The organism is Uliginosibacterium sp. TH139 (genome assembly GCF_002855595.1).
GTDB lineage: Bacteria > Pseudomonadota > Gammaproteobacteria > Burkholderiales > Rhodocyclaceae > Uliginosibacterium > Uliginosibacterium aquaticum.
Map to the genome: position 1 here is coordinate 339,946 of NZ_PKRR01000004.1, position 55,894 is coordinate 395,839.

Here is a 55,894-nt window from a genome sequence, read left to right on the forward strand (position 1 = left end):
ATGGCCTGGACGGTTGGATAGTCTTCCGGATGAACATCCGCAGCGCGCAAGCTGCGCACGCCACCGGTGTTTTCCAGCGCCTGCAGCGTCGGGCTGGCGAAGAGGCAGGCCAGGAGCAGGCTGGTGAGCAGGTGTTGGAGGCTGCAGGTGGGCAGGCGCATGGGCAGAGAGTCCTTGGTCAGCGGATGGCAGGACGCAGTTCGGCAGGAAGATCGCGCTGATGGTGGCGGCGATAGATGTGGTTCAGGCTGCCGTCACGCAGACGGTTGCCTAGCCAGCCATTGACCTGTTCGCGGAGTGCTTTCTCCTGCCGTGGCAGCCCGATGGCGAGATCGAACTCTTTTTGCACGAATTTTTCCTCAAACAGCGCCTTGCCGGCTTCGCGGTTGATTTCGTCAAGCACGGCGTACTGACTCGAAAAGATGTCGACCTTGCCTTTGACGGCCGCTGCGATCAGCTGGGCGTCGCTGTCGAACCCCTGGATGACAGACTGTCCGGCGTATTGAGCAAGGAGGGCGGCGTTTGAGCTCTTCAGGGTTACGCCGATACGCTTGCCGGCGAGGTCCGGATAGCTGCTGATGGTTTGTCTCGGATGAGCGGCGATGATGGTGTAGAGGCGTGCGTAAGGGATCGAGAAGCTGATCTGCTGTTCCCGCTCGGGGGTGATCGAGAGACTGGAAATCACCATGTCCACTTTGCGGGCTTCCACCGCGCTGACCCGCTCCGCATTGCTTAGCGCAACAATCTGCAACTCCAGCCCCCAGTCGCGTGCCAGCAGGCGTGCCGTGTCAACATCCGAGCCTTGCAGGCTCTGCTGCGCGTCCAGATAGCTGAAGCGGGGGACGCCAACGGCGATGCCTACCTTGAGCTTGCCAGCCTGGCGAATCTCGCTCAGCAGATCGGCCCGGCCAGGGCTGCTGAGCAGCAAGGTGAGGGCACCGAGCAGGACAAGGCTTTTCTTCATGGCAGGGTTTTTCCTTTCGGCCGCACCGGCACGATCGAGGCGGGCAGCGCATGGCCGTGGTATTTGCGGTAAACGGTGTCAAGACTGCCGTCCTGAAGTCGGCTGACCACCCAAGCATTCACCCAGTCACGCAAGGGCTTCTCGCCCTTGGGCAGGCCGATGGCGATATCGAATTCCATCTGGGTGAAGTGCACTTGCAAGGGCTGGCGGGGTTTTAGGGTGTTTGTCTTTTCGACGATGCTTGCCGGGGCTGACATGATGTCGAAATCTCCGGCCAGGTAGGCCTCGGCGAGGCGGTCATTCTCCGGGTATTCGATGATCCGGGCGCCTGGGGCATTACTGCGCAGGTGTGCGAGGTTGGAGCTGGCCGCCAGGGCGCCCACCGTCTTGCCGTTCAGATCCAGCACCGATGAGAGATGCATTTTTGCCGGCGCGGCGATGACGACGGCGATGGTGGCGTAAGGCACGGAGAAGGCAATCAGGCGCTCGCGTTCTGGGGTGATCGAGAGTGCTGAGAGCACCAGGTCTGCACGCCGCTCCTGCAACACGCTGATACGTTCCGCGTTGCCAATGGATACGAGTTCCAGGCGTGCGCCTAGGTCCTGTGCCAGCAATGCGGCTGTTTCGGGGTCGGAGCCGGTCAGCTTGCCCTGTGCCGTATGGAAATTGAAAGGTGGCACCTCCCCGGCAATGGCAATCCGGACTCGCCCGCTGGAGCGGATATCCGCCAGCAATTCTCCCCTGGCGGGCAAGGTGTTCAGCAGGCTCAGACAGCTCAGGACAATGCTGAAAATTATGTGCGGGCAGTGCATGGCGTGTTCCTGAGGCTACACAGTGCGGCTAGGCTGGGCGTCATGAAGGCATTCTGGCCTTGGGCAAGGTGGCGGGCAGGACCGAGTCAGGCAGCGAATGGCCATGATGGCGGCGAAAAATCTCGTTGAGCTGGCCATTGCGCAGATTCTCGCCGACCCAGGCGTTGATCCAGTTGCGCAGGCTCGCATCTTCCTTGCGAATGCCGATGGCGACCGGATATTCGCGCTGGATGAATTTTTCCTCGATCTGGCGCTGGGCGGGCAAAAGTCGATTGAGCAAGGTAATCGACGCGCGCTGGCAGGAGATGACGCTGAACTGTTGACTGAGAAATGCCTTGAGCAGGGCGGGCTCATCGTCGAACTCAATGATCCGGGCTTGGTTGGCGTATTGTTTGAGCAGCGCTCCGTCCGAAGTGTTACGGCCAACGCCGATGCGCTTGCCGGCAAGATCTCTATAGCCATTGATGGCTTCTGTGGGCGGAGCGCCGATCACCAGGGCGATTGAGGCGTAGGGCAGGGAGAAGGCGATCTGTTGCTCCCGCGTGGGCGTAATCGAAAGCGCGGAGATGATGATGTCGGCGCGCCGCTCTAGCAGAGTGGTGATTCGCTCGGCATTGCTGACGACGACAAATTCAGGTTTCAGGCCAAGATCGCGTGCTAGTTGGCGGCCGGTGTCGGCATCGGAGCCGCTCCAGCCCAGGCTGGGGTCAAGCTGGCTGAAGCTTGGCAGGCCGTTGATGATGGCGATGCGAAGCTTGCCGGACTTGCGGATCTGTTCGAACTGGTCAGCATGGGCAACTGGCGCCGCGAGGAGGCCGAGCAAGCTCGCCGCCAGTATCCAGGCTCGGGAAATACTGAACATGAGGCCTTGTCTCCTCCCTCTGCGGGGTTTTGTTATGGTTTCACGCCTACGGTTTAACGACCTAGTAGGGTCGGGCTTGAGCGGTGCAGTGGGCTTTTCCGGCCGGGCTGTTTGCCGCTGTCAATTATGGCCCGGTTTGAGCAGCCGGGCCGCTCTGCGGTATCATTCCCATTTCCCGCTCTGGTACTCCCATGACCAAGTACGTTTTCGTCACGGGCGGTGTCGTGTCCTCGCTGGGCAAAGGCATCGCAGCGGCCTCACTCGGGGCCATCCTGGAGTCACGCGGCATCCGCGTCACCCACCTCAAACTCGACCCCTATATCAACGTCGACCCGGGCACCATGAGCCCTTTCCAGCACGGCGAAGTCTTCGTGACCGAAGACGGTGCGGAGACCGACCTTGATCTTGGCCATTACGAGCGCTTTACCAGCGCCAAGATGACCAAGCGCAACAACTTCACCACCGGTCAGATCTACGACACCGTGATCCGCAAGGAGCGCCGCGGCGAATATCTGGGCAAAACGGTGCAGGTGATTCCGCACATTACCGACGAGATCAAGGCTTCGATCAAGCGTGGCGCCGAAGGTGCCGATGTGGCGATCATCGAAGTTGGCGGTACGGTGGGAGACATCGAGTCCCTGCCTTTCCTTGAAGCCATCCGCCAGATGGGCATCGAGGAAGGTCGCAGCAATACCTGCTTCATGCACCTGACGCTTCTGCCTTACATCGCGACGGCAGGCGAGCTGAAAACCAAGCCGACTCAGCACTCGGTCAAGGAATTGCGTGAAATCGGTATTCAGCCTGATGTGCTGCTGTGCCGCTGCGATCGCGAAATTCCGATGGAAGAGCGACGCAAGATTGCACTGTTCTGTAACGTGATGCCGGAAGCCGTGATCGAAGTGCAGGATGCGGACTCGATCTATAAGGTGCCGGGCATGCTGCACGAGCAGATGCTGGACGAGATCGTCTGCCACAAACTGGCGATCCTGGCCAAGGCGGCCGATCTGTCGATCTGGGAAAAGCTGGTCTACGCGCTGGAAAATCCGCTGCGCGAAGTCGATATCGCCTTTGTGGGCAAATACGTCGACCTGACCGAATCCTACAAGTCCCTGATCGAAGCGCTGAAGCACGCCGGCCTGCATACTGAGAGCAAGGTCAATCTGCACTATCTCGATTCTGAAGACATCGAGAAGAACGGTTGTGACGTGCTCAATAAGATGGATGCGATTCTGGTGCCGGGCGGTTTTGGCAAGCGCGGCACGGAGGGCAAGATTGCTGCGATCCGTTTTGCTCGCGAGAACAAGATTCCCTATTTGGGCATTTGCCTGGGCATGCAGCTGGCCACCATCGAATTCGCCCGCCATGTCGCCGGGCTGGAAGGCGCCAACAGCACCGAATTCGAGCCGCAAGGTCCGCATCCGGTTGTGGCTCTGATTACAGAGTGGCTGGATCGCGAAGGCCGGGTCGAGACGCGCAGCGAAGGTTCTGATCTGGGCGGCACTATGCGCCTCGGTTCGCAAACCTGTCCGATCAAGGCCGGCACACTGGCGGCCAGCGTTTATGGTGCCAAGGTGACCGAGCGCCACCGCCACCGCTACGAAGTGAATAACGTTTATGTGCCCAAGCTTGAAGCGGCCGGTCTGGTCATTTCAGCGCGCACACCGACCGAAAACCTTCCGGAAATCATGGAGTTGCCGAAAGATCAGCATCCTTGGTTCATAGGCGTGCAGTTCCACCCGGAATTTACCTCCAACCCGCGCAACGGCCACCCGCTCTTCATTGCCTATGTGAAGGCAGCCATTGCTCAACGTGAGGGCAAGTGATGAAACTCTGCGGCTTTGATGTCGGGCTGGACAAGCCTTTCTTCCTGATCGCCGGCCCCTGCGTAATCGAGTCGCGCGAGATGGCGCTCGAAACAGCAGCCGAGTTGAAGGCCATTACCGGCGAGCTGGGGATTCCCTTTATCTACAAGTCGAGCTTCGACAAGGCTAACCGCTCCTCGGGCAAGAGCTTCCGTGGCCCGGGCATGGATGCCGGGCTGGAAATTCTCGCCGAAGTGCGTGCGACCCTGAACGTGCCGGTGCTGACCGATGTACACGATGAAGAAATGATCCCGCGCGTGGCTTCCGTCGTCGATGTGCTGCAGACGCCGGCCTTTCTGTGCCGCCAGACCGACTTCATCCACGCTGTGGCCACCTGCGGCAAGCCGGTGAACATCAAGAAAGGGCAGTTCCTGGCTCCGGGCGACATGAAGCAAGTCGTCCTGAAGGCCAAGGAAGCTAATGGCGGGCTGGACAACATCATGGTCTGCGAGCGTGGCGCTTCCTTCGGCTACAACAATCTCGTCTCTGACATGCGCTCGCTGGCGATCATGCGCGAGACGGGCTGCCCGGTCGTCTTTGATGCGACTCACTCGGTCCAGTTGCCGGGCGGGCAGGGGGACAAGAGTGGTGGTCAGCGTGAGCATGTGCCGGTGCTGGCGCGTGCCGCCGTGGCTGCCGGCATTGCCGGCCTGTTCATGGAAACCCACCCGAACCCGCCTTGCGCGATGTCTGACGGCCCGAATGCTTGGCCCCTGGGCAAGATGCGTGAGCTGCTGAGCACGCTCAAGGCGATAGATGCCGTGGTCAAGCAGCAGGGTTTTGCAGAGTTGAGCCTGTGATTACTCACGTCGTCTTGTTCAAGCTGCTGCCGGGCTTTACGGCCGACAGCGCGCCGGTGCAGGCCTTCCATGCGGCCATGCTTGAACTGCCGGGCAAGATTCCGCTGATCAAATCATGGTCGTGTGGCTTCAATACCGTGCCGGATGCCCAGGCGGCGCACTACGTGCTGGTGGCCGGGTTCGAGAGTCAGGCGGATCTGTTTGCTTACTTTGAGCACCCGGCGCACGTCGCCGCGGTGTGTTGTCTGGATGGCGCGGCCGAGCTTCTTTTTGGCGATATTGGCCTGAAAGTACGGTGAGTCTGTGTGTAGTCAACCGGATGAAACCTTGATTGCGTAGAATTACGCGGTTTTTGGCTGACTGGCGCACCCCCTGCGCCGGTTAGCAAGCCCGGCGCAAGCCGGAACTCATTGAATCGATTAACAAGGGAAAAACACATGAGTGCAATTGTTGACGTGATCGCCCGTGAAATCCTCGACTCCCGTGGCAACCCCACCGTTGAAGTCGATGTGCTGCTTGAATCCGGCGTGATGGGCCGTGCTGCTGTGCCGTCGGGCGCTTCCACCGGCTCGCGTGAAGCCATCGAACTGCGCGACGGCGACAAGAGCCGTTACCTGGGCAAGGGCGTGCTGAAGGCCGTTGAGAACGTCAACACCGAAATCTGTGAAGCCCTGGTTGGCTTGGATGCTGAAGAGCAGACCTACATCGACCGCGTGATGATCGAGCTGGACGGTACCGACAACAAGGCTCGCCTGGGGGCCAATGCGCTGCTGGCTGTGTCGATGGCCGTGGCCCGCGCTGCGGCTGAAGAAGCCGGCCTGCCGCTGTATCGTTACTTTGGCGGTTCGGGTCAGATGACCCTGCCGGTGCCGATGATGAACATCATCAACGGTGGCGCACACGCCAACAACAGCCTGGACTTCCAAGAATGCATGATTCTGCCGGTGGGCGTATCGAGCTTCCGCGAAGCCGTGCGTTGCGGCGCTGAAATCTTCCACAATCTGAAGAAGATTCTGGACAAGAAGGGTTACCCGACGACCGTGGGTGACGAAGGCGGCTTCGCTCCGAACGTCTCCGGTGCTGTTGAAGCGCTGGAACTGATCATGGAGGCCATCGCTGCTGCTGGCTACGAAGCTGGCAAGGACGTAATGCTGGGTCTGGACTGTGCTGCCTCGGAGTACTACAAGGATGGCAAGTACGAAATGCACGGCGAAAAGCTGTCGCTGACCTCCGCTCAGAACGTGGATTTCCTGGCCAATCTGGTCGACAAGTTCCCGATCATCTCCATCGAAGATGGCATGGCCGAACAAGACTGGGACGGCTGGAAGCTGCTGACCGACGCGCTGGGCAAGAAGGTTCAACTGGTGGGCGACGATCTGTTCGTGACCAACACCAAGATCCTGCAAGAAGGCATCGACAAGGGTATCTGCAATTCCATCCTGATCAAGGTGAACCAGATCGGCACCCTGACCGAAACTTTCGCCGCCGTCGAAATGGCCAAGCGCGCTGGTTACACCGCCGTGATCTCGCACCGCTCGGGCGAAACCGAAGACAGCACCATTGCTGATATCTCGGTGGGCCTGAACGCTGGTCAGATCAAGACGGGTTCGCTGTCCCGTTCGGATCGCGTCGCCAAGTACAACCAGATTCTGCGCATCGAAGAAGATCTGGGCGAAATCGCCGTGTATCCGGGTCGTGCGGCCTTCTACAACCTGCGCCTGAAGTAATTCGGCGTCGGAACTAGCGGGTACAATCAGGGCGCACTGCGGTGCGCTCTTTTTGTATCTGCTTCAGCCCCACTCGCCGATCACAGACTTTCTACTCATGCGCTGGCCTGCCCTGATCTTTTTAGCCTTGCTGCTTGCCCTCCAGTACCCGCTCTGGTTCGGCAAAGGCAGCTGGCAGGATGTACGCGAGCTGCAGACGCGTCTGGAGGCGCTGCAGGAGGCTAATCAGCAACTGGAGCAGCGCAATGCTGATCTCGCGGCAGAGGTCAAGGATCTGAAGTCGGGTTACGAAGCGATGGAAGAAAAAGCGCGCTTCGAACTCAATCTGGTCAAACCCGGCGAGGTTTTTGTGCACATCCCGGACGAGCCTGTCACGGCAGTCGGCCGCTGAGCTTGCGTTTTGGTTGATGCCGCCAGAGGGCGTCAGTCAAACAGGGTGCGTGCGCTGGTAAAGCGCTGGGCGTAGTAAGCCATGTCCAGCCGGTCGATGCGGACCTTGCCACGCGTAGAAGGCGCGTGTACGAAGCGCCCGTCACCCAGGTAAATACCCATATGTGAATAAGGTTTGCCGCTGGTGTTGAAGAACACTAGATCCGCAGGCTTGAGTTCCTTGCGTGCCACCTCACGCGTCTGCGCTGCAATCTGCGCGGCATTGTGCGGCAGGCGGCGGCCACTGGCTTTCTCTACCACCAGACTCACCATGCCGCTGCAATCCAGTCCGGCTTCCGGATTGCGTCCGCCAAACTGGTAATTGGTTTCGAGCAAGGCCATGGCCTGCAGCACGATCTCGTTGGCGGTTTGCTGATCTTCGAAGCGGAGGTGGGCGGGGCGCTTGTCCTCCGCTGAGGGGCTGGGAGGGGCGGGCGTGGACGGAGTGCTTGAGCAACCTGCAAGCACTGCCAGCCCACACGCCAAGCCCAAGAGCGTCAGTTTCATGCCGCACCGTTCTTGAGACTTTGGTCTTGATGTTTGGCGATGGCTGCCGAGGGTAGCAAGAGAGCGAAATTCCAGCACCATCATCACACCTCCAGCCAGAAAGTTACCGGGCCGTCATTGACCAGACTGACTTGCATGTCGGCACCAAACTCACCCGTCGCTACATCTGGGTGAGCTGCGCGGGCGAGTTCTACGAAATGATCGAAGAGCTCGCGTGCTTCCTCCGGCGGGGCTGCTGGCGTAAAGCTTGGCCGCGTGCCTTTCTTGGTGTCCGCCGCCAGCGTGAATTGGGAAACCAGCAGGAGTCCGCCACCTGTATCCGCTACAGAGCGATTCATCCGGCCGGCTTCGTTGCCGAAAACACGGTAGGCCAACAGCTTGTCCAGCAGGCGGCGCGTGCTGGCAGCGTCATCTGTGCGCTGAATGCCGATCAGGGCGAGCAATCCTGGGCCGATTTCACCTGTCAGGCGGTTTTCAACATGCACCGAGGCTGAGCGGACTCGCTGAATCAGCGCAATCATTCTTCGATCCGGCGCAGGCCCTTGCGAAAGCGCGCTGCGTTCTCAACGTAATGGACGGCCCCTGCTTCGATGCGGGCCACTTCCTCGTCCGTCAGCTCACGAATGATCCGCCCAGGCGTTCCCACAACTAGCGAGCGATCAGGAATCACCTTGCCCTCAGGAATCAGTGCCTTGGCGCCGATCAGGCAATGCTTGCCGATCACGGCGCGATTGAGGATGACGGCGTTCATGCCGATCAGCGTCCCATCACCCACCGTGCAGCCATGCAGCATCGCCATGTGGCCGACCGACACGTTCTCGCCGATAGTGAGAGGGATTCCTTCGTCGGTATGCAGGATCGCGCCGTCCTGGATGTTGGAGTTCGCCCCCACCGTGATCGGCTCGTTGTCGCCACGCAGGATGGCGTTGAACCACACGCTTACGCCCTCCCCTAATTTGCTTCGGCCGATCACTTGAGCCGAATCTGCGACCCATGCATCCTTGCTGAGTTCTGGTTTCTGGTCATTCAGGGCGAAAACTGCCATTGCCGAGATCCTTGATTTATCTATGCTTGCTGCGCCGCAGCCAGCCGCAATCATATCAGCGCCAACGCCTTGGACAGCATGGTTGGTGGTATTCAACAAGCCCAAGCTGACGCCTAGCGGAGGCTAACTGACGAAATTTGTCATCTGGAAAGATCGGAAGATAGTGCTGATATGCCTTTGGTGTTGTGGGTGAGTTTTTAGTTGTATGATTTTGTTGATGATTTTTTATTTTTGTTCAAGTTGGCATGAAGCTGGCTTATAGAGGCTAGCGGAATCCCTCCGTATTCTTCCTCAAGGAGATCACTATGAAGCGTATTCAACAGGGCTTTACCCTGATCGAACTGATGATCGTTGTTGCGATCATCGGTATTCTGGCCGCCGTCGCACTGCCGGCTTACCAGGATTACACCAAGAAGGCCAAGGTTTCGGAAGTTGTGCTGGCTGCGTCTGGCGCCCGTACCTGCGTGACCGAAATTTTCCAGTCTGGTAACGGCTCATCCATTCCGGCTTCGGTGTCGAGCTGCGCGACGACTACATCGACCAAGTACTCTCAAGCTATTACTGTGACTGGTTCCGGTGTTATTACCGCGAATGGTCTTGCCGATGTGCAAGGGGTTAGCGTGGTTCTGACTCCGGGTATTTCTGGCGGTACTCTGACTTGGGTTTGCTCGGGTGGTCCGACCAGCCTGATGCCGGGTTCTTGTCGCGGCTAATAGCTGGCGAAGGAAATGGAAGGGGCCACGCAGGTGGCCCTTTTTTTTGCTGCGAGTCTTCTTGGTGACGCGTTTAGAAAGTTTTTGCTCTTGTTTCTTGTGGCTGGGCGATTAGGTGGGGATGATGAACTGGATACGGAACGTCTTTGGTGGGCTTAAGAAACGAGCGAACGGGGATGCTTTCCCTGCTGCTTGGCAGGCGCTTATCAAGGGGGGGCGTGCTGGTGCTGTGCTGGGATTGGCGGCCGACGACTTGCATCATGCGGCTGATGGCGTAGTACGTACGCGCCTGATCGGGGCTGCGCACGCTGCAGGGTGGTCGGAAAATGAACTTGACAAGCTTGCCTTGCATCTTAACTTGCGCTTTGGTAATACAGCACAAGCTTGGCTGCTTGCCCGCGATAAAGGCTATCTGTCTATGGACTTCGAACTGGCGATGACTGCTGCGACGTGTTGCTATGAGAAGTCTCGTTGTCCGGAGGCGCTTGATTCTATCCGTAGTCTAGATCGTAGCTGCGTACCTGCTGGTAAGGAGGCTGATTACTTTGCCATTCTTGGTGAAATGTACGCTTGCGGGCAGGCTGATCTGTCCATGGCCGTGGATGTCTTTGATGAGGCGCTGGATGCGGGTCATATCAGTCCGATTCTGGTGCTTAACAGCTACCCGGTATATTTCGAAGCGGGGTGCCTGGAGCGAGTTCAGCAACTGAGAACTTATCTAAGCGAACAGTGCGTGGGCAATGCCAATGCGCTCTACTCCTTGGCTTGGGTAGAGCTTGCACGGGACTACTATCCCGAGGGATTTCGCATGCATGAAGTCCGCTATGACTTGCCGCAGGCGCAGCGGGAGTTTTCCAGATTGAAGGGGCTTCCTCGTTGGACCGGACAGGATATTCAGGGCAAGACCCTGATCGTGCATAGTGAGCAGGGCATTGGCGATATCGTGATGATGGCGCGCTTTCTGCCCATGCTTGCCCAGCGCTGTAGTCGCGTGATTTTGGCAGGACCTGAATTCGTTGCGTTGCTGCTGACAGACAATTTCGATTGCTGCGAGGTGGTAAGTCGTCATGATGATCTCGAGCAACGGTACATTCCTGAGGCAGATTATTGGGTAGGCATGATGAGCCTGCCTTATTGCTTTTCCGTCAGTGCGCACACTATGCCAGGATGTACTGGCTATTTGCGTGCGCCTGCCGAGCAGAATGCCTATTGGATCGAGCGAGTGGGGAGACTGGCCGGCCGCGCGCGTCTGAAGATCGGTTTGGCATGGTCGGGCAATCCTGCACATAAATACGATCAGCGGCGGTCCATTGCTTTTGATCTTGTTGAGCCTTTTTTGCGTGCTTTGCCGGGCGTCGCTTTTTTCCCCTTGCAAACGGCGGTTCCTGCACATTCCCTGCCCAATCTGCATGATCTGTCCGATGAGCTGGTGATCCTTTCCGACACTGCTTCGCTGGCGGAGCAGATGGATCTGGTGGTGAGCGTGGATACCTCTGTAGTGCACTTGGCCGGGGCGCTTGGGAAGCCTTGTTTTCTGATGCTGCCCCGGCGCTATGAGTGGCGTTGGGGTTTGGAAGGGGAGGCAAATAGCTGGTACGACTCCGTACGAGTCATTCGTCAGCAGCGTTCAGGAGACTGGAGTGGAGTTCTGAATGAAATATTCCGTGAGCGCATTCCCGCTTTGTTGGCAGAAATCGAGGCGCCGCGAGTATGTTGAGGAAGATTCCGAAAATTATTCAACACCTTGCGGGAAGATTTTCCGGCGGCATTCCCGTATCCCTGCTGCGTTGTATAGAACAACGCAATTTCTCCACTATGGTGGAAGAAATTCGCGGCTTGCCCAAAATGCAGGAGAAGGATCTTGAGCTTCGCTTGCAGGCGTGTGCGGAGCAGGCTGGCTGGAACTTGACCGAGCAGGAGAAGTTAAAAGCTTACTACTATTACTACTGTGGTGATCTCGCTCGTGCGGTGGCTATAGCTGGGCGTTATGTGCGCGGAGAAAGCTTTGATCTTGGCTTATTCCTGATGTGTGCCATTGCGCTCTATCAGAATGCCCAGTGGGACGATGCTCTACGGATTTTGCGCGGTGTTCCGGAAAATAATGCCGAGTTGCAAAGTAGTCGTGATTACTGGGTGACGCGGGCCCAGATCCTGCAGGCATGTAACCTTATGCATGAGCTTCCCGAGGCTCTGGACAGAATGCTTGAGCTGGCGTCACAGAATTCATGGGTGCTTGAAAATGCTCTCTCGATGAGCATCGAGTTGGGGCAAGCCCGCCGTGCGCAAGATATTGTAGAAAAACTGGATGCACTGGGTGTGCGAGGCTACTCGTTCTCGTTGTGCCTATTGGCGCTGGGTGAGGATCGAGGCTGGGAGATGATGGAGTGCCGCTATGAAATGGAAGAGGCGGCGCAGTATCTCAACCCTGCCTTGCTGTCTTTGCCTCGCTGGAGGGGCGAAGAAAACATATCCTTGCTGGTAAGTACGGAGCAGGGTATTGGAGATGCGATCCAGGTGGCGCGCTATTTTCCGCTACTGGCACAGCGAACGAGTGGTCGGGTAAGTGTAGAGATTCAATCTGAGTTGATTGATCTGTTTGAGGTTAATTTCCCGGAGTTGGACTTCCTGCCGTGTCTGCGTGGCAAGGTTCCACCTGGGCGCCATGAGCGCTGGCTGGGATTGATGAGCCTGCCCTGGGTGTTCGGACGTCCCGGCGAGCGGTATTTGTCCGGCATCCCCTATCTGCGCGTGCCGGAGGCTTCGGCTGACTACTGGCATAAACGGGCGAGCGAGTTGTTTTCAACCGGCGTAACGCGGGTGGGGGTAGCTTGGTCTGGCCAACCGCGTCATCGCGCTGACCGGCGCCGTTCGATTCCCTCCAGCCAATTTTTTCAGTATGTGCAGTCGAGCGGGCGTCGTGTTATATCGTTGCAGAAGTTTCGACCGGCGAGCTGCCCATCCTGTGTTCTGGACTGCTCAGACGAACTACTTACATTTGCAGACACTGCAGCTCTGATTGCACAACTGGATGTTGTAGTAACTGTGGATACCTCAATTGTGCACCTTGCCGGCGCTTTGGGGAAAAAGTGTCTTCTGATGCTTCCCTATTGCTATGAATGGCGTTGGGGGGCTGAGGGTGATCGCACACAATGGTATGACTCCGTCATGGTTATTCGCCAGCGCAGCAGTGGTGAATGGGATAGTGTGCTGGAGTCTGTTTTTACCGAATTAGATGCAATGGAGGTGGTATGAGTATTTTTAGTGACTTTTTTTCACGAGAACCTGTGGCTTTCGCTGAAAAACTTGCAGAAAAGATCCAGCGCCAATTTCCGCCGTCAGTTGAACCGCAGCTCGTAAAAAAGGGCGCGCAGCGCAGACTGGAAGGAGTCTTGGAGCCAATCATGAAGGACATCGAGGCGTTTCAGAGTCTTACAACGCCGGGATGGATCGGCAAGGCTCGCTTTGGTAATGCCTTTCGCTGGAAGTTAAAGGATGCGGGTTATTCCGAGCAGTTTGTCGAGGCATTGACTGAAGGTGTAATCAAGAATATTACCTTCCGCTGAGCAAGCAGTCTTTGGAGCAGCAATGACGCAGCAGAATAGAAAAATTTCTCTGATCGTGCCGTGCCATAATCACGGTTCTTTGCTGGAGAGGGCGCTGAGGTCGGCCCGTTATCAGTCCGGATTGTTGGAAGTGATTCTGGTTGACGATGCATCAACAGACGATACCGCGGCCTTTATCCGTGAACAGGAGCGGGCAGATGAGCGGGTGCGTGGTGTATTTCTGACTGAAAATTGCGGGCCAGGGAAAGCGCGTAATGAAGGAGTCAGGGTCGCTTCCGGAGAGTATGTGTCCTTCCTGGATGCGGACGATGAGTTGCTAGAGGATGCATTTTTAGAGTCCCTGTTTGCGCTTGAGACTGATCCCAGCATGCATGCGGTCAAAGCACATGAGGATTTTTTTGACCCGGTAAAAGGCTGGGTTTTGCCTTCGTCCGACCCACGCTACCAAGCTGCCGTTTTGAGTTCAGTTCCTGGCCTGCTGGTTCGCAGATCAACTTTTGAGCTGCTTGGCGGTTTCCCTGAGAGCCGGGATTTTTGTCTAGCTCCCGGTGGCGAAGATGTGGCATTCATGCAGGCGCTTATAACGCATTTTCCGCCGCTTGGCTCCACTAGTAAGGCTTGTTACCGTGTGTGGAGTTGCCAAGGCTCCCATGTTGACCGGTTTCTTGCTTCTACACGCTTGATCGAGACTGGAGGGTTTGAGTTTGTGACCCAGCCGAATGATGAGCAGGTGGTAGTTAGTGAAGCGCTGACGGCCTTTCTTGATAAGGTTGAGTCGAGACTTTCAGGTTTGTGTGGTTAGTGCGAAGCTATTTTTTTGTGCCCAAAAAAACTCTCTCTAAAATATGTGCTATTGGGTTTTTGAAAGATGTTTGCTGTCCATTGGCAGATTTTACCCGTCTCGTAGTGTATTAAAATCAGGCGGGATGTGTTGCGATGTTTTTAGTTTTTGTGAAATATGATATTTGAGGTGGAGTTGTTGTGTGAGTGTTATAGATGCTAATTTAAAAGCTGCGCATCCGGAGAGGTGTTCCAGTGTTTTGGTGACCGGAGCGGCCTCAAGAATCGGGCGTTCAATTGCAATTGGAATGCATGCAGATGGGGCGAATGTGGCTGTGCATTACAATAAATCTGATGCTGAGGCTCGTGATTTGGTTTTGGATATGAATCGTCGTAGGGCTGGATCTGCTGTGTCTATTCAGGCAGATTTGAGGGGGGGGGAGTGTGAGAGAATTATAGATCAAGTCGTTGATTTTTTTGGAGGGCTTGATGTTCTTGTTAATAATGCTTCTGTGTTTTTGAAGGATGGTGAGTCGTTTTCTGATTCTTTGTCTGAAGAAAATTATCGCGTTAACTTTTTGGCGCCATATTTTTTGTCAAAAAGTGCGGTTTCGAGTCTTGTGCTGAGTAGTGGCTGTATTGTAAATATTGCTGATATAAATGGTGACTACCCGCTTGAGGGTTATTCCTTGTATAGCGCATCAAAGGCGGCTCTTTTGAATTTGACGCGATCTATGGCTGCGGAGTTTTCCCCGTTTGTTCGCGTTAATGCGGTTTCTCCCGGGGCGATATGTTGGCCTGTTAATTCTTCTGCATTAAGCGAAGTGCAGCGTAAAAATATTATTGGGCACTCTTTGTTGAAAAGAGAGGGAAGTCCTTGGGATGTCTATAAGGCGGTCAGATATCTCGCTTTTGATGCGCCATATGTTACCGGGTCTGTTATCAATGTCGATGGCGGTAGAATGGCCCGAATGTAATTATTATTTCAATGAAAGAAATGATCAATGCTTCTGAGAACAATAAAGGGCATATTGTCCAGCAAGGATGGTCGGTCGGTCGGGGAGAGGAGCTTGCCTCAGCTCGAGTATCGACGTGGTGGGCTAGTCATCGGATTTCTGGTTTGCGGGAGTCAGGGAAATGCCTTGCGTGAACAGATGCTTGAGAATCTCAAGCCTCTGGAGCCATATTGTGCGGGGGTTCGTTTGATTGACCTCGGGTCCAGTGACTGGCAGGATGAGTTGTACGATGCATTTCGTGATCCGGTCTGGTTCGCTTTGTCACACTTTGGAGTTGGCGAGTTGGTCAGTGATGGTCGCGGCGGCTGGTGGAGTCCGTGGGTTGCTGCAGGTGTGCCATTTGTGAGGATTTTTGGCGATCTGCCCGCGTATTTTCCAGTGAAGCATGTTCAGCGATTTTCTAATTCTTTGAATATCTATGGTCATCGCGAGCATCATGAATTCTACAAATCAAACTTTCATAATCGCGGGATTTCTGCCTTTGTAACTACTGGTTTGTTTGATGTGGTAGACGAGTCTAGTGTCGATTTTAAGGAAAAAGTTGCGGGGCGTTTGATCATTTTTCCGAAAAACGGGAACTGCCCTGAAGATTTGATGACCTACTGGAGGCGCCAGCTGCCTGAAGGTGTCAGTGCGCTATTGCTTGATTTGGCGGAGCAACTGCGATCGAATCTCAATGTTGAGCATGATTTGCGCCAGTTGGTCTTGAATTCTTTTGGCGATGTTGATGTGTCGGCCTGTGATCGACTTGTGTTCTTTCTGTGCGCACAGCTAGATGATTATCTGCGAAGAGAGAAGAGCTTGATGCTGGCTACAGCGTTGCTTGATTATCCGGTAACGATTCGTGGGGGGAATTGGGAGCATATTGACTTTAGCGGTCGTCGTGCCAGGTATGACCCGGATTGCGATTATGGCCGCACTCGGTCATTAATCGACTCCGCTATTGCTGTTGTAGACATGTCTCCTAATACTTGTTTAACTCCGCATGACCGCGCTTTGCGTGCAGCTGGGCGTTTTACTGCTTTCTTTACAAACGAACAGGATTTTTTTAAGAAAAATTTTTATTTTTACAGGGATTTTGTTTTTAAATTTTCTAAAGACTCAATTTGTGAGCGAATTGAGTTTGGGCTTTCTAGGCCAGAGGCTGTTGTGGAAATGGGGGTTGAGCAGGGGCGGTTGATGCGGAATATTGTTCCAGAAAGTCTGTATGTTCAACAAATGCTTTCGGCGATTGATGCTGTGGCTATGGCTTGTGGTGGGCGTCCAGAAGGTACGCAGGGGTTCGTTGACTACTCCTGATTTCAGCGAAGTCGAGTGATTTTTATTTTAAACAAATTCATTTTAATGAAATTTTCCGTCCAGATGTGGAGGATTCATGAATGGCGTGACTGAGCGCAATTCCTTCAATCGCTGTTCCGGTTGACAGGGTGTACTCGTTCAACACGCCTTTCTGCATGGCACGAGCGATATCCAGGTAGTAATTTGCAAACGCCTCTATGAAGCCGGCCGGATGGCCTGCCTTGAATCGGTTGTAGCGCGCCTCGCTGGTCACACTCGAGGTGCTGGAAATCCGGTCCAGCAACAGACGGTCGCCCACTGCATTGGCCGCGTGGATCAGTTCGGGATCTTCCTGAATCCACTCGAAACTCCCCCGCGTACCGAACACCCGGATCTTCAGCCCATTGCGACAGCCTAGAGCCACCTTGCCATACCAGGCATTCACAACCAGATTGTTTTCATAATCGATCAGGGCATCCACTTCATCGATCAGGCCTGCTGCCACACCACTGACGGCCCGCGAGCGAGCACTCACCTTGAGCGGCTTGCACCCCGTGATGAAATTCACGAGACTATGGATGTGGGCAAAAAGATCCAGCGACAGACAAGGCACGCTGCCGTCATGCAGGCGCCAGGGCTGGATGGCTCCCACCTTGCCGGTATTGGCAAGCCGCAAATAGGAATCCTGCGGCATCTCGGCCATGATCTTGAAAACCTCGCCGATCTCGCCCGCCTCGATGCGCCGCTTCATCTCGCGCATGGCCGGATAACCGGTGTAGTTGAAGATCGAGAACACCTGCGCAGTCTCGGGAGCCACTCGCGCCAGCAAAGCTTCTCCCTCGGCCACCGATGCCAGCAGGGGCTTGTCGCAAATGACGGTCAGCCCAGCGTCGAGCGCCTGATTGATCAGGTCGGCATGAGAATCGATGGGCGTGGCGATGACCAGCGCGTCGATCTGCCCACGCTCGGCGGCAATCAGCGCTGCTGCCGAGGCATGGGTGCGCGCGGCCCCAACCCGGAACGCGACCGCCGTCTCCGCATTGACCACTTGGTTGCGGCTGAAACAGCCAGCCACAAGCTCGAAAGCGCCATCCATCCGCATGGCGATTTCGTGGGTACGCCCCACTGCAGAGTTGAGGCCGCCGCCAATCATGGCAACACGGAAAGGAACTTGAGTCATTGTTGCAACAGCCTCATGCAGAAGGAAGGAAGTACATCACCGTCTCTGACCAACCCTCGGTGTAATGCCGCAGGAACATGCGGTAATCCTGCCGCAGGGAACGGATATAAGCGGGAAGCACACGAAAATCGGCTGCAGCGTGATACACCGCGATGGCCAGCTTGGGATGGTCCTGCACGATATGCAGCCGCGCACCTGTCAATGCCTGCAACTCCCAACCTTCGAGATCCATCTTGATGAAGCTCACCGGCCCAGGCAGCATCGCATCCAGCGTATCAACCTCGATCGACTCGCTGCCTGCGTCTGACACTGCAGAAGCAGAGCCTGCGTCGGGGTTGAAATGAAGCACCCCAGTCTGGTCGGACAGACCACGCTGCACGAAGTGAACGCGCTCTCGACCAACCAGACGCGCACGCGCAGCCGCAATATTGGCCGAAGAAGGCTCGAACAGATGCACAGCATGGTAATCCGGGTAGCGCGTGCAGAACTCTTCGGTAGTGTCGCCATCGAAGCCTCCTGCATCCACGAAGACCTCTTCACGATACTGCATGAAACCCTCGAAATACTGGTCGCGCAGGCGAACACTGTAGCCTGTCATGTAGTCGGGCTGTGCACTCACGCGATAACACATCGTGTCGAGCAAGACCTGGCGCGAAATCTCGTCCTCCAACAGCCCAAACAACGCAAACCAGTCTCCAACATGCTCTGCGTAGTCTGCCCGCATTTTCAGTACGAAATCCGGCCAATCAAGCGCAGCATTCGACGCTTCGACCAGATCGGCATAATTCAACACCCGGTTGATACCAGCTCGCTGCAAATTCCCCAAGACACTGATGGGGCTGATCGAAGTCGAGCAATTCAGGACAATAGCATTCTGAGGCAATTCATTCAGACGGATCAGCGGCAGGCCATTCCAGGGCACACGATTTATCGCGAAATCGTCTATCAGGCCATCGAGCCGCAACAGAGCAGCTACGGCCGCAGATTGCTCGTTGCGGCCGATCACATAGCGCTTCGCCTGCGCCGATGAATCGAGAAAGATCTTTGCCAGTTCAGGATTCGCCGGCGCCCGGTTCAGCGCCGTACGGATCAGGGCATCGAAAGTATTCTGGTCATATTTCAGCATGCAGGCAGCACTTAAAAGTTTAGAGAATAAAGATCACGCGCCAGTGTCTGCGCAAACAAGTCATCCAGTTCCTGCCGGGAACCCGCATCGACAAACAGCAATGCAATGCGGCCATAAGGACTTTCAAGCACCTCGTCACCCGCGAGCCTGAGTGGCAACAGGCATTCGATCTGCAGGGCGCGGCGGAAGCGCAAGGCGGCCAAACTGGTGGTCTCTGGCACCGAGAGGGTATGCCGCATGATCCAGCGCGGTGCCGACAGTTCCGGCAAGGCCGGTAGCGGCTGGCCGGTAAACGGCAAGGCGTACCAAGCGGCGTAAGGCATGCCGGTCGTCAATTCAACCAGCATGCTATACAGATCCCCCGGGCAACGACGCGTAATTTCGATGATCCAGAACTGCTCCGCCTGACAGATGAACTGGGTGTGAATAAGCCCGTCCACGAGCTTGAGGGCCTGCGCCATGTCCTCGATGCTCTTGCGCACCCGGGCCAGCGCTCCGGCCGGAAAATCAAACACCACCCGGCTGGTATCCACAACGAAGGGATTGGCAGTGCCATGCTCTTCGACGATGAATTCAGCAACGACCCGCTTGTCGCGGATAAAGCAGGAGTGACTGAATAGCTGCCCTTCCACATAGTCCTCGACCAGACAGGTCCGCGAGCGGGAAACACTGCGGGCATGCTCGAAGGCCGCCTGCAGTTGCGCCTCGCTGAACTCGCGCAGAATCGTGACACCACGACCACTGAAGGCATCGACCGGCTTGACGATCACCGGCTGATCACGAGGCGCTGTCTCCGCCGCATGCACCTGTGGGACCGGCATGTTGATGCCGTTGGCAAACGCCCTGAAGCGCTCCTTGTTGTTGATCGTCTCCGTTACTTCCGGCGAATCCATTCCGGGGTAGCCACGGCTCCCGGCAAGCTCTGCGCACATCAGGTAAGAACGGTCATTACAGCCCGGCACCAGATAGTCGAACTTTTCGTGGTCAACCAACGCGGCCAGTTCGGCCTGCTGTGAATAGTCCAGCTGGATGTAATGCGGCGAAGTTTTGGCCAGGTAATCCTCGGGATTGCCCCCAATGACATGCACCTCGTGTCCGGCTGTTGCCAGTGCCTTGGCAATGGGCGCCGAAGCCAGGTTGGTATCGACCAGCAGGACCTTAGCCATGGCTCGCCTCGGCAATCAATGCGCAAACTTCGTCAACACACGCATCGTCCAGATCTGGGTAGATTGGCAGACACAACACCTGTTCGGCCATACGCCGGGCCACCGGCAGGTTTTCTGCTCGCGCAGAAGGCATGCTGCGGTACATGGGCATGTCGCTGATCAGTGGATAGAAATAACGGCGGCCATTCAGGCCATGGTCTTTCAGCTTCAGATAGAGCGCATCCCGCGTCAACGGATACGCCTCGGTCACGAAGATCGGCAGGTAAGAAGCATTGCGTTGCATATCGGGCGGCAAAGGCAACTGTTCGATGCCTGCCACGCCGGCCAGCGCTTCGCGGTAACGCTGCTCAAGCACCCTGCGCTTTGCCAGTGCAGCATCGACATGCTTGAGTTGCAGCAGCCCGAAAGCGGCATTGATCTCACTCATCTTGCCGTTGATGCCGGGGGCAGTCACGGTGACCTCATCCACGAAACCGAAATTCTTGAGATAGTCGATACGCTGCTTGGTTTTCGCGTCCGGGCAGATGATCGCCCCACCCTCGAAGGTGTTGAACACCTTGGTCGCATGAAAGCTCAGAACCGACAGATCGCCATGCCGCAACAGGCTCTCACCGCCGAGCTTGACACCAAAGGCGTGGGCGGCGTCGTAAATAACCCTTAGGCCATAGGTGTCGGCGATTTTTTGGATACGCTCGACCGCGCAAGGGTTGCCATAGCAATGTACCGGCATGATCGCCGTGGTTTCCGGCGTGATGGCCGCCTCTATTTTTTCAGGATTGAGATTGCAGGTTTGTGGGTCAATATCCACAAACACCGGCTTGAGGTTGTTCCACAGCAGCGAATGCGCCGTCGCGACAAAAGAATAGGGCGTGGTGATGACCTCACCCTTGATGCGCAAGGCCTGTAGGGCAGTTACCAGCGCTATCGTGCCATTGGTAAAAAGCGCCAGATGCTCGACCCCCAGATATTCACACAGCGCCTGCTCCAGTTGCTGGTGGAATGGACCGTTATTGGTCAGGATCTTGTTATCCCAGATTTTTTCGAGATAAGGCGTGAAGTCTTCCAGCGGAGGCAGGCTGGGCTGCGTGACGTAAACCGGTTTTTTTGGCATATAAGCGTCTGGTATGCGGTTCTCGACAGAATCAGGGCTTTGTTGTACAGCCGGATCGACCGATTCTGAAATGGTACCACCCCTTTTTAGTCCGTCAGCTAGTAATGTCAGGCTGCTTAAAAGTTCAGAAGACGGAGATTTTTGTGAGCAGTTTTGTATGGATGAATTCGATGGGACTTGATATTTTCCACCGGGCTTTCGGCGCGGGGGTGCTCTTGGGGTTGGCTGCGCCCACAATGATCTGTCTTCACCATAACCCCCAGTCAGTGGTGTACGCAGAGTGTTGGGTAGCACTGTCGATTACGCTGGGCTTCTGCGTGTTCGCGCTGAGTCAAGTACAGGGCCTAGTTGTGCGTTTGAGCATGGTGCTTCCGGCTGGTGGACTTCTGACTCTGGCTTTTTTGGCAGGGTCTGGGCCGCAGGCTGCGGGGTACGCTGCTTACGTAGCACTGTTTTTAGTGTGTGTATTGCTGAGTGCCTCAGCCTGTGATGAGCCCGATGAGTGGGGGCTTGTGGAGTGGCTGGCTACAGGCTTGCTTGCGTGCGCGGCGCTGCAGTCCGTGGCTGGTTTGGTGCAATTGGCGAACTGGCCTTCTGCCGGGCTAGTGATGCAGAAGATGTATCTGCAGGCCTTCGGCAATATCGGTCAGGCTAATCACTATGCGAATCTGGTGTTTTTGGGGCTGGGCTCGCTTAGCTTTCTGCATGCGCGCAGATTGCTGAACGGCTGGTGGATGATAGGGCTGGCTGCCTGGCTGAGCTTGGCGGCTGCGGCTTCGGCGTCGCGAAGTGTCTGGCTCTATACCTTTGTATTCGCATTTTTGGGCGCTTGGGCGCAATGGCGTGGCGGTGATGAAGCGCGCCGTGCTGGGCGGGCTTTGCTGGTGGTGGTGCTGTGTTCGGTTGTTGCCCAGTTGCTGGTGGCCTACGGCAATATTCTGGATGTGTTCGGAGTGACGTCTTCGCTGGAGCGCGCTGGCGATGCAGGCTCGAACGGGCAGCGGCTGTATAACTGGCAGGCGGCCTGGCTGGCGATTCAGGAGCACCCTTGGCTGGGGCAGGGGCCGGGTTCGTTCTATAAGGCGTCCATCGATTCGATGTTCCTGACGCCGCCTGAGAAATTTCCGAAGTTTGCCGAGCATGCGCATAACTTGCCGCTGAATCTGGCGGTGGAGTTTGGCGTGCCTATTGCTTTGCTGGTGACGGGGGCGATCGCCTGGTGGTTCATTCGTCATCTGCGGCGTGCGCCTACGCCGACTAGCGTCTGGTGTCTAGCTGTGGTGGGTGTGATTGGCGCTCACAGCATGGTGGAGTATCCGCTCTGGTACACCTATTTCCTGATTCCTTTTGGCTTGTGCATGGGGATTGCTGATGCAGAGGATGAGAGCCTGCGGGTAGTACGAATTCCGCGCTGGGTAGGGGCGGCGATTTCCGTTGTTGGTTTGGGCGTGCTGACATGGATCGCGCATGATTGGTTTGCAGTGCGTGAAGCCTATGTGCGGCTGGGCTCAGAAGAGCCGAATACTTCAATGGCGACGCGCGAGGCGGCGCGCGCCGAACTCGACAGGGTTTCGCGTTTCTCGGTGTTCGCGCTGCATGCGGAGAGCTTGCGGCTGCAGAGCTGGCATCCGGATGAGCCGGGTGCGGCGCAGATCGCTGAGCGTTGTGACGCGCATTGGCACTACAAACCGGGCTGGTACATGATGATGCGCTGCGGCGAAGCTTATGCGCTGACGCAGAATACTGCTTCGCTGGATCGTTTGGCGGTGGCTTTGTGTGATGGTTTTTCCTATCACCGCCCGGCCTTGCGCGAATGGGCTCAGGGCTTTGATGCGCAGGACTTGCCAGGGCTGAAACTTGCCGGGCGCAGCTGTCTTTGATCGCTGACTATTTTCCATAGGTTTGATATTCGCGACTTTTCTGGTTGCGATTGAGTCCTGTCTGACGCTCGTTTCCCCGTATCGCCTTCATTCCGGCCTGGAATGAAGGGCGGGTGCGCGGGCTGACGGTATACTGCGCGCTTCCCTTCGCGTGACCGGCTTTTGCCGGGATCTCTTCCGGCATGAAACTCCTGCTTGTAATTCCGACTGTGCATGGCGGTGGCGCAGAGCAGGTGGCTGCAATCTTGGCGCGTGAATGGTCTCGCGTGCACCAGTTGCGGGTCGTAGCCTGGCATGTGGGGGCAGAGCGTTTCGATTTCGGGGTTCCGATCGAGGACCTGCGGCTTCCGGCGCAGAACGGTTTGCTGGCGAAGTTGCGAGCCTTTCGGTTGCGCGTGCAGGCGATTGCCGAGATCGAACACGGCTGGCAAGCGGACGCAGTACTGGCGTTCATGGATGAGGCCGGATTGGCCTGTACGCTGGCTGCCTTGCAAGGGGGCTGGTGCCAGCGCCTGATCGTGAGCATGCATCACAACCCTCTGTGGTTGGGGCGCGCGCGCCGCGTGTTGATGGCTTGTTGCTATCGGTGGCCGGCTGCGGTGGTCGGCGTGTCGCAAGGCGTCAAAGTCGAGATGGCGCGCAGCATGCGGCTGCCGCTTGAGTGTTTGCACAGCATTCCCAATCCGCTGGCCGTAACAGCGCCTGAATATGTGCTGGCACACAGTGCGATGGCGGATAGCTTTGACACTGGATTTACGCTCTTTGCCGGTCGCCTGGATCGTCATACCAAGGGGCTGGATATCCTGTTGGCGGCTCACGCAGCGCTGCCACGTTCGCGGCCGCCATTGCTGATTGTTGGCGATGGACCTGATCGGGACTGGCTGGCGGCAGAGATCGTCCGGCAGGGTTTGCAGGATGTGCATTGCATGGGGTGGCAGGCGGACTTGCAGCCCTTCTATCGTCGCGCGGGTTTGCTGGTGGTGAGTTCGCGTTTTGAAGGCTGGTCCAATGTTCTGATGGAAGCCATGGGGGCGGGCTGCCCTGTGGTGTCGACGGATTGCCCTTACGGTCCGGCCGAGATTCTCGGGTCGGCGTTTCACGCTCAGTTGAGCCCGGTTGAGGATGTGCCTGCGTTGTCGGCGAATATGGCGCGCATGCTGGCCTTACCGGAAGCTGAGCGGAAAGCGCTTGGCGAAGCCCTGCGCGAGCGCGCATTGACGTTTGCCGCGCCGCTTGTCGCACAGCGCTGGATCGAGTTGGTGCGTAGCCTGCCGGGAGTCGTGCGATGAGTCTGCGCGCTTCGGCCGCCTATATCGCGACACGTATCGCGTCAGGCGCTCTGGCGATGCTGACCCTGGCGCTGGTGGTGCGCGGGTTGGGGCCCGAGCGGTATGGGCAGCTGACCCTGGCACTGGCTGCTGCGGCTGCCGTGACGTTGGTGTTGTTCAATCCGATCAATGCGAGCCTGGCACGGTTTTACGCTGAGGCAGATCGACGCGAGGCCTTGTTACGACTGCTGCGGCGAACAATGCTGGGCATGGGGCTATTGCTGGTCTGCGTGGCGTGGGGGCTGGACGTGCTTGGCCACTCGCCGTTTGCGCCCTGGCTGCTGTTGCTGGCGGCCTGTATGGCGCTCGCGCAGGGCATGTTCGATTTTTCCGGCCAGTACCTGGCAGCCGCCCAGCGTAGCGCCCGTTACTCGCTGCAGTTCGTGAGCAAGGCCTTGATGGCTTGCGTGTTCTGCGTGCTCGCCTTGCAGATCGCAGGCGGTGCTCAGGCCGTGCTGGTGGCCATGACGATGGCTTTTCTGTTGGCGGCCTTGCTGGCAGGGGACGTTTGGCGGCCGGCCGCGAACGCACCCGACATTTCAGGCAATCCCGTCTTGAGACGTGATTTGCTGGCCTTTGGCGGCCCGCTGCTGCTGACTTCCTTGCTGGGTTACCTCCTTTTGTGGGGGGACCGCTATGTGCTGGAGCGCCTGGTGCCGCTGGCCGAACTGGGCCGCTACAGCGCGGTGATGGATCTGGCCCAGCAAACGCTGGGGCTGATCTTCAGCGGTTTGTGTACTGCCTGGTATCCGCGTCTGGTACAGGCCTGGGGGCGTGGCGAGGGCAGCGAGGTGCAAAGGCTTTATGAGCGTTACGGTGCGCTCGGTCTGGCCATCAGCCTGCCGGCAGGGCTTGGCTTTGCCATGATTCTGCCGGATGTGCTGCCGCTCTTGTACGGCGAGGCTTTTACCAGCCTGCCGCCAGCGCTGTTGGTGCTGGTGAGCGCCGCGGCGGTGATGGCCGGGGTGAAGGCCTACTACTGTGATCAGCCGCTGCTGCTGGCCAAGCGCGTGTGGTGGCACGCCGCTAGCATCGGATTGTCGGCAGGAGGCGGACTTGTGCTGGCCTGGCTGCTGGTGCCCGAAATGGGTACGCCTGGCGCTGCACTGGGTTTGCTGCTGGGCCAGTGTGCCGGGGCTGTGGTGAGTCTGTGGGCCGGGCGCGGGGTTTTACGGCCGCGTATTCCTTTTGGATTGTGCTGGCCTCCTCTGTGTGCGGCAATCCTGATGGGAGGGCTGTTGTGGATATGGCCGGCGGCGGGCTGGTTGGCCGTGCTGAGCAAGATCATGGCGGCGGCGGGCGTATATGGTGGCGCGATGTTGATGACTGATTTCGATGGAGTGCGCGGCCGCTGGCGGCGCAGGTTGGCATGAAGATTGTGCTGTTCGCGAATACGGACTGGTTCCTCTACAACTTCAAGCTCTCACTGGCAAAGGCTCTGCGCGCGCGGGGTGATGAGGTCTTGCTACTTTCGCCCCCCGGGGATTACGGCCCGCGTTTGCGGGATCTCGGTTTTCGCTGGGAGCCACTGCCTGTTTCGCGTAGTGGCGTGAATCCGCTGGCCGAGCTGGCCGTGATCCGCCGGATTGCCCGCTTGTATCGCGAGGAGAAGCCTGATCTGGTGCATCACTTCACGATCAAGTGCGTGATCTATGGCAGTTTCGCAGCACGTCAGGCAGGAATAGCGGGCATCGTCAATTCGGTGACTGGCCTGGGCTTTGCGCTGTTGGCGGATGCGCTCAAAGCGCGTTTGATCCGGCCGGTGGTGCTTGGCCTTTATCGCCTGGCCCTGCGCGGCACGCAGGTGGTATTCCAGAATCGGGACAATCGCGACACCCTCGCCAGCTACGGCGTACTGGCGAACAGTGGTGTGCAGGTGATTGCCGGTGACGGCATAGATACGGCCCACTTTGCTCCTGCTCCCCGAGTGCCTCAACAGGCTACGGTGTTGATGATGGCCCGCCTGCTGCATTCCAAAGGGATTGCCGATTTTGTCGCAGCGGCGCAGCGGGTGCGCCAAGTGCGGCCGGATGTTCGCTTTCTGTTGGCGGGGGCTCCGGATCCGGGCAATCCGGAGAGTGTGACGGAGGCCGAGCTGACGAGCTGGCGAGCGAGCGCTGCAGTGGAGTTTCTGGGCCAGCGCAGCGATGTGCTGGCCCTGAACCAGTCTGCGAGCATTGTGGTGCTGGCCAGCACGCAGGGCGAAGGCATTCCGCGCGCCTTGCTGGAAGGCGCAGCCTGTGGCGTGCCCATGGTGGCGACAGATGTGCCAGGCTGCCGCGATGTAGTTGTGGACGACGAAACCGGGTATCTAGTCCCTCCCTCCGAAGGCGAGCGGCTGGCTGAGGCCTTGCTCGATTTGCTGCAGGACGAGGCGAAACGCCGTCGCATGGGCGAAGCGGCGCGTCGGCATGTGGAAGCGAACTTTTCAGATCAGGTGGTGATCGCCCAGACCCTGGCGGTGTACGCCCGTGCAGGCGGGAGGGCGAGCGCATGAGCCTAGTCGTGATCCTCACGGCCTTTGTGCTGACGGCGCTGGGCTGCCGTTTTCTGGCGCAGCATGCCGCGCGTTTGCGCCTGATCGATATGCCAGACGCGCGCAAGCAGCATGGCGCACCGATACCCGTAGTGGGGGGGCTGGCCGTTCTGATCGGTTTTGTGCTGGCTTGTGCTTTGGCGGGGCTGCTGGGCGTTCTGACCGAGGTGGCCGGGCCGTTGTTGCTGATGCTGGTGATCGGTCTTGTAGATGACGCGCGCAATCTCTCGGCGCGTTTCAAGCTCCTGTGCCAGATCGTGGCGGCGGGCTGGCTGGTGTATGCCAGCGGGGCCGCACTCTACGCGATGCCACTGCCTTTCCTGGCCGGTCACCTGGATCTGGGTTGGGCCGCCAAGCCGCTGACGGTGCTGATGATCGTGGCGGTGCTCAATGCGATCAATATGATTGACGGACTAGACGGGCTTGCCGGCGGCTGTCTCTCCATCGCCTCCCTGGCTCTGGCGCTTGCCGCGCAGGCGGCTGGCCGACCGGAGCTGGCGCAAGTAGCGGCAATCCTGTGCGCAGGGATGCTGGGTTTTCTGCTGTGGAATGCACGCTGGCCCTGGCAGGCGCGAGCCAAGGTCTTCCTGGGGGATGCAGGCGCACTGGCGATCGGCATGCTGCTGTGCTGGCTGATTCTGAAGCTCTCGCTGTCCTGGCAGGGCTTTGCGGTGCAGCGCGTGCCTTTGACGGTGGTGCTGGCCCCGGTGGCGGTGCCGGTCATCGACTTGTTCGTGGTGGCTTTCTGGCGCGCGGCCGAGGGCCGCAACCCCATGCAGGCCGATCGTGGTCACTCTCACCATTTGTTGCTGGAAATGGGCCTTTCGACAGTCGGAGCGGTGCGCCTGCTGTGGCTCGCAGCAGCTCTGATTGCGCTGACGACTTTCGCAGCCTGGCGCGCAGGTGTGCAGGAGGGGCGATTGCTCGGGGTCCTGCTGGCCGGCTCGCTTGCCTATCTGGTGTGGTTCAGGGTGAGCTGGTTGAAAGTGCGAAAGAACACAGGTGCCTCTGCCTCTAGTCGCGAGCATTCGCTGCCAGAGGCTAGGCCCGCTGGTATACCGCGACGGGTGTTGTTCGTCACCAGTGGTCTCGGTGTCGGCGGTGCCGAGCGTGCGCTGGAGCGCCTGTTGCCCGGTTTGCAGGCGCAGGGCTTGAGTGTGGCAGTGGTGTCGCTGCGTGAGCCGCAAGCGGTGGGGCAAAGTCTTCGGGCATTGGGCGTCGAAGTATTTGAATTGGGCATGGCGCCCTCGCGCCCGACGCCAATGGGGCTGTGGCGCTTATGGGGTGTCGTGCGCACGTTCCGGCCGGATGTGATTCAGGGCTGGATGTATCACGGCAACCTTGCTGCGCAGGTTGCGCGCCTGGCTGTGCCGCGTGCGGCTGTGGTGCTCGCCATCCATCAGACGCTGGCACGCCCGGAACTGGAAAGCCTGGCGACACGTGCGGTGATCCGCTGCGATGCGCTGCTGTCACGCTTTGCAGCGAAGATCTTGTACGTTGCTCAGGCAGCCGTGGCGCAGCATGAGGCAGCGGGGTATGCGCAGCGCGCCCTGGTGCTGCCGAATGCTCTGGACACTGCCTTGTTCCGGCCAGACGCTGTCGCGCGCGCTGCGAGCCGGGCAATGCTCGGCGTGCAGGATGATGAGTTGCTGATCGCCATGATCGGCCGCCTGCATCCGGCCAAGAATCACGCTGGTTTTCTGCGCGCCGCAGCGCTGGTGGCGGAGGCCTGGCCGGCGGCCCGCTTTCTGTGTGCCGGGCTGGGCGTGACTCCAGACCATCCGGCGCTCGCAGCACAGGTGGAGCAAGCCGTTTTGCAGGGCAAGGTTTTCCTGCTTGGACCGCGCGAGGATGTGCCCGCTTTGCTGGCTGGGTGCGATCTGAGTGTGCTCAGCTCGATCCAGGAGGCGCTTCCGAATGCCGTTGCAGAAGCCATGAGTTGTGGCTTGCCTTGCGTGGTGACGAATGTGGGCGATGCAGGGCGCATGATCGGTGATACCGGCTGGTTGATCGAACCCGGTGATGATGAGTTGCTTGCGCATGCGATCGAGTTGGCGCTTGGAGAGGGCCTGCCCGCTTTGCAGGCGCGCGGTCAGGCGGCACGCCAGCGAATCGAGCAGAGTTTTGCTGTCGACGCGGTTGCGGCAAGCTATGCGCAGATGTACCGCAGCTTCTAAGAGCGCTACGGATTTCCTTGAAATGCAAACGGGGCGCCGCAGCGCCCCGTTTTCTTGAACTGGCCGAGTTTATTTCTGTTTCACGCAATCCACGCAATAGTGGATCTGGCCATCGCGCTGCTCCTTCACGAGCCCGTGGCAATCGCTCTCGAAGCCGGGGAAGCGCTCGTTGAATTCGCGCACAAACTTCAGGTAATCGACGATGGTCTTGTTGAAGACTTCACCCGGAATCAGCAGTGGAATGCCCGGCGGGTAGGGTGTCAGCATTATCGCGGTGACGCGGCCTTCCAGTTTGTCGATGGCGACGCGTTCGATCTCGCGGTGCGCCATCATGGACCAGGCGTCAGTCGGACGCATTGCCGGCACCATGTCCGACAGATACATTTCGGTGGTGAGACGGGCCACGTCGCGCGCCTTGTATACGTCATGGATCTGCTGGCACAGATCACGCAGGCCATGCCGTTCATAGCGCGGATTCTTGGCGATGAACTCTGGCATCACCCGCCACAGCGGCTGATTCTGGTCGTAGGCATCCTTGAACTGCTGCAGTTCGGTCACTAGCGTGTTCCAGCGGCCCTTGGTGATGCCGATGGTGAACATGATGAAGAAGCTGTAGAGGCCGCACTTCTCGACGATGATGCCGTGCTCGGCCAGATACTTGGTGAGTACGGCGGCGGGGATGCCAGCTTCTGCGAAGTCGCCATCCACATCGAGCCCCGGGGTGATGATGGTGGCCTTGATCGGGTCGAGCATGTTGAAGCCTTCGGCCAGATTGCCGAAGCCGTGCCATCGATCATTGGCCTTGAGCATCCAGTCTTCGCGCTCGCCCATGCCTTCTTCGGCGAGGTAGTCCGGGCCCCACACCTTGAACCACCAGTCGGCACCCCATTCCTCGTCCACCTTGCGCATGGCGCGGCGGAATTCCATGGCTTCGGCGATCGACTCCTCGACCAGTGCCGGGCCGCCGGGGGCATCCATCATCTCCGCCGCCACATCGCAGGAGGCGATGATCGAGTACTGCGGGCTGGTGGAGGTGTGCATCAGGTAGGCTTCGTTGAAGAGGTCTTTATCCAGCTTGCGGCTCTCTGAATCCTGCACCAGGATCTGCGAGGCTTGCGAAAGGCCAGCCAGCAGCTTGTGGGTCGACTGGGTGGAGAACACCATCGACTCCTTGCAGCGCGGACGATCTTCGCCGATGGCGTGGTAGTCGCCATAGAAATCATGGAAGGCGGCGTGCGGCAGCCAGGCTTCGTCGAAGTGCAGGGTGTCGATCTTGCCGTCGAGTTCTTCCTTGATCTCTTCGACGTTGTACAGCACGCCGTCATAGGTGCTCTGGGTGATGGTGAGCACGCGCGGCTTGGCATTCTTGTCGAGCGCGAAGGGGTTCTTGGCGATCTTCTTCTGGATGTTTTCCCACTTGAACTCGCTCTTCGGGATCGGCCCGATGATGCCGTAGTGGTTGCGCGTGGGCATCAGGAATACCGGAATTGCGCCGGTCATGATGATCGAGTGGAGGATGGATTTGTGGCAGTTGCGGTCGACGACCACGATGTCGCCCGGCGCAACGGTCGAGTTCCAGACGATCTTGTTGGAAGTCGATGTCCCGTTGGTAACGAAGAACAGGTGGTCAGCGTGGAAAATGCGTGCGGCATTGCGTTCCGAGGCGGCCACCGGACCGGTGTGATCTAGCAGCTGGCCGAGTTCCTCCACTGCATTGCACACGTCAGCGCGCAGCATGTTCTCGCCGAAGAATTGGTGGAACATCTGGCCCACCGGGCTCTTCAGGAAGGCCACACCGCCGGAGTGGCCGGGGCAGTGCCAGGAATAGGAGCCGTCAGCCGCGTAATGGGTCAGGGCGCGGAAGAAGGGCGGGGCGAGCGAATCGAGATAGGCCTTGGCTTCGCGTTGCACGTAGCGCGCGATGAATTCAGGTGTGTCCTCGAACATGTGGATGAAGCCGTGCAGTTCGCGCAGTACATCGTTCGGGATGTGGCGCGAGGTACGCGTCTCGCCGTGCAGGAAGATCGGGATATCGGCGTTGCGAAAGCGGATTTCTTCGACGAAAGCACGCAACTCAGCGATGGTCTCGTCGGCCTCTTCGGAGGTGAATTCTTCGTCGTCGATCGACAGGATGAAGCCTGAGGCACGGCTCTGCTGCTGGGCAAAGGAGGAGAGGTCACCATAGCTGGTGACACCCACAACCTCCATGCCCTCGGCCTCGATGGCCTTGGCGAGAGCTCGGATGCCGAAACCCGAGGTGTTTTCCGAGCGAAAGTCCTCGTCGATGATGATGATCGGGAAGTGGAAGCGCATGGCATTTCCTGTCTGGCTGGTGGCTGCTGAAGGAGCAGCCGCTGCCTTCATGTTAGGGCAGCAGGGTTACGGAATGGGTTTGGCAAGTACAAGGGGCCGCCAAGCATCAGCTTGCGGCCCCGTGAGCGTGTAGTCGGCGCTGGTCGATAGGCGTCAGATTTTCGGCAAGGTCACACCGACCTGTCCCTGGTACTTGCCGCCACGATCCTTGTACGAGGTTTCGCAGATCTCGTCGGATTCGAAGAACAGCACCTGGGCGCAGCCTTCACCCGCGTAAATCTTGGCGGGCAGCGGCGTGGTGTTGGAGAACTCAAGCGTCACGTAGCCTTCCCATTCCGGCTCGAAAGGGGTGACGTTCACGATGATGCCGCAGCGGGCATAGGTGCTCTTGCCCAGACACACGGTGAGCACCGAGCGTGGGATGCGGAAATATTCAACGGTGCGTGCCAGCGCGAAGGAGTTCGGCGGAATCACGCAGTAACCCTTGCCGGAAACTTCCACGAAGGAATTCAGATCGAAGTTCTTCGGATCAACGATGGTCGAGTTGATGTTGGTGAAGACCTTGAATTCGTCAGCGCAGCGAATGTCGTAACCGTAGCTCGATGCGCCATAGGAGACGATTTTCTCCCCGTTGGCTTCGCGCACCAGTTGCGGCTCGAAGGGCTCGATCATGCCGTGTTGCTCGGCCATGCGGCGGATCCACTTGTCTGACTTGATGCTCACGATGCTTCGTCCGGCTGGATTAAGAGCGCGAATTCTAAGGTTTATCGCAGAAATTGGGTGGATTTTGCTTGACGAAGGCCTGAGGCCGGATGCCCGGGCTATTTCTGCTCTTGCAGCCAGGCCAGCAACTCGGCGATTTCGGCCTGGCCCGGCGTGCTCAAAAGCCGCATCTTGGTGCCGGGGAGATCTTTCTTCGGGTTGGCGAGAAAGCGCGCGAGGCGCTCTGGCGACCATACGATGCCGGCATTGCGCAAGGCTTCCGAATAGTTGTAATTGGGCTGACCTGCTGCGGCCTTGCCGAGTACCCCGGCTAGACTGGGGCCGCGTTTGTTCTTGCCGGGCGTGACGGTGTGGCAGTCCGCGCACAGGTCTTCAAATACGGCCCGGCCTTCGCTGGCGTTGGCGGCAAGCGCCGAGTGGCTGGCCGCCAACAGTCCGGCAGCCAGCGCCCATCTTGCGAGGTGCTCGTTCAATCCTTGTTCACCACGATGGTGGGGAATTTCAGGCGCATGTCGCGCTGTTTCTCGGCAATGCTCACCGCCACCTTGCGGGCAATCGTGCGGTAGGCGTCGGCAATAGCGCTTTCCGGCTCGGCTGCCACGGTAGGGGAGCCTGCATCGGTCTGGCTGCGGATCTTGATATCCAAAGGCAGCGCCCCGAGGAATGGTACTTCGTAGTCGGCACACATGGCCTCGCCGCCGCCGGCGCCAAAGATGTGTTCGGCGTGGCCGCAGTTCGAGCACACATGGATGCTCATGTTTTCGACGATGCCGAGGATCGGGATGCCGACCTTCTCGAACATCTTGAGGCCTTTGCGCGCATCGAGCAGTGCGATGTCTTGAGGCGTGGTCACGATTACCGCACCCGTCACCGGTACTGTCTGGGCAAGCGTCAGCTGGATGTCGCCAGTGCCGGGCGGCATGTCGATCACGAGATAGTCGAGATCATTCCAGCGGGTATCGAAGAGCAGTTGGCGCAGGGCCTGCGTAACCATCGGGCCTCGCCACACCATGGGCTGTTCGGGATCAATCAGGAAACCGATGGAGTTGGCTTGCAGGCCATGCGCTTCGAGCGGGCGCATGGTTTTGCCATCGTCTGACTCGGGCTGAGCCTCGGCGATGCCCAGCATCTGCGGCTGGCTCGGGCCATAGATGTCTGCATCCAGAATGCCGACGCGTGCGCCTTCCTGTGCCAGCGCCAACGCCAGATTGACGGTGGTTGTGCTCTTGCCTACGCCACCCTTGCCTGAGGAAATCGCGATGATGTTCTTAACGCCGGGCAGCAGAGCTACATTGCCCTGCACCTTGTGGGCGATCACTTTCGAGCTGATGATGGCTTGCGCTGAGCGGACGCCGGGCAGGGCGGTGGCGACTGTTTCAAGCTGGGCTGCGATGGCAGCAAACTGACTGGCCGCCGGGTAGCCCAGTTCCACCACGATTTCGGCGCGCTCGCCGCTCAGTCGGGTGGACTTGATTGCTTTGGCTGCAGCGTAAGACTTGCCTGTGTTGGGGTCGATCAACTCACCCAGAGTGGCAAGAAGGCTGGCTTCAGTGGTGCTCATAATGGTTTTTGGGAGAATAGTTGAGAGTTTCACTCAAGTTTACCATGCGTGCAGGCCGCTTGATCCATCCAAGGGGGCCGGTTACCGTGCGGGCTGACGAGTCCTGAAGTACCCTGACCATGCATATTCGCCCATTCAATCTTGCTGACGAAGCTGCCGTGATTTCCCTGTGGCAGATCTGTGGTCTCACACGGCCGTGGAACGATCCTAGACTGGATATCGTCCGCAAGCTCACCGTGCAGCCGGAACTGTTTCTGGTGGGCGAAATGGATGGAATGGTCGTGGCCAGCGTGATGGCTGGCTATGATGGACATCGAGGTTGGGTGAATTATCTTGGTGTGGCGCCGGCGCAGCGGGGGCGGGGTTTTGCCCGGGCGCTGATGATACGGGTGGAGGAGTTGCTTACGGCACGTGGCTGCCCAAAGCTCAACTTGCAGGTGCGCCAGGATAACGAGGTGGCTCTAGGTTTTTATGCGGCTATCGGTTACGGCCAGGATGCGGCTTTGAGCCTGGGCAAACGCTTGATCCAAGACTGACTATCTGGAGGGGATTTCATGCACGGAAAATTGTGGACGATCTTGGTTGGACTCGTTGTACTGGCCGGCTGTGCTTCGGCACCGCCAGCGGACCGTTTCGTAGCCTCTGTAGATGGTCAGGAAGTGACCGATACCCACTACAAGCTGGTGTGGCGTCGCTGCGTAGAGGGCATGGTGTGGGATGGCAAGACCTGCAGTGGCAGCGCGCTGGAGTTTGCCTATCCCGATGCGCTTTCGCGGGCGCGCGTGGAGGCCGGCGCGGGCGCCAAGGCCTGGCGGATTCCGACCGTGCAGCAGTTGGGGCATCTGGCCGATCGCCGTTTCAGCAAACCGGCTATCGACAGCAGCATGTTTCCGGCAACTCCGACAAAATGGTTCTGGACCGACAGTGATCTGCATCCCGCCGATTACGATCCTTTCCAGCCGCAGGATATCTGGGTGGTGGATTTTGCGAGCGGGCGCAGTGGCATGACCAAGTCGGATGATCGCCTGCCGCTGCGACTGGTGCGCGTGATCAAGTAGTTAGCGGGGACAAAGCCGGGCGCGCGGCTGTGCGCCCGGGCTACAATTACGGTCTTCCCCTGCAATTTACGTGCATCAGACCAATATGACCCGCAAGATCTTCGTTACCAACGCCCTGCCGTATGCCAACGGCGATATCCACCTCGGCCACCTTGTCGGCTACGTTCAGGCCGATATCTGGGTGCGCTTCCAGCGCATGCTGGGCAACGAAGTGCATTACGTGTGTGCCGACGATACCCACGGCGCGCCGGTGATGCTGCGGGCCGAGAAGGAGGGCATCAGCCCTGAGGCGCTGGTCGAGCGGGTGCGCGGCGAACATCTGCGCGACTTCACCGATTTCGGTGTGGCCTTCGACAACTACCACTCGACCCACAGCCCGGAAAATCGCGCCTACGCTGAAGACATTTACAAGAAGCTGCGCGCCGCCGGCATGATCGAAACCCGCGCCATCGAGCAATACTACGATCCGGTCAAGAACATGTTCCTGGCCGACCGCTTCATCAAGGGCGAGTGCCCCAAGTGCGCGGCCAAGGATCAGTACGGCGACAGCTGCGAGGTCTGCGGGGCCGCCTATGCGCCGACCGAACTGAAGAATCCGTATTCGGCTGTGTCGGGGGCGACGCCCGAATTGCGTTCCTCCGAGCATTTCTTCTTCCGCCTGTCTGACCCGAAGGCGGTCGAGTTTCTGCGCGAATGGACCCGTGCGACGAATGCCGATGGCTCCCGTCGCATGCCGCCGGAAGCTTCCAACAAGATGCGCGAATGGCTCGGCGAAGCTGGCGAGAATAAGCTCTCGGATTGGGATATCTCGCGCGATGCGCCGTACTTCGGTTTCGAGATTCCGGACGCGCCGGGCAAGTATTTCTACGTCTGGCTGGATGCGCCGATCGGTTATCTGGCTTCGTTCAAAAACTATGCAGACCGCATCGGTCTGGATGTGAGCGACTACATCGATCCGGTCAAGGCCGAGGCGGCTGGTACCGAGATGGTTCACTTCATCGGCAAGGACATCCTCTACTTCCACGCTCTGTTCTGGCCGGCGATGCTGAAGTTCGCCGATTACCGCACGCCGAACTTCCTCAACGTGAACGGTTTCCTGACCGTTGATGGCGCCAAGATGAGCAAGAGCCGCGGCACCTTCATCACTGCCCGCTCCTATCTTGAGCAGAAGCTGAATCCGGAATGGCTGCGCTACTACTACGCCGCCAAGCTCAACTCGAACATCGAGGATCTGGATCTTTCGCTGGACGACTTCGTGGCAAAGGTCAATTCCGATCTGGTCGGCAAGTTCGTGAATATCGCCAGCCGTTGTGCCGGCTTCATCAGCAAGCGCTTCGAAGGCAAGCTGTCGGCGAGCGATGCTGCAGCGCTGGCCCCGTTCGTTGCTGAAGAAACGATTGCGGCACTGACGAAGGCTTTCAACGATCGCGACTACTCCAGCGCGCTGCGTGAAGTGATGCGTCTGGCCGATGTGGCGAATGTGTACGTGAATGACGAGAAACCCTGGGAGCTGGCGAAAGATCCGGCCCAGCTGCAGCGCCTGCACCGCGCCTGCTCGACCGCGCTGAACCAGTTCCGTGCCCTGACGATCATGCTCAAGCCGGTGTTGCCGACGCTGGCCGCGCAGGTCGAAGCCTTCTTCGGCGTGACCGTGTTCAAATGGAGCGATCTGGCCACGCCGCTGCCGGCAGGTCACACCATCAACACCTATGCTCACCTGATGACCCGCATCGAGCGCAAGCAGATCGATGCGCTGATCGAAGCCAACAAGGAAACCCTCGTGACGGAAGTGAAGCAGTCCGAACCGGCGCAGAAGCATGCCCAGCATCAGGCCCATACCGCTCAGACCGAGACGGCACAGGCCGAGGAGTTCGAACCCTTCATCAGTATCGATGACTTTGGCAAAGTTGATCTGCGCATTGCCAAGATCGTCTCCGCAGAGCATGTGGAGGGGGCGGCCAAGTTGCTCAAGCTGCAACTGGATATCGGCGAAGAAAAACCGCGCCAGGTTTTCGCTGGCATCAAGAGTGCCTACGACCCGGCTTTGCTGGTTGGGCGCCTGACCGTGATGGTGGCCAATCTCGCGCCGCGCAAGATGAAATTCGGCATGTCCGAAGGCATGGTGCTGGCAGCATCCGACGACAAAGGTGAAGTGCCCGGTCTCTTCATCCTATCGCCGGATTCGGGCGCCCAGCCTGGCATGCGGGTGAAGTAAGCGATGCAGAGCGCCTCGCGGGGTTTTCGCGTTACGCCGCGTCTCCTGCTGTGGCTGGTGCTGGATCTCGTGGGCATGGTCCTGTTTGCTGGCGGCGCGCTATATCTGGCGGCAGGGCAGGTACTGTTCCTGCGCCTGCCCACGACGCTGATCGAGGCTGCGGTTTTGCTGGTGGCCGGTGGTCTACTGATGCTGGTTGCTGCTGCCAACTTGCTGCGCGAAGGTTTTTCTGGCCGGACGGTTCAAGCACTGGACAAACCGTTGCGTGACTGACTGGTCGTGGCCTTGCGACGGATCTCGCCGGCCTGGGTTTTTGTCTTGCACCTGCGACGGCGTTGAATTTATTCAGTCTGGTTTTGGGCTTGAATTTGCAGAGGAGCGTGGCAGTGATGTCGTTGCACAGGTTCCATCCGAAGCTCCAGGAAGCCATCGAGGGCTACACCAAACACCGCTTTGCCCGTGATCTGTCGGCAGGTTTTACGGTAGGCGTACTGGCCTTGCCGCTGGCGATGGCCTTTGCGATAGCCAGCGGTGTCAGCCCGTCTGCGGGGATCTGGACTGCCATCATTGCTGGTTTCATCATTTCCGCTTTTGGCGGCTCGCTGGTGCAGATCGGTGGTCCCACGGGCGCCTTCATTCCCATTCTGTATGGCATCGTCGCCGCCCATGGGGTGAGCAACATGCTGGCCGCGACTTTCATGGCCGGCATCCTGCTCGTAGTGATGGGGCTTACGCGGATGGGTAACCTGATCCGTTTCATTCCGATCTCGGTCGTGATCGGTTTTACCAATGGTATCGGGGTGGTGCTGGCGCTGTCGCAGGTCAAGGATTTCTTTGGTCTGGGGGGCGGAGCGCTGCCGGCTGAGTTTTTTGCACGGATGCGGGTGCTGGTCGAACTTGCACCAACCGTCAATCCTTATGCTGCAGCGCTGGCCTTGGCAACCGTGGCGCTGAAGGCCGGTTGGGAAATGCTGGCACGACGCTATCCTCGCGTTGGAGCCGTACCGGCTTTGTTGATGGCGCTATTGCTGGGAACTGCGCTTGGAGTCGTGCTGGAATTGCCAGTGGAAACCATTGGCAGCCGTTTCAATGGTATCCCCCAGGGCTTGCCGGCCATTTCATTCCCTTTGCCCGATCTGAGTCGCTTGGGCAGCCTGCTGGCGCCGGCTATCACGATAGCCTTGCTGGGGGCGATCGAGTCTTTGCTCTCTGCGCGTGTGGTCGATTCTCAGGTGGGCGATCGGCATGACCCGAACCAGGAATTGATGGCCCAAGGGCTGGCCAACATTGCTTCGCCATTCTTTGGCGGCATCGCTGCTACGGGCGCGATCGCACGTACTTCGACCAATGTACGTGCCGGTGGCCGTACGCCGGTTGCCGGCATCGTACATGCGCTGACCCTGCTGATCATCGTGCTGGTGGCTGCGCCTCTGGCTGTCTGGGTGCCGATTCCTGTATTGGCGGCAATTGTGGTGGTGACTGCCGTGCGCATGGGGGAGTGGCATGAGTTCGCGCGCTTGCGCCATTTTTCGTGGAACTACCGAATTACCCTGTTGGCCACTTTTCTGCTGACGGTGCTTTTTGATCTGACTGTTGCGGTGGAAATCGGCATGCTGCTGGCGAGCCTGTTCTTCATCTATCGAATGCAGGATCTGACCGTAGCTGAGCCACTTGGCGTGCAATTGCGTCCTGGCCTGCTGGCTTTTGATTTGCGTGGTTCGCTGTTTTTCGGAGCAGTGGCCAAACTGGACGCCCAGCTCGATCCCGCGCGCCTTGATGTTGAAGTGCTGATTCTGAATCTGCGTGAAATCCTCAATATTGATACCTCTGGGGTCGACTGGCTGGAAGGGCTGCAGGAAGCGCTGGAGAAAAAGGGGGCGACACTGGTGCTGTGTGGTCTGGGCAAGCAGCCCCGCTCCATCCTGCAGCGCTCAGGTCTTGCGGCTCAGTTGGGCGTGCATAACCTGTGTGTCGATATCGAAGCGGCCTTGCTGCGGGCACGCGAGATCCAGAATGAGCGGGAGTGAGGCGGCCTTGAGCGCGGATCAGATCGTGGTGGGGCGCCGCCTGCGGGTCAGTGGAACTGTGCAGGGGGTGGGCTTTCGCTGGTTCGTGTGCAGTGTGGCGCGTGAGCTGGGTTTGCAAGGCTGGGTGCGCAATCTGCGCAGTGGTCAGGTTGAGGTGCTGGTTTGGGGCGCGCAGCCTCAGGTTGTGGCGCTGATCCATCATGTGAGTCTGGGGCCGCCGCATGCCCGTGTGGACGCGCTGGAAGTGGAAGACTCGGCAGAGCGCACTGCGGGCTTCGATCAGAGGCCAACTATCTGAGCGATAGGCGGGAGCAATCGAATCCGGGGTTTACCTTCAAGGCAGTGCCAACCATAATCCGCACACCCAAACCCCTCCGGTTTACTCAGGTATGCCGGAGCCATTTTCGAGAGAGGACTCATCATGGCCGTTCTGGTTGCCAAGCAAGCCCCCGATTTCACTGCGACTGCCGTTCTGGGCAACAACGAAATCAAGGACATCACCTTGTCCGCAGTGAACAAGGGCAAGTATGTCGCCTTGTTCTTCTACCCGCTGGACTTCACCTTTGTGTGCCCTTCCGAGCTGATCGCCTTCGATCATCGTCTGGAGGAATTCAAGAAGCGTAATGTGGAAGTTATCGGTGTCTCGATCGACTCCCAGTTCAGCCATCTGGCCTGGAAGAACACTGCGGTCGACAAAGGCGGCATCGGCCAGGTTGGTTACACTCTGGTTGCTGACGTGAAGCACGAAATCGCCAAGGCCTACGATGTTGAATCCGAAGGCGGCGTGGCTTTTCGTGGCACTTTCCTGATCGATAAGAGCGGGGTGGTGCAGCATCAGGTCGTGAACAACCTGCCGCTGGGCCGTGATATCGATGAGCTGCTGCGGGTGATCGATGCCCTGCAATTCACCGAAGAACATGGTGAAGTCTGCCCGGCAGGCTGGAAGAAGGGTTCCAAGGGTATGAACGCTTCGCCGGAAGGCGTAGCCAAGTACCTGGCTGAAAACGCCAAGGCCTTGTAAGCCGGCTTCTTTCGCAGAAACCAGCCCGGTGGCGCGAGCCCCGGGCTTTTTTGTATCTAAAGCTTCCCCTAAGGGTGCCGTTAGCCCTTTGAGCCGCGCGGACTCTGAAGCGCCGGACATTGGGGGAGTGAATAATGAGCATTGCACGCAAGATCACCTTGCTGGTTGTGATTGCCTTGCTGACCTGTGCGGCAGTCATCGCAGTGGCTGTCAGCGGGCTGAGTCGCGTCAAGACGGGCGTGGATGACATCACCGCGACGACCCTGCCGGCCGTGATGGCTGCCGGCGACGTGCGGGCCATGTATCTGAGCCTGCACGCTGCGGCCTACGACCGGGCCTTGATCAGTGATGCCGATGCGGCCAAGACGGCGGATGCCCGCATGGCTGAACTGGCCGAGGGTATCGTCAAACAGATCAATTTCTATACCGAAAAGGCCCATGAGGAGAGCGAGAAGAAGCTCCTCCTTGACGCCAAGACAGGTATTGCAGCCTATATGGCACGTATGAACCAGGTGCAGAATCTGGCCAAGATGGGGGAGCAGCAGATGGCATTGGGCATCATGCAAACTCAGGTCGGGCCTATTCACAAGCAGCTGGCTGAGGCTTTTGAGGCCTTGCTCAAGGCCAAGAAAGAGGAGGCAGACGCGGTTTCTCAGGCGGCCAGCGATGCTTTTTCCAGCACTTTGGCTGCGGTCATCCCGGCGGCATTGGTGGGTTTGCTGGTGATTGGCGTGATGGGCCTCTTCCTTGGCCGCTCAATCGTGCAGCCGCTTGCGGCCATGCAGGCTGCTATCGTGCGGACGGCTGAGGCACTGGACTTTCGGGATAGCATCCCGGTGCGCTCACAGGACGAGATCGGCCGTACGCTGACCGCCTATAACGCGCTGCTGGCCCGCTTGCGTTCGAGCTTCGCCGACGTGCAGCAGGCTACCCGGCGCATGCAGCAGGTGGCGGAGCAGGCCGACAGCACGGCGCAGGACATTGCCCGCAATTCCCGCGTCCAGAGTGACGCCTCCTCCAGCATGGCTTCTGCCATCGAGGAGCTCACAGTGAGCATTTCGATGGTGGCCGGGCAGGCTCAGGAGGCCAGCCAGCATACCCATGCCTCACGTGCGAGCGCTGATCAGGGGGGCGAAGTGATCCTGGCAACGGTGGGTGGCATCCAGAAGATTGCCAGCAGCGTGCAACTGGCTTCTGAGCGCATTGGAACCCTGCGTAACGACAGCGACAGCATCTCCTCGGCGGCCAACATCATCAAGGAAATTGCCGACCAGACCAATCTGCTGGCCCTCAATGCGGCCATCGAAGCTGCCCGCGCCGGTGAGCAAGGGCGCGGTTTTGCGGTGGTCGCTGATGAGGTGCGCAAGCTTGCTGAGCGCACGGCCAATTCCACTCAGGAAATCAGCATTTTGCTGAGCAAGATGAAGGACAGTGCCTTGCTGGCTGTCGACAGCATGGGGCAGGCGGTGCAGGAAGTGGCTGCTGGGGTTGAGAAGGCCCGCATGGCCGGTGAATCCATCCAGACCATTCGAGAGGGCTCAGGAGCGGTCGTTGGCGTAGTCGAGGAAATCACCGAAGCGGTACGTGAGCAAAGCTCGGCAAGCACCGTGATCGCGCAGCAGATCGAGCAGATTGCCCAGATGACCGAGCGTAACTCCAACGCTGCCAACGAAGCGGCAAGTGCGGTGGACCAGATTACCGCCATGAGTCGTGACATTGCCCGCACCCTTGATGCCTACAAGGTGTGAGCTGCGGGGGCTTGCCCCCGTCATGCTCAGTTGGCCAGTGCGGCGCTGACGATTTCCTGTGCCTCGCGCACGATTGTCTGCAGATGTTCGGCGGAGATGAAGCTCTCGGCGTAGATCTTGTAGATGTCTTCCGTGCCGGAGGGGCGTGCGGCGAACCAGCCGTTGGCAGTCGTGACTTTCAGCCCGCCGATGCTGGCACCATTGCCCGGCGCGGTGGTCAGGCGTGCGGTGATCACTTCGCCGGCCAGGATCTGGGCGGCCACCTTGTCGCCGGTGAGTTGCTTGAAGGCCTTCTTCTGGGTTGGCGTAGCGGCCGCATCAATGCGGATGTAATGCGGTGCGCCGTACTGAGCAGTGAGCTCGGCGTAGTGCTCGGCCGGGTTCTTGCCGGTGACTGCCGTGATCTCGGCGGCGAGCAGGCCGAGGATGATGCCGTCCTTGTCGGTGCTCCATACCGTGCCGTCGCGGCGCAGGAAGGAGGCGCCGGCGCTTTCCTCGCCACCAAAGCACAGGCTGCCGTCCTGCAGGCCAGGCGCAAACCACTTGAAGCCGACCGGCACTTCCAGCATCTGACGGCCGAGGCCGGCGACCACGCGGTCGATCATGCTGGAGGACACCAAGGTCTTGCCCACCGCGCAGCTGGCCCACTGCGGGCGGTGCGTCAGCAGATAGCGGATGGCGACAGCCAGGTAGTGGTTGGGGTTCATCAGCCCGCTGGGCGTGACAATGCCGTGGCGGTCTACGTCGGCGTCATTGCCCCAGGCAATGTCGAAGCGATCCTTGAGGCCGACGAGGCTGGCCATCGCGTAGGGGCTGGAGCAGTCCATGCGGATCTTGCCGTCATGATCGAGCGTCATGAAGGCGAAGGCCGGGTCGACCTTAGGATTCACGACTTCAATTGCGATGTCGTAGTGCTCTGCGATGCGCGACCAGTAAGCCACCGCTGCGCCGCCCAGTGGATCGACGCCGATTTTCAGGCCTGCCTTGCGGATCGCCTCCATGTCGATGACATTGCCGAGGTCGGCGATGTAGGTGCTTGCGAAATCCATCTGGGTGATGCAGGCGGCCTTGATCGCCTCGGCGTAAGGAAGGCGCTTCACGTCCGCGTTGCCTGCAGCCATTAGCGCGTTGGCGCGCTGCTCGATCCAGCCAGTCACATCGGTATCGGCCGGGCCGCCATTGGACGGGTTGTACTTGATGCCACCGTCCTGTGGCGGGTTGTGCGAGGGGGTGATGATCAGGCCGTCGGCCAGACCACTGTCGCGCCCCTTGTTGTAAGTCAGGATCGCGTGCGAGATCACCGGGGTGGGCGCAAAGCCGTCGTCCGCCTGCATGCGCACCTGCACGCCGTTGGCGGCCAGCACTTCGATGGCCGAGCACTGGGCCGGGGCGGAGAGGGCATGAGTGTCCTTGCCGATGTAGAGCGGGCCGGTGATGCCCTGCGCCGAGCGGTACTCGCAGGTGGCCTGGGTGATCGCGAGAATGTGAGCCTCGTTGAAGCTGTGCTTGAAGGCGGTGCCACGATGGCCGCTGGTGCCGAAGGCTACGCGCTGCTCTGCGATGCTCACGTCCGGCAGCTCACCATAGGCGGCGAGCAAGGCGGGAATGTCGGTCAGGGCGTCATTCGGGGCGAGCTTGCCGGCGAGAGGGTGGGCCATCGGGAACTCCGTGAAAGGTGAATGCTGCTGATTTTAAGCGAGGCGTTTCAGAGCAGGATTTCTTTTGCCTGAGGATGGCCAAGAAAGTCACGCGGGCTGGCGGTGAAGCCGTAGGCACCGCTCTGGTAGACCACCACTAGATCGCCGGGCAGCGCCAGCGCCAGTTCCATGCGCTCGGCGAGAATGTCCAGCGGCGTGCATAGCGGGCCGACTACCGACACCGTCTCCGTGCGTTCGGGTGCGGCCTTGTTGCCGATGACGACCGGGTAGTTCTTGCGGATCAGCTGGCCGAAATTGCCGGAGGCCGCGAGATGGTGATGGAGTCCGCCGTCGCAGACCAGGAAGGTTTGGCCGCGCGAGACTTTGCGGTCGACCACCCGGCACACATACACGCCGGCTTCGCCGACCAGATAACGCCCCAGCTCGATGACGAGTTCGGCCTGCGGCAATGCGGTTTTGGCGCGCTCCACTAATTGCGCCAGATTCGCGCCGATGGGAGCGAGATCCAGCGGCGTGTCGCCGGGAAAATAGGGAATGCCGAAGCCGCCGCCGAGGTTCAGGGTGCGAACTGGCGCCGGAGCATGTTCGGCCAGACGCAGGGCCAGCTCGAAGCTCAGTTTTTGAGCCTCGACAATCGCTTCGGCGCGCAGATTCTGCGAGCCGGCAAACAGGTGGAAGCCTTCGAAGGCCAGCCCCAGTTCGCCGATACGTTGCAGGAGCTCGGGCACGTTCTCGGCATCCACGCCGAAGGGCTTGGGCCCGCCGCCCATCTTCATGCCGGAGGACTTGAGCTCAAAGTCCGGGTTCACGCGCACAGCCACGCGGGCGGGCAGGCTCAGGCGCTGCGAGATGGCTGCAAGCAGTTCTACTTCGCGGAAGGATTCCACGTTGAGCAGTACGCCGGCACGCACCGCGGCCTCCAGCTCCGCTTCTCGCTTGGCTGGGCCGGCGAAGCTGATCTCGTGGGCGTTTGTGCCGCTGGCAAGCGCCACGGCCAGCTCGCCGCCGGAGGCGACATCGAGTCCATCGACCAGACCGGCTATGTGCGCTACGAGATCGGGCAGCGGGTTGGCCTTGATCGCGTAATGCAGCTTGATCGAGGGCGGCAGGGCAGTACGCAGCTTATCGACCTGTGCGTTGATGACGGCACGGTTGTAGGCATAGAAAGGCGTCTGGCCGACTTCGGCGGCCAGTTGCGTGACGGGTTTGCCGCCGATCACCAGTTCGCCGGCGACGATGGGGAACTGGCTCATGTGGGCGTGGCGGGGTTTGGAGTTCATGCCGATTCTCCGAACAGCCCGGCAAACTCCGCTGACAGCGCCTTGCGGTCGATCTTGCCGTTGGCATTGCGCGGCAGCGGCTCATGGCGGAGCGCGATGTGGGCCGGCAGTTGGTAGGCGGGCAGACGCAGCTTCAGCGCCGCGAGCAGCGCGGCGGTCTCTGCACCGGCGCGGGCCGGGGTGGCGATCAGCACGATGGCCGCTCCCAGCTGGGGATGCGGCACGCCGACGGCCGCGCATTCGCCGACCAGTCCGGTGGCATAGACCTCTTCTTCGACTTCGCCGGGGCTCACGCGGTAGCCGGAGGTCTTGATCATCTCGTCGGTGCGGCCGATGAAGTAGAGGAAGCCTTCTTCGTCGCGGCGCACAGTGTCGCCCGAATACACGGCCATCTCGGGCAGCATCAGGCCATGCGGGCGCAGGTGGGCGGGCAGCGGGCGGAAGCGCTCAGCGGTTTTCTCCATGTCGTTCCAGTAGCCCATCGCGACCAGCGGGCCACGTTGCACCAGCTCGCCCGGCTCGTTGGCTGCGCATTCCGTGCCATCAGGCCTCAGCACCAGCACTTCGTTGTCCGGAATCGCCTTGCCGATGGAGTCCGGCCGGCGGGCGACTTCTGCCGGATCAAGGTAAGTCGCGCGGAAGGCTTCGGTGAGGCCATACATGAGGTAGGGCTGGGTCTGTGGCAGGCGTTCCAGTAAGGAACGGAGCGTGGCTTCAGGCATATGGCCACCAGTGTTGGCGATGTAGCGCAGGTGGCTTGCAATCGATTCCGGCCAGGCCGATTGGGTGAGCTGGATCCACAGAGGCGGTACGGCGGTGAAGCCGGTGATGCGTTCGCGCTCGAGTGCCTTGATCACGTCACGCGGCATCAGGTAATTGAGCAGCACGACACGTGCGCCGGCATGGAAGGCTGTGGTGAGCTGTGAGAAACCGGCATCAAACGACAGGGGCAGGGCGGCGAGCAGGCTGTCGTCCGGGCGGTTGCCGAGGTATTCCGCCACGCTCTTGGCACCGGCCACCAGATTGCGGTGGGAGAGCACCACGCCCTTGGGGCGGCCGGTGCTGCCTGAGGTGTAGAGGATGGCCGCCATGTCCAGCTCAGTGACGGGCGGGTTGAAGCTTCGGCCTGCTTGAAGAACATCGCTCCAGACATGAATCGAGCAGTGCGTTTCGCTTTTGCCAGGCCCGGTGAGGATGATGTGACGGAGGTCGGAGCACTGGGGGAGTACGTGCTGCAAGCCGGCAAGGCGTTCGGGCGAAGTGAGGAGCACGCGCACATTGCAGTCGCGCAGGATGTAGGCGACCTGCTCGGCTTTCAGCAGTGGATTGATCGGTACGAAAACGCCGCCCGCCGCAGTGGTGCCGAAACTTGCGACGACCGTTTCGATGCGCTTGTCGAGCCAGATGCCGACACGCTCGTTGCGGCCAAGCCCCAGAGCTGTCAATCCGCTGGCGACGGCGGAGGTGGCTTGCCACAGGCTTGCGTAATCCAGCGTATGGCTGCCGACGGTGAGCGCTGGTGCGGCCGGACTACGCGCAGCGCTGTTTTCGATCAGATGGTGGAGGAGCCAGGCGTCACGCATGGTTTGAGGTTTCTGGACTGGCCGGGACAGGTTCAGGGCTTATAATGCCGCGCTTTCGTGCTGCAAAACCAAGGATACGATCTTGTCTTCGCTCGATACTACGCGCCGGGAGGTGTTGCAGGTGCTGGAAGAGGTTCTGGGCCTGGGGGGCCGCGCTGCATCCTTCGACGATGCTACGCCGCTGTTGGGCGCTGTCCCCGAACTGGATTCGATGGCAGTGGTAGGCGTGATTGCCGCACTTGAAGAGCACTTCTGTTTTCATCTTGCCGACGATGACATCGACGGCTCGACCTTCGAAACGGTGGGCACGCTAAGCACTTTTGTGGCGAACAAGCTCGGCCGCTGATCGTTCCCTGCGGCAGGGCTCTTGGCCGCTGCCGCAGCTCACCCGGCTTTCGCCGGGGCGGCGCCCAAGCCTTACTTACTCTTGATCATCGTGCCGACACCATGGTCGGTGAGGATCTCAAGCAGCAGGCAGTGTTCCACGCGACCGTCAATGATGTGCACCGAGTGCACGCCGCTGCGCGCTGCGTCCAGCGCGGAGCTGATCTTCGGCAGCATGCCGCCGGAGAGCGTGCCGTCGGCGACCAGGTCGTCAATCTGGCGTGGGGTCAGCCCCGTAAGCAGATTGCCTTCCTTGTCCAGTACGCCCGGGGTGTTGGTCAGCAGCACCAGTTTCTCGGCCTTGAGTACTTCGGCGAGCTTGCCGGCGACCAGATCGGCATTGATGTTGTAGGTTTCACCCGCCGAGCCCACACCGATCGGGGCGATCACCGGGATGAAATCGCCTGAATCGAGGAAGGTGATGATCGAAGGGTCGATCGAGGAAATCTCGCCGACCTGGCCGATATCCAGCATCTCCTCGGGGTTGTCCTTGTTGGGCATCATCAGTTTCTTGGCCCGGATGAACGCGCCATCCGCTCCGGTGAGGCCCACGGCCTTGCCGCCATGTTTGTTGATGAGATTGACGATGTCCTTGTTGACCTGGCCGCCGAGCACCATCTCGACGATGTCCATGGTCTCCGCATCGGTCACCCGCATGCCCTGGATGAACTGGCCTTGCTTACCTACGCGTTTGAGCAGGTCGTCAATCTGTGGGCCGCCACCATGCACCACCACCGGGTTCATACCGACCAGTTTCAGCAGCACCACATCACGCGCGAAGCAGTCCTGCAGCTTGGGGTCGGTCATCGCATTGCCGCCGTACTTGATGACGATGGTCTTGTCGAAGAAGCGTTTGATGTAGGGCAGCGCTTCCGCGAGGATTTCGGCCTTCAGGGCGGGGGCGAGCTGCTTGGTGTCTGCGGACATGGCGATACCTTGGAAGGTGGAGCGAAAGGCAGGATTTTAGCGCATGAAAAAGGCAGAGCCCGGCGGCCCTGCCTTGTTTTTCTGCCACTCGTCCATCTCCGCCACAGGAACAGATCTGCCACCCTGCGGCCACACGATCCGACAGCGACCCGTGCCGGCCTGTTCCGGCAACGCCCCGTTCAGCTGATCATCAGCTTTTTGGCCTGGGTGATGGTCTTGTGCGGCAGCGTGAGCTCCAGTACGCCATCGTTGAATTTCGCGCAGGCTTTGCTTTCATCCAGCGTTACCCCCAGATCGAAGCTGCGGGAAACCTTGCCGAAACTGCGCTCGGTGCGCAATACGCGCTCGCCATCCTTTACTTCGCGTTCGTGCTTGCGTTCAGCGCTGATCGACACCGTGCTGCCTTCGATCTGCACATGGATGTCTTCCTTCTTTACGCCAGGGAGTTCGGCGTGCACGGTGTAGGCATCGTCCTTTTCACGAACGTCAATCTTCATTGACGGCCCATCCATGGCCGTGCCGTATTCAACCGGGCGGACGAAGAAACCGCGGAATAGATCCTCGAAAGGATCAGAACGCATGATGTTTGCCATGATGCTCTCCTTTCCTGACTGGTCACAAAGTGGGGAATTTCCTTCCCCCTCCATTACCAAAATGGGAGTGCCAACGTCGATCATCAAGGGTGCGGAGATCTTTGTGGCGGGAGGTCGCGCTCAGGTTTCCAGGCCAGAGGTTTGACGATGGGGAAGCATCAGGATGGCATCCTGGTTGGTCCAGGAGAAACAGGCGCTGGCGGCTTCTTGCCAGGGTAGCCAGCGCTGGGCGCGATGTTCCGCTGGCGCCAAGCGGACCTCGGAGGGTTGCGGTACACAGACGCTGAAAACGTGTTCGAGATTGTGGTTCACGCCGGGGGCGTAGCGGTGGCGCCATTGCGTCAGAATTTCGAAACGATTGGCCAGATGCCAGTCCTGCAGGGCTGCTGCTTCCACTAGCAAGCCCGTCTCTTCGGCGAGTTCGCGACGTGCTGTTTCACGCAGGCTTTCCGTGCCTTCGCGGCTGCCGGTGACGGATTGCCAATAGCCCGGATGCAGGGCTCGCTCGATGAGCAATACCTGCAGATCCGGTGTGTGGATCACAACCAGAACCGATTCGGGCTGTTTGTAGCCATGGCTCAAGCGTTTACTTCCAGACGGGGAAACTCAGGAAAGTCGCCGATGAGGAGCACCCAGAATCTGATTTTCTGCTCATGCCAGACCTGCACTGCGTCTTCAAGAATTTCGACCAGGGTGTTGAAGCTCTCCGGGTCCGCGGTCTGTAGCGGTTCTGCGCGCTGAAGAGCGAGAACGTAAGTGTTTGCCTCGTCCCAGGACATGTCGCTGAGGCAATCGGCCAGCGCATCCCAGTTGTGGCCGTACCAGTCCGGGAAATGCAGGGCACGGGCCAGCACATGATGGAGCTTAGTGGTGTCCGTAGCGGTCCCCAGGTCAATGCGATAGGTTTTGCCACCTGCGGTATGTGCGGCCTGGAGCATGGTGCGCGCGGAGTCTGCCGAACAGGCGCTAAGGCGGGCGTCAGCCTTGAAGAGCAGCTCGGAAGCCGTCGGAAGTGAGGAGGTGGTTTTCATGGCTGGATGATGCGCTTGAAGCTGCGGTAATGGTCAGCGCTGTAGTAGTACTCGCGCGCTTCGCCGGTCACGATGCGGCGTGCTCCCCGATCACGCGAGCCTGGCGTGGGTACGGTGTATTCGCGGTAGTAAGCGCGTGCCTGGGCGGGCAAGCGGCGTTCGCGGTTCTGGAACACGACGCCATCCTTGCGGTAGGGGAAGGGGCCGCCGCGTTCGATCAGGCGCAGGGTGTCGCGCGCTTCGGGCGGGAGTTCTGACTGGTGGATGCGGGCAATGCTGCCGTCGGCCAGTGTTTCGCGTGCGGCGAGCGGCTGAAGCCCTGAGAGCAGGAGCGCCAGCAGCGCGAGGATGAGGTGTTTGATGAACTTCATGGCCCGAGTTTAGCAGGCAGGCTGGGGCGTGCGGCCTTGTTCAGCGTACCTGCTCGGGCTTGATGCCATTCTTGCGTAGCAGGGCGTGGTAGTAATCCACTAGTGCCGCAAGACGCTTGTTGCCTGGATCCTGGCGGCGTACCCGTTCGATGAAGAGTTTGGCATTGCTGGCGAAGTGATCGTTCCAACCGATGTTTTCGATGTGCTTGAGCAGGGCCAGAGAAGCGTTGAAGGCTACGTTGGTGTTGCCAGGCAGCTTTTCGGCTGCCTCCAGCATCTGGCGTACGGCGCCGTCGTAGTCGCCGCTCTGGGCAAGCTGGGCGCCCTCGGTCATGATGTCGCGGACCTCCGTGCGGATACGCTCGGCGAGCTGGGCACCGAGCTCCGGGCGGCCGAGATCGACCAGCATGTTCTTGATGGCTTCGACAGCGGCGTCGTCTGCCGCATGACGCATGACGTCCATGATGACTTCAGCCGCCATCTCGTCTTGCTTGTTCTCTATGCAGATACGCGCCAGATCCTTTTTTATGCTGACCGAGGCGCCCAGGCGCGGATCGTTGAAACGGATAGCTTCCTCCAGTGCCGCGTTGGCCTTGGCGGTGTCGCCGGTATGGGTGGCGACCATGGCATTGGAAAGTGCCTTGCACAGCGCCGTCTTGGGTTGGCCGCTCATGCTGCGTTCCATGTCACGGACGGTGTTGGCAGCCCCCACTGAGTCTCCAGAGCCGAGCTGAGCCTTGACGAGCAGAACATGGTCTTCCGGGTCGCGAAAGTCCGAGTACTTACCTTTCTCCACGACCGTATTGAGCATCTTGGTGGCGGTGGCCATATCGCCCACCTCCGTTGCCACTTCGCCGAGCTTGCGCAGGCGGCGTACGGTGTGCGGAGAGACTTTTACCGCGTCTTCCAGTACGGCCTTGGCTTCGTGCAGCTTGCCGGTGGCTTCGCGCGTCTTGGCTAGCCAGTCGTAAGCATCCAGATACATCTCGTTCTCGGCCAGCAACTCCTCGAGTTGTTCCTCGGCTTCGTTGTAATGCTTCTGCATGAACAGGGTCTTGGCCAGACCCAGTTTGGCCCACGGGACTGCTTTGGTCTCTAGAACCTTGGTGTAGCAGTCCTGCGCTTCGCTGGCCTGGCCTGCGGAGACATGCAGCTCCGCACGCAGGCGCAGGAAGTCGACAAGATGACCGGGGTGGGCCTCTTCGCCGCGCCGGCAGGAGGCAATGGCCTCGGGAATGTTGCCGGCTTCGATGAGTTTGTAGGTGGGGATGAAAATGTCACGTTTTTCCAGCGCCTTGGCGATGCGACTGAGCAGCTTCTCCGAGGAGAAGGGTTTTAGGATGTAGTCGTTGGGCGCCAGCTCGGCGGCGCTGATCACGCGCTCATGCTGGCTCTCGCCGGTGATCATGAGGAACAAGGTGGCCAGCGGGATCAGATGGTGATGGCGCAGGTCTTCGAGCAGGTGCTGACCATCCTGACCTTCGCCGAGATGATATTCGCACAGGATGATGTCGAAGTTCTGGTCGCGCAGCTTGCGCACCGCTACGCCGGCTGAAACAGCCAGAGCCACCTGGGTGATGCCACACAGTGAAAGCATGTTGCGCAGCTGGGTACGCATGCCGGCGTTGGCTTCAACGATCAGGACCGAAATCTCTTCGATTTTCTGGGGCATGTGGGCTCGCCATGCGGGCGAGAAAGTCGCCCGATCTGCTTGTGCCTACGGCAGGGAGCCGCTTTTCTTTAGGGCAGCGTACTTTCCGGCAGACTTGCAGGAGCAAGGGTTGCGAGCGCAAAGGCGAGCTGGCGGGCGCGTTCGTGCAAGGCATCGTAACGACCGGAGGCTCCGCCATGGCCAGCTTCCATGCTGGTGAGAAAGAGCAGGGGATTGTGGTCGGTCTTCAGCGTACGCAATTTGGCAACGTACTTGGCCGGCTCCCAGATCATCACCTGTGAGTCGTGCAGGCCAGCTTCGATCAGTATCGGCGGATAGGCGCGGGCTTGCAGATTGTCGTAAGGAGAATAGGCCAGCATGCGTCGGTAGTCCGCCCGCCGTTCCGGGTTTCCCCATTCTTCGTATTCGCCTACGGTGAGCGGCAGGCTGGGGTCCAGCATGGTGGTGACGACATCCAGGAAAGGCACTTCGAGGATAGCTGCACCGAAGAGTCCGGGGGCCATGTTGAGTGCGGCACCCACCAGCAGGCCGCCAGCACTGCCGCCGTTGGCGAGGATCTTCCCCTTGCTGGTGAAGCCTTGGGCGATCAGGGTTTCGGCGCAAGCAAGATAATCACTGAAGCTGTTCTTCTTCTCTTCCAGCTTGCCGGCTTCATGCCAGCGTTGGCCGAGGTCGCCGCCGCCGCGGACATGGGCGATCGCAAAGATCCAGCCACGGTCGAGTAGGGACAGGCGTGTTGCCGAAAACCACGGGTCGTTGCTGATGCCGTAAGCGCCATAGCCATCGAGCCACAGTGGGGCACTGCCATCCAGTTGCGTCGCTTTGTGCCATACCAGCGAGATGGGGATTTGCGTGCCATCGGTGGCCATCGCATGAATCCGAGCCGATGCATAGTTGGCCGGATCAAATCCGCTTAGTACTGGCTGGCGCTTGAGAAGGGTTGATTTGCGGCTTGACGGATCGTAGGCGAAGAGCGAATCCGGCGTCGTCAGGGATTCGTAGGTGTAGCGCAGGATAGGGGCGTCCCACTCGGGTAAGTCTTCCAGATCAACGACATAGGCTGGGTCCGAGAAGGCGATCTGGTGGGTTTTTGCACTGGGGAGGTGAGTCAGCGATAGCTGGGGCAGGCCGGCGCAGCGCTCGGAGGCGATGAGCCAGTCCTGATAAAGATCGACGCCTTCAAGGATCACCTCTTCGCGCAAAGCCAGGACTTCTTCCCAGTGTCCATGCCAGCGGGCGAGAGGGGCGCGGAGCAGGCGGAAATTCTGTCCCGCATCATTGCTGCGCAGATAGAGATGATCGCTGTGGTGATCTACTTCGTACTCCACGCCGGCGCGGCGGCGCTGTACCAAGCGCCAGCGGCCCCTGGGCTGGCTGGCCGGCAGGATGCGTGCCTCGCTGGTGGTATGGCTGGTGCTGCTGGCGACGATGAGGCCGCGTGAGCGGGTCTTGAAGACCAGCAGGTTGAAGCGTTCGTCGCGCTCCTCATGGAGTGGGGTAGGGGCTTTGTCTTGCAGATGCTGACGCCACAGGGAGCAGGCGCGCTTGGTTTTTGCATCCTCGGTTACGAAAAACAAGGTGGCACCGTCAGCGTTTTCGTCTTCAGCCCAAGCAAGGCTCACTACTCCCTTGTGGCTGAGGCGCAGGTTGCGACCGCTGACCAAGTCACGCACGCGCAGCCGGTAGGAGCGCTGGCCACGCGTATCTTCAGTCCATGCGAGATAGCGCCCGGATGGTGAGAGCTCATAGTCCCCAACTTCGTAGAAACTCTTGCCTGCCGCTTCGAGGTTCTCGTCGAGCAGGATCTCCTCGGGGGCGTCTTCCCAGCCTGTGCTTGTGATGCGTTTACGTGCATGAACCGGGTACTGCGCGCCCTGAACGGTTCGGCTGTAGTACATCCAGGACCCGAACTTCACCGGTACCGAAAGATCTGCCTCCTGGATCCGGCTCAGCAACTCGGTATACAGCGCTTCCTGTGCGGCTTGCGTTGGTGCCAGCACAGCCTCGGCATAAGCATTCTCTGCGCGCAGGTAGTCCAGTACTTCTTGGCTTTTCACCTTGCGTAGCCAGTGAAACGGGTCAAGGCGTACGTGGCCGTGGGCAAGGAGCTTTTTAGCGCGCTTGGCGGCATTGGGCGGAGTTGGCGAGAGATCGAGTTTGCTCAAGGCGGAGGCGGGTATCAGAAAGTGAGGGGGTAAAAATATAAGGGCCGCCAAGGAAAGTCCTGGCGGCCCTTGCCTGCTAGTCTCGCGGCTGCTTAAGCAGCGCCATCGACCTTCTGAACATTGCGCAAACGGATGTGCAGTTCGCGCAGTTGCTTCTCGTCGACCGGGCTCGGCGCCTGTGTCAGCAGGCACTGGGCGCGCTGGGTCTTCGGGAAGGCGATCACGTCGCGGATCGATTCGGCGCCGGTCATCATGGTGACGATGCGGTCCAGACCGAAGGCCAGACCACCGTGCGGCGGCGCGCCGTACTTCAGCGCGTCGAGCAGGAAGCCGAACTTGAGCTGGGCTTCTTCTTCGCCGATACCGAGCGCTGCGAAGACCTTCTCCTGCACGTCGGCGCGGTGGATACGCACCGAGCCGCCGCCGAGTTCCCAGCCGTTCAGCGCGAGGTCATAGGCCTTGGCCAGACACTTGCCCGGATCTGTGGTGAGCAGGTCCAGATGCTCATCCTTCGGCGAGGTGAAGGGGTGGTGGCAGGCGACCCAGCGCTTGTTCTCTTCGTCGTAGTCGAACATCGGGAAGTCGACCACCCAGGCCGGGGCCCACTTGCGACCATCGACGTGGCCCTTTTCGTGGCCGATCTTGCTGCGCAGGGCGCCCAGTGCGTCGGTGACGATCTTGGTCTTGTCGGCGCCGAAGAAAATCAGGTCGCCGGACTGTGCGCCGGTGCGTTCCATCACCGTCTTCAGCGAGGCTTCAGACAGATTCTTGACGATGGGTGATTGCAGGCCGGTTTCGTTTAGTTGGGTGACGTCATTGACCTTGATGTAGGCCAGACCCTTGGCGCCGTAGATCTTGACGAACTCGGTGTAGCCGTCGATCTCGCCACGCGACAGTGATGCGCCGCCGGGAATGCGCAGGGCTGTGACACGGCAGCTGGGGTCGTTGGCGGCGCCGGCGAACACTTTGAAGGCGACGTCTTTCATGGCATCGGCAACGTCGACCAGTTCCAGCGTCACGCGCAGGTCGGGCTTGTCCGAGCCGTAGCGCGCCATGGCGTCAGCGTAGGTGATGCGCGGGAAGGGATTCGGCAGCTCAACGTCGATGGCATCCTTGAACACGTAACGGATCAGGTCTTCCATGATCGCGGTGATCTCATCTTCCGTGAGGAAGGAGGTTTCCATATCGACCTGGGTGAATTCAGGCTGGCGGTCGGCGCGCAAGTCTTCGTCGCGGAAGCACTTGGTGATCTGGTAGTAGCGGTCGTAGCCGGCCACCATCAAGAGCTGCTTGAAGAGCTGCGGTGATTGCGGCAGGGCGAAGAACTGGCCGTCATGCACGCGGCTCGGCACGAGGTAATCACGTGCGCCTTCCGGCGTGCTCTTGGTGAGCATCGGGGTTTCGATGTCCACGAAACCGGCATCGTCCAGATAGCGACGGAAAGCGCGCGCAGTCTTGTAGCGCAGCATCATGTTGCGCTGCATAGCTGGGCGGCGCAGGTCGATCACACGGTGCGTCAGGCGCACGTTTTCGGACAGGTTTTCGTCATCCAGCGGGAAGGGCGGGGTGACCGAAGTATTCAGCACTTCAAGCTCGTGCGCCAGCACTTCGACTTCGCCGGAGATCAGGTTGGCGTTGGTCGTGCCTTCCGGGCGACGGCGCACCTTGCCGGTCACGCGCAGGCAGAACTCGTTGCGCACGTCTTCAGCGATCTTGAAGGTGTCCGCGCGATCCGGATCGCACACCACTTGCACCAGACCCTCGCGGTCGCGCAGGTCGATGAAGATCACGCCGCCGTGGTCGCGACGACGATGGGCCCAGCCGAAAAGGGTGACGGTCTGGTCAAGCAGGGCGGCGGAAACGAGGCCGCTGTAAGTGGTACGCATTGAAGATCTCCGTGATCCGGTATTTGTGTGTTGTCTTGATTCGGAAGGGCCATCAGCTATCGCTGACGGCGGCTGTTCAGTTTCTGGCTGCGTCCGGGGCAACCGAGCCCATCGAGATGATGAATTTCAGTGCTTCATCGACCGACATCTCAAGCTCTACGACATCTTTTCTGGCCATCATCAGGAAGAAACCAGAGGTCGGATTTGGTGTGGTCGGTACATAAACGCTGACCACTTCGGCTGGAAGATGCTGCTCTAGCTCGCCGCCGGGGGTGCCTGTCTGAAAACCGATTGTCCAGCAGCCCTCGCGTGGATACTGAACCAGCAGCGCCTTGCGAAAAGCCTGGCCGCCAGGGCCTAGCAGTGTGTCCGAGACCTGTTTGACGCTGGAGTAGATCTGCTTGACCACCGGGATGCGGTTGAGAACGCTCTCCCAGGTTCTTACCAGGCGCTGACCGAAGAAATTAGAAGCCACTACCCCAGTAGCGATCACCACCAACAGGGTGATCAAGGTGCCCAAGCCCCACAGCTTGAAGCCAATCAGGTTGTTCGGCTGCCAAGCTTGTGGCAACAGCAGAAGAGACTGGTCCAATGTGCTGACTATCGCACGCAACACCCAGACTGTAATGACCAGCGGTATCCAGACCAGCAGGCCTGTGATCAGGTATTTTTTCATTCAGACGGCGCCGCCTTAGTGGCAGGCACAGCTACCCGCACAGGGCGGGGGAGGTGCATCAGGTGCCGCAGGGCATGCTGCTTCGGATTTGGCTGAGCTGCTGGCGCTGCCTTTGAAGTCTGTGGCGTACCAGCCGCTTC

General features: G+C 59.3%; 55 protein-coding genes (2 of these 55 running past the window's edge). 26 read left to right on the plus strand and 29 right to left on the minus strand.

Features of this window, described 5'->3' with window-relative positions:
- The 4 genes in view from C0V76_RS11375 to C0V76_RS11390 are tightly spaced (at most 40 nt apart) and all read right to left on the minus strand, a layout consistent with a single transcriptional unit that may run on beyond the window.
- Positions 1-161, minus strand: the start of a protein-coding gene (locus C0V76_RS11375) for a TRAP transporter substrate-binding protein (protein WP_101942518.1). Its footprint begins 856 nt before the window's first position; the window shows 161 of its 1,017 coding nt (coding positions 1-161); its start codon is at positions 159-161; its stop codon lies off the left edge, out of view.
- A 17-nt stretch (positions 162-178) separates the two neighbouring features.
- The gene (locus C0V76_RS11380; protein WP_101942519.1) at positions 179-964 is read right to left on the minus strand and encodes a transporter substrate-binding domain-containing protein; all 786 of its coding nucleotides are present in this window, start codon (positions 962-964) and stop codon (positions 179-181) included.
- Positions 961-1,776 (minus strand): transporter substrate-binding domain-containing protein, encoded by an 816-nt coding sequence (locus tag C0V76_RS11385; protein WP_101942520.1) that lies wholly within the window; start codon positions 1,774-1,776, stop codon positions 961-963. Before C0V76_RS11385 ends, C0V76_RS11380 begins: the two co-directional genes overlap by 4 nt.
- A gap of 40 nt (positions 1,777-1,816) precedes the next feature.
- Entirely contained in the window at positions 1,817-2,638 is an 822-nt protein-coding gene (locus C0V76_RS11390; RefSeq protein WP_101942521.1) for a transporter substrate-binding domain-containing protein, read from the minus strand.
- Positions 2,639-2,829: 191 nt separating this feature from the next.
- Here C0V76_RS11390 and C0V76_RS11395 point away from each other — a divergent pair, with 191 nt between their 5' ends.
- The 5 genes from C0V76_RS11395 (at position 2,830) to ftsB (ending at position 7,418) form a co-directional block, all read left to right on the plus strand.
- On the plus strand, positions 2,830-4,461 hold the full coding sequence (locus C0V76_RS11395; RefSeq protein WP_101942522.1) for a CTP synthase: 1,632 nt from the start codon (positions 2,830-2,832) through the stop codon (positions 4,459-4,461).
- Positions 4,461-5,300: a 3-deoxy-8-phosphooctulonate synthase gene (gene kdsA, locus C0V76_RS11400; protein WP_101942523.1), complete on the plus strand. Its 840-nt coding sequence runs from the start codon at positions 4,461-4,463 to the stop codon at positions 5,298-5,300. Before C0V76_RS11395 ends, kdsA begins: the two co-directional genes overlap by 1 nt.
- On the plus strand, positions 5,297-5,599 hold the full coding sequence (locus C0V76_RS11405; RefSeq protein WP_101942524.1) for a Dabb family protein: 303 nt from the start codon (positions 5,297-5,299) through the stop codon (positions 5,597-5,599). The genes kdsA and C0V76_RS11405 overlap by 4 nt, the downstream gene beginning before the upstream one ends.
- A gap of 138 nt (positions 5,600-5,737) precedes the next feature.
- Positions 5,738-7,027, plus strand: a complete 1,290-nt coding sequence (gene eno / locus C0V76_RS11410; protein ID WP_101942525.1) for a phosphopyruvate hydratase — start codon at positions 5,738-5,740, stop codon at positions 7,025-7,027.
- A 97-nt stretch (positions 7,028-7,124) separates the two neighbouring features.
- Complete coding sequence (gene ftsB / locus C0V76_RS11415; RefSeq protein ID WP_101942526.1) at positions 7,125-7,418, plus strand: cell division protein FtsB; 294 nt, start codon at positions 7,125-7,127, stop codon at positions 7,416-7,418.
- A gap of 32 nt (positions 7,419-7,450) precedes the next feature.
- Here the strand turns inward: ftsB and C0V76_RS11420 are convergent, their stop codons facing one another.
- The 3 genes from C0V76_RS11420 to C0V76_RS11430 all read right to left on the minus strand — a co-directional run bounded on the left by C0V76_RS11420 (position 7,451) and on the right by C0V76_RS11430 (position 9,008).
- The gene (locus C0V76_RS11420; RefSeq protein WP_101942527.1) at positions 7,451-7,963 is read right to left on the minus strand and encodes a C40 family peptidase; all 513 of its coding nucleotides are present in this window, start codon (positions 7,961-7,963) and stop codon (positions 7,451-7,453) included.
- 83 nt (positions 7,964-8,046) lie between these two features.
- Entirely contained in the window at positions 8,047-8,484 is a 438-nt protein-coding gene (gene dtd, locus C0V76_RS11425) for a D-aminoacyl-tRNA deacylase (RefSeq protein WP_101942528.1), read from the minus strand.
- A complete protein-coding gene (locus tag C0V76_RS11430) occupies positions 8,481-9,008 on the minus strand; it encodes a gamma carbonic anhydrase family protein (RefSeq protein WP_101942529.1) in 528 nt (175 codons plus the stop codon). The genes dtd and C0V76_RS11430 overlap by 4 nt, the downstream gene beginning before the upstream one ends.
- Positions 9,009-9,313: 305 nt before the next feature.
- Between C0V76_RS11430 and C0V76_RS20230 the strand changes: the two genes are divergently transcribed.
- From C0V76_RS20230 to C0V76_RS11465, 7 genes are all read left to right on the plus strand, one after another.
- Positions 9,314-9,721 carry a pilin gene (locus C0V76_RS20230; protein ID WP_101942530.1) on the plus strand — a complete coding sequence of 136 codons (408 nt, stop codon included), beginning with the start codon at positions 9,314-9,316 and terminating at the stop codon, positions 9,719-9,721.
- A gap of 121 nt (positions 9,722-9,842) precedes the next feature.
- Positions 9,843-11,438, plus strand: a complete 1,596-nt coding sequence (locus tag C0V76_RS11440; protein ID WP_101942531.1) for a hypothetical protein — start codon at positions 9,843-9,845, stop codon at positions 11,436-11,438.
- The gene (locus C0V76_RS11445; RefSeq protein WP_143707411.1) at positions 11,432-12,973 is read left to right on the plus strand and encodes a glycosyltransferase family 9 protein; all 1,542 of its coding nucleotides are present in this window, start codon (positions 11,432-11,434) and stop codon (positions 12,971-12,973) included. The genes C0V76_RS11440 and C0V76_RS11445 overlap by 7 nt, the downstream gene beginning before the upstream one ends.
- Positions 12,970-13,284, plus strand: coding sequence for a hypothetical protein (locus tag C0V76_RS11450; protein ID WP_101942533.1), 315 nt, complete (start codon positions 12,970-12,972; stop codon positions 13,282-13,284). The genes C0V76_RS11445 and C0V76_RS11450 overlap by 4 nt, the downstream gene beginning before the upstream one ends.
- A gap of 22 nt (positions 13,285-13,306) precedes the next feature.
- Entirely contained in the window at positions 13,307-14,086 is a 780-nt protein-coding gene (locus C0V76_RS11455; RefSeq protein WP_101942534.1) for a glycosyltransferase family A protein, read from the plus strand.
- 181 nt (positions 14,087-14,267) lie between these two features.
- Positions 14,268-15,041 carry an SDR family oxidoreductase gene (locus tag C0V76_RS11460; RefSeq protein WP_158239224.1) on the plus strand — a complete coding sequence of 258 codons (774 nt, stop codon included), beginning with the start codon at positions 14,268-14,270 and terminating at the stop codon, positions 15,039-15,041.
- Positions 15,042-15,206: 165 nt separating this feature from the next.
- Positions 15,207-16,379, plus strand: a complete 1,173-nt coding sequence (locus tag C0V76_RS11465) for a hypothetical protein (RefSeq protein ID WP_143707412.1) — start codon at positions 15,207-15,209, stop codon at positions 16,377-16,379.
- A 37-nt stretch (positions 16,380-16,416) separates the two neighbouring features.
- Here the strand turns inward: C0V76_RS11465 and C0V76_RS11470 are convergent, their stop codons facing one another.
- The 4 genes from C0V76_RS11470 to C0V76_RS11485 are packed head-to-tail and all read right to left on the minus strand — an operon-like array spanning position 16,417 to position 20,941.
- Entirely contained in the window at positions 16,417-17,538 is a 1,122-nt protein-coding gene (locus C0V76_RS11470; RefSeq protein ID WP_101942537.1) for a Gfo/Idh/MocA family protein, read from the minus strand.
- 13 nt (positions 17,539-17,551) lie between these two features.
- Complete coding sequence (locus C0V76_RS11475) at positions 17,552-18,664, minus strand: FkbM family methyltransferase (RefSeq protein WP_101942538.1); 1,113 nt, start codon at positions 18,662-18,664, stop codon at positions 17,552-17,554.
- 11 nt (positions 18,665-18,675) lie between these two features.
- Positions 18,676-19,830 carry an acetyl-CoA carboxylase biotin carboxylase subunit family protein gene (locus C0V76_RS11480; protein WP_101942539.1) on the minus strand — a complete coding sequence of 385 codons (1,155 nt, stop codon included), beginning with the start codon at positions 19,828-19,830 and terminating at the stop codon, positions 18,676-18,678.
- Positions 19,823-20,941, minus strand: coding sequence for a DegT/DnrJ/EryC1/StrS aminotransferase family protein (locus C0V76_RS11485; RefSeq protein ID WP_101942540.1), 1,119 nt, complete (start codon positions 20,939-20,941; stop codon positions 19,823-19,825). The genes C0V76_RS11480 and C0V76_RS11485 overlap by 8 nt, the downstream gene beginning before the upstream one ends.
- Between C0V76_RS11485 and C0V76_RS11490 the strand changes: the two genes are divergently transcribed.
- Entirely contained in the window at positions 20,935-22,821 is a 1,887-nt protein-coding gene (locus C0V76_RS11490; protein WP_143707413.1) for a PglL family O-oligosaccharyltransferase, read from the plus strand. The two genes, C0V76_RS11485 and C0V76_RS11490, sit on opposite strands and share 7 nt — an antisense overlap.
- Before the next feature lie 7 nt (positions 22,822-22,828).
- On the opposite strand, the gene C0V76_RS19920 is transcribed toward C0V76_RS11490, so the two are convergent.
- Entirely contained in the window at positions 22,829-23,005 is a 177-nt protein-coding gene (locus C0V76_RS19920; protein WP_158239225.1) for a hypothetical protein, read from the minus strand.
- On the opposite strand from C0V76_RS19920, the gene C0V76_RS11495 reads away from it, so the two are divergent.
- From C0V76_RS11495 to C0V76_RS11510, 4 genes are read left to right on the plus strand one after another with little or no spacing between them, the layout of a single operon-like run.
- Complete coding sequence (locus C0V76_RS11495) at positions 23,004-24,110, plus strand: glycosyltransferase (protein ID WP_101942542.1); 1,107 nt, start codon at positions 23,004-23,006, stop codon at positions 24,108-24,110. The genes C0V76_RS19920 and C0V76_RS11495 overlap by 2 nt on opposite strands.
- Complete coding sequence (locus C0V76_RS11500; protein WP_101942543.1) at positions 24,107-25,522, plus strand: lipopolysaccharide biosynthesis protein; 1,416 nt, start codon at positions 24,107-24,109, stop codon at positions 25,520-25,522. The genes C0V76_RS11495 and C0V76_RS11500 overlap by 4 nt, the downstream gene beginning before the upstream one ends.
- Positions 25,519-26,646, plus strand: coding sequence for a glycosyltransferase family 4 protein (locus C0V76_RS11505; protein WP_101942544.1), 1,128 nt, complete (start codon positions 25,519-25,521; stop codon positions 26,644-26,646). The genes C0V76_RS11500 and C0V76_RS11505 overlap by 4 nt, the downstream gene beginning before the upstream one ends.
- Complete coding sequence (locus C0V76_RS11510; RefSeq protein ID WP_101942545.1) at positions 26,643-28,862, plus strand: glycosyltransferase; 2,220 nt, start codon at positions 26,643-26,645, stop codon at positions 28,860-28,862. The genes C0V76_RS11505 and C0V76_RS11510 overlap by 4 nt, the downstream gene beginning before the upstream one ends.
- Before the next feature lie 69 nt (positions 28,863-28,931).
- Here the strand turns inward: C0V76_RS11510 and C0V76_RS11515 are convergent, their stop codons facing one another.
- The 4 genes from C0V76_RS11515 to apbC form a co-directional block, all read right to left on the minus strand.
- Positions 28,932-31,175, minus strand: coding sequence for an arginine/lysine/ornithine decarboxylase (locus C0V76_RS11515; RefSeq protein ID WP_101942546.1), 2,244 nt, complete (start codon positions 31,173-31,175; stop codon positions 28,932-28,934).
- Between the two features lie 153 nt (positions 31,176-31,328).
- Positions 31,329-31,898 carry a dCTP deaminase gene (gene dcd, locus C0V76_RS11520; protein ID WP_101942547.1) on the minus strand — a complete coding sequence of 190 codons (570 nt, stop codon included), beginning with the start codon at positions 31,896-31,898 and terminating at the stop codon, positions 31,329-31,331.
- A 98-nt stretch (positions 31,899-31,996) separates the two neighbouring features.
- Entirely contained in the window at positions 31,997-32,371 is a 375-nt protein-coding gene (locus tag C0V76_RS19925) for a cytochrome c family protein (protein ID WP_158239226.1), read from the minus strand.
- Positions 32,368-33,459: an iron-sulfur cluster carrier protein ApbC gene (gene apbC / locus C0V76_RS11530; RefSeq protein ID WP_101942549.1), complete on the minus strand. Its 1,092-nt coding sequence runs from the start codon at positions 33,457-33,459 to the stop codon at positions 32,368-32,370. The genes C0V76_RS19925 and apbC overlap by 4 nt, the downstream gene beginning before the upstream one ends.
- A 119-nt stretch (positions 33,460-33,578) precedes the next feature.
- Here apbC and C0V76_RS11535 point away from each other — a divergent pair, with 119 nt between their 5' ends.
- The 8 genes from C0V76_RS11535 to C0V76_RS11570 all read left to right on the plus strand — a co-directional run bounded on the left by C0V76_RS11535 (position 33,579) and on the right by C0V76_RS11570 (position 41,528).
- Entirely contained in the window at positions 33,579-33,995 is a 417-nt protein-coding gene (locus tag C0V76_RS11535) for a GNAT family acetyltransferase (protein WP_101942550.1), read from the plus strand.
- 18 nt (positions 33,996-34,013) lie between these two features.
- Positions 34,014-34,517, plus strand: a complete 504-nt coding sequence (locus C0V76_RS11540) for a DUF1566 domain-containing protein (protein WP_101942551.1) — start codon at positions 34,014-34,016, stop codon at positions 34,515-34,517.
- 85 nt (positions 34,518-34,602) lie between these two features.
- Positions 34,603-36,732, plus strand: coding sequence for a methionine--tRNA ligase (metG, locus tag C0V76_RS11545; RefSeq protein WP_101942552.1), 2,130 nt, complete (start codon positions 34,603-34,605; stop codon positions 36,730-36,732).
- Between the two features lie 3 nt (positions 36,733-36,735).
- Positions 36,736-37,005, plus strand: coding sequence for a hypothetical protein (locus C0V76_RS11550; RefSeq protein WP_101942553.1), 270 nt, complete (start codon positions 36,736-36,738; stop codon positions 37,003-37,005).
- Positions 37,006-37,121: 116 nt separating this feature from the next.
- On the plus strand, positions 37,122-38,759 hold the full coding sequence (locus tag C0V76_RS11555) for a SulP family inorganic anion transporter (protein WP_101942554.1): 1,638 nt from the start codon (positions 37,122-37,124) through the stop codon (positions 38,757-38,759).
- A gap of 7 nt (positions 38,760-38,766) precedes the next feature.
- Complete coding sequence (locus tag C0V76_RS11560) at positions 38,767-39,057, plus strand: acylphosphatase (protein WP_254048226.1); 291 nt, start codon at positions 38,767-38,769, stop codon at positions 39,055-39,057.
- A 123-nt stretch (positions 39,058-39,180) separates the two neighbouring features.
- Positions 39,181-39,780: a peroxiredoxin gene (locus C0V76_RS11565; protein WP_101942556.1), complete on the plus strand. Its 600-nt coding sequence runs from the start codon at positions 39,181-39,183 to the stop codon at positions 39,778-39,780.
- A 134-nt stretch (positions 39,781-39,914) separates the two neighbouring features.
- The gene (locus tag C0V76_RS11570; protein WP_101942557.1) at positions 39,915-41,528 is read left to right on the plus strand and encodes a methyl-accepting chemotaxis protein; all 1,614 of its coding nucleotides are present in this window, start codon (positions 39,915-39,917) and stop codon (positions 41,526-41,528) included.
- Between the two features lie 26 nt (positions 41,529-41,554).
- On the opposite strand, the gene pgm is transcribed toward C0V76_RS11570, so the two are convergent.
- Genes pgm through C0V76_RS11585 form a run of 3 tightly spaced genes read right to left on the minus strand, consistent with a single transcriptional unit; the run spans position 41,555 to position 46,049 of the window.
- A complete protein-coding gene (pgm, locus tag C0V76_RS11575; RefSeq protein WP_101942558.1) occupies positions 41,555-43,186 on the minus strand; it encodes a phosphoglucomutase (alpha-D-glucose-1,6-bisphosphate-dependent) in 1,632 nt (543 codons plus the stop codon).
- Between the two features lie 47 nt (positions 43,187-43,233).
- Complete coding sequence (locus tag C0V76_RS11580) at positions 43,234-44,466, minus strand: pyridoxal-dependent decarboxylase, exosortase A system-associated (protein WP_216821722.1); 1,233 nt, start codon at positions 44,464-44,466, stop codon at positions 43,234-43,236.
- Positions 44,463-46,049, minus strand: a complete 1,587-nt coding sequence (locus C0V76_RS11585; RefSeq protein ID WP_101942559.1) for an acyl-CoA ligase (AMP-forming), exosortase A system-associated — start codon at positions 46,047-46,049, stop codon at positions 44,463-44,465. The genes C0V76_RS11580 and C0V76_RS11585 overlap by 4 nt, the downstream gene beginning before the upstream one ends.
- 82 nt (positions 46,050-46,131) lie before the next feature.
- On the opposite strand from C0V76_RS11585, the gene C0V76_RS11590 reads away from it, so the two are divergent.
- Positions 46,132-46,395 (plus strand): acyl carrier protein, encoded by a 264-nt coding sequence (locus C0V76_RS11590; RefSeq protein WP_101942560.1) that lies wholly within the window; start codon positions 46,132-46,134, stop codon positions 46,393-46,395.
- 71 nt (positions 46,396-46,466) lie between these two features.
- Here the strand turns inward: C0V76_RS11590 and argB are convergent, their stop codons facing one another.
- The 10 genes from argB to C0V76_RS11640 form a co-directional block, all read right to left on the minus strand.
- On the minus strand, positions 46,467-47,360 hold the full coding sequence (gene argB, locus C0V76_RS11595; protein ID WP_101942561.1) for an acetylglutamate kinase: 894 nt from the start codon (positions 47,358-47,360) through the stop codon (positions 46,467-46,469).
- A gap of 179 nt (positions 47,361-47,539) precedes the next feature.
- On the minus strand, positions 47,540-47,953 hold the full coding sequence (locus C0V76_RS11600; protein ID WP_101942562.1) for an Hsp20/alpha crystallin family protein: 414 nt from the start codon (positions 47,951-47,953) through the stop codon (positions 47,540-47,542).
- 120 nt (positions 47,954-48,073) lie between these two features.
- Entirely contained in the window at positions 48,074-48,535 is a 462-nt protein-coding gene (gene nudB / locus C0V76_RS11605; protein WP_101942563.1) for a dihydroneopterin triphosphate diphosphatase, read from the minus strand.
- The gene (locus C0V76_RS11610; protein ID WP_254048227.1) at positions 48,532-48,984 is read right to left on the minus strand and encodes a barstar family protein; all 453 of its coding nucleotides are present in this window, start codon (positions 48,982-48,984) and stop codon (positions 48,532-48,534) included. Before C0V76_RS11610 ends, nudB begins: the two co-directional genes overlap by 4 nt.
- Positions 48,981-49,355: a ribonuclease domain-containing protein gene (locus C0V76_RS11615; RefSeq protein WP_101942564.1), complete on the minus strand. Its 375-nt coding sequence runs from the start codon at positions 49,353-49,355 to the stop codon at positions 48,981-48,983. Before C0V76_RS11615 ends, C0V76_RS11610 begins: the two co-directional genes overlap by 4 nt.
- Before the next feature lie 40 nt (positions 49,356-49,395).
- Positions 49,396-51,027 (minus strand): tetratricopeptide repeat-containing response regulator, encoded by a 1,632-nt coding sequence (locus C0V76_RS11620; protein WP_101942565.1) that lies wholly within the window; start codon positions 51,025-51,027, stop codon positions 49,396-49,398.
- Positions 51,028-51,095: 68 nt separating this feature from the next.
- Positions 51,096-53,384 carry a S9 family peptidase gene (locus C0V76_RS11625; RefSeq protein ID WP_101942566.1) on the minus strand — a complete coding sequence of 763 codons (2,289 nt, stop codon included), beginning with the start codon at positions 53,382-53,384 and terminating at the stop codon, positions 51,096-51,098.
- Positions 53,285-55,078, minus strand: coding sequence for an aspartate--tRNA ligase (gene aspS, locus C0V76_RS11630; protein ID WP_101942567.1), 1,794 nt, complete (start codon positions 55,076-55,078; stop codon positions 53,285-53,287). Before aspS ends, C0V76_RS11625 begins: the two co-directional genes overlap by 100 nt.
- Before the next feature lie 76 nt (positions 55,079-55,154).
- Entirely contained in the window at positions 55,155-55,754 is a 600-nt protein-coding gene (locus C0V76_RS11635; RefSeq protein WP_101942568.1) for a DUF502 domain-containing protein, read from the minus strand.
- Positions 55,755-55,769: 15 nt separating this feature from the next.
- A protein-coding gene (locus C0V76_RS11640) for an FmdB family zinc ribbon protein (RefSeq protein WP_101942569.1) crosses the window boundary here: on the minus strand, positions 55,770-55,894 show its end. 148 nt of this gene lie beyond the right edge of the window; the window shows 125 of its 273 coding nt (coding positions 149-273); the start codon falls outside the window, past its right edge — the gene reads right to left on this strand; it ends in the stop codon at positions 55,770-55,772.

What these genes read in the sequence shown, in the direction of transcription:
- C0V76_RS11380 (WP_101942519.1), bottom strand. Translation starts at nt 964, where the DNA reads ATGAAGAAAAGCCTTGTCCTGCTCGGTGCCCTCACCTTGCTGCTCAGC.
- C0V76_RS11385 (WP_101942520.1), bottom strand. Translation starts at nt 1,776, where the DNA reads ATGCACTGCCCGCACATAATTTTCAGCATTGTCCTGAGCTGTCTGAGC.
- C0V76_RS11390 (WP_101942521.1), bottom strand. Translation starts at nt 2,638, where the DNA reads ATGTTCAGTATTTCCCGAGCCTGGATACTGGCGGCGAGCTTGCTCGGC.
- C0V76_RS11395 (WP_101942522.1), top strand. Translation starts at nt 2,830, where the DNA reads ATGACCAAGTACGTTTTCGTCACGGGCGGTGTCGTGTCCTCGCTGGGC.
- kdsA (WP_101942523.1), top strand. Translation starts at nt 4,461, where the DNA reads ATGAAACTCTGCGGCTTTGATGTCGGGCTGGACAAGCCTTTCTTCCTG.
- eno (WP_101942525.1), top strand. Translation starts at nt 5,738, where the DNA reads ATGAGTGCAATTGTTGACGTGATCGCCCGTGAAATCCTCGACTCCCGT.
- ftsB (WP_101942526.1), top strand. Translation starts at nt 7,125, where the DNA reads ATGCGCTGGCCTGCCCTGATCTTTTTAGCCTTGCTGCTTGCCCTCCAG.
- C0V76_RS11420 (WP_101942527.1), bottom strand. Translation starts at nt 7,963, where the DNA reads ATGAAACTGACGCTCTTGGGCTTGGCGTGTGGGCTGGCAGTGCTTGCA.
- dtd (WP_101942528.1), bottom strand. Translation starts at nt 8,484, where the DNA reads ATGATTGCGCTGATTCAGCGAGTCCGCTCAGCCTCGGTGCATGTTGAA.
- C0V76_RS11430 (WP_101942529.1), bottom strand. Translation starts at nt 9,008, where the DNA reads ATGGCAGTTTTCGCCCTGAATGACCAGAAACCAGAACTCAGCAAGGAT.
- C0V76_RS20230 (WP_101942530.1), top strand. Translation starts at nt 9,314, where the DNA reads ATGAAGCGTATTCAACAGGGCTTTACCCTGATCGAACTGATGATCGTT.
- C0V76_RS11440 (WP_101942531.1), top strand. Translation starts at nt 9,843, where the DNA reads ATGATGAACTGGATACGGAACGTCTTTGGTGGGCTTAAGAAACGAGCG.
- C0V76_RS11445 (WP_143707411.1), top strand. Translation starts at nt 11,432, where the DNA reads ATGTTGAGGAAGATTCCGAAAATTATTCAACACCTTGCGGGAAGATTT.
- C0V76_RS11450 (WP_101942533.1), top strand. Translation starts at nt 12,970, where the DNA reads ATGAGTATTTTTAGTGACTTTTTTTCACGAGAACCTGTGGCTTTCGCT.
- C0V76_RS11455 (WP_101942534.1), top strand. Translation starts at nt 13,307, where the DNA reads ATGACGCAGCAGAATAGAAAAATTTCTCTGATCGTGCCGTGCCATAAT.
- C0V76_RS11470 (WP_101942537.1), bottom strand. Translation starts at nt 17,538, where the DNA reads ATGACTCAAGTTCCTTTCCGTGTTGCCATGATTGGCGGCGGCCTCAAC.
- C0V76_RS11475 (WP_101942538.1), bottom strand. Translation starts at nt 18,664, where the DNA reads ATGCTGAAATATGACCAGAATACTTTCGATGCCCTGATCCGTACGGCG.
- C0V76_RS11480 (WP_101942539.1), bottom strand. Translation starts at nt 19,830, where the DNA reads ATGGCTAAGGTCCTGCTGGTCGATACCAACCTGGCTTCGGCGCCCATT.
- C0V76_RS11485 (WP_101942540.1), bottom strand. Translation starts at nt 20,941, where the DNA reads ATGCCAAAAAAACCGGTTTACGTCACGCAGCCCAGCCTGCCTCCGCTG.
- C0V76_RS11495 (WP_101942542.1), top strand. Translation starts at nt 23,004, where the DNA reads ATGAAACTCCTGCTTGTAATTCCGACTGTGCATGGCGGTGGCGCAGAG.
- C0V76_RS19920 (WP_158239225.1), bottom strand. Translation starts at nt 23,005, where the DNA reads ATGCCGGAAGAGATCCCGGCAAAAGCCGGTCACGCGAAGGGAAGCGCG.
- C0V76_RS11500 (WP_101942543.1), top strand. Translation starts at nt 24,107, where the DNA reads ATGAGTCTGCGCGCTTCGGCCGCCTATATCGCGACACGTATCGCGTCA.
- C0V76_RS11505 (WP_101942544.1), top strand. Translation starts at nt 25,519, where the DNA reads ATGAAGATTGTGCTGTTCGCGAATACGGACTGGTTCCTCTACAACTTC.
- C0V76_RS11510 (WP_101942545.1), top strand. Translation starts at nt 26,643, where the DNA reads ATGAGCCTAGTCGTGATCCTCACGGCCTTTGTGCTGACGGCGCTGGGC.
- C0V76_RS11515 (WP_101942546.1), bottom strand. Translation starts at nt 31,175, where the DNA reads ATGCGCTTCCACTTCCCGATCATCATCATCGACGAGGACTTTCGCTCG.
- apbC (WP_101942549.1), bottom strand. Translation starts at nt 33,459, where the DNA reads ATGAGCACCACTGAAGCCAGCCTTCTTGCCACTCTGGGTGAGTTGATC.
- C0V76_RS11535 (WP_101942550.1), top strand. Translation starts at nt 33,579, where the DNA reads ATGCATATTCGCCCATTCAATCTTGCTGACGAAGCTGCCGTGATTTCC.
- C0V76_RS11540 (WP_101942551.1), top strand. Translation starts at nt 34,014, where the DNA reads ATGCACGGAAAATTGTGGACGATCTTGGTTGGACTCGTTGTACTGGCC.
- metG (WP_101942552.1), top strand. Translation starts at nt 34,603, where the DNA reads ATGACCCGCAAGATCTTCGTTACCAACGCCCTGCCGTATGCCAACGGC.
- C0V76_RS11550 (WP_101942553.1), top strand. Translation starts at nt 36,736, where the DNA reads ATGCAGAGCGCCTCGCGGGGTTTTCGCGTTACGCCGCGTCTCCTGCTG.
- C0V76_RS11555 (WP_101942554.1), top strand. Translation starts at nt 37,122, where the DNA reads ATGTCGTTGCACAGGTTCCATCCGAAGCTCCAGGAAGCCATCGAGGGC.
- C0V76_RS11565 (WP_101942556.1), top strand. Translation starts at nt 39,181, where the DNA reads ATGGCCGTTCTGGTTGCCAAGCAAGCCCCCGATTTCACTGCGACTGCC.
- C0V76_RS11570 (WP_101942557.1), top strand. Translation starts at nt 39,915, where the DNA reads ATGAGCATTGCACGCAAGATCACCTTGCTGGTTGTGATTGCCTTGCTG.
- pgm (WP_101942558.1), bottom strand. Translation starts at nt 43,186, where the DNA reads ATGGCCCACCCTCTCGCCGGCAAGCTCGCCCCGAATGACGCCCTGACC.
- C0V76_RS11580 (WP_216821722.1), bottom strand. Translation starts at nt 44,466, where the DNA reads ATGAACTCCAAACCCCGCCACGCCCACATGAGCCAGTTCCCCATCGTC.
- C0V76_RS11585 (WP_101942559.1), bottom strand. Translation starts at nt 46,049, where the DNA reads ATGCGTGACGCCTGGCTCCTCCACCATCTGATCGAAAACAGCGCTGCG.
- argB (WP_101942561.1), bottom strand. Translation starts at nt 47,360, where the DNA reads ATGTCCGCAGACACCAAGCAGCTCGCCCCCGCCCTGAAGGCCGAAATC.
- C0V76_RS11600 (WP_101942562.1), bottom strand. Translation starts at nt 47,953, where the DNA reads ATGGCAAACATCATGCGTTCTGATCCTTTCGAGGATCTATTCCGCGGT.
- C0V76_RS11610 (WP_254048227.1), bottom strand. Translation starts at nt 48,984, where the DNA reads ATGAAAACCACCTCCTCACTTCCGACGGCTTCCGAGCTGCTCTTCAAG.
- C0V76_RS11615 (WP_101942564.1), bottom strand. Translation starts at nt 49,355, where the DNA reads ATGAAGTTCATCAAACACCTCATCCTCGCGCTGCTGGCGCTCCTGCTC.
- C0V76_RS11620 (WP_101942565.1), bottom strand. Translation starts at nt 51,027, where the DNA reads ATGCCCCAGAAAATCGAAGAGATTTCGGTCCTGATCGTTGAAGCCAAC.
- aspS (WP_101942567.1), bottom strand. Translation starts at nt 55,078, where the DNA reads ATGCGTACCACTTACAGCGGCCTCGTTTCCGCCGCCCTGCTTGACCAG.
- C0V76_RS11635 (WP_101942568.1), bottom strand. Translation starts at nt 55,754, where the DNA reads ATGAAAAAATACCTGATCACAGGCCTGCTGGTCTGGATACCGCTGGTC.